Genomic DNA, 56,407 nt, shown 5'->3' on the forward strand with positions numbered 1-56,407 from the left:
CGCTCCCACAAAAGCGCGGCTTCTCCTGCGACACGTCACTGGGACAGAGCCTTTTTTATGGCTATGCACCCGTTAACTGCGTGTACACAGATTCGCTAGGGTGGGTTACGCGGCGCACCCATTGCGCCGTCGCTTGCCAGCCCACCTCAGCGCCACTAACCCACCCTACGCATTACCGCGCGCCAGGCATCGCCTAGCCGGCGCCACGCTTCAACAGTTAACGGGTACAGCGTGATGTCCCAGTTACCCGTTGGCGCATTGAGCGTTAGTCGCAACCAGCCGCTTGCGGCTGAATGCCTGCCCGATGCGGCCGATGGCCGGCGAACGAGCCGTGCGCGCCGTGCTGTGAACGGCCTGTCGCTTAGCGAACGTGTTGCCGCAGCCCAATAGCCCAGCGGCAGCACTAAATCGCAGGCAAGAAAAAGCCCGCCAGAAGCGGGCTTTTTCGGCAAGGTGCCAGATCAATTACTTGATCTTGCCTTCCTTGTAGATCACGTGCTTACGCACAACCGGATCGAATTTTTTAATTTCGATTTTGTCCGGAGTGGTGCGCTTGTTCTTGTCGGTAGTGTAGAAATGACCAGTACCGGCACTCGAGATCAAACGGATCAATTCACGCATGACTTTCTCCTTAAACCTTTTCGCCGCGAGCGCGCAGCTCGGACAACACAACGTCAATACCACGCTTGTCGATGCAGCGCATGCCTTTGGCAGAAACGCGCAGACGCACGAAGCGCTTCTCGGATTCGACCCAGAAGCGATGATGCTGCAGGTTCGGCAGGAAACGACGACGGGTTTTGTTGTTTGCGTGGGAAATGTTATTCCCGGTTACCGGACCCTTACCGGTAACTTGACAGACTCTCGACATGCCTCAGCCCTCTAAAACCACATGCCCAACCCGGCATGGGTTGGCCGCTTAAACTCAATGTCATTGGCGCTCAGCGCCGCGTTTCTCGAGGGTCTTACCGGCCACACCTGAAAGCGCAAGAACCGGGCCCCTACAAAAGAGCGCTGCTTTATACCAGAAAGCCCCCCGCGCAACAAGGCAAACCGCACTATTAGTCAGCAACCGGCAGCGCCTGAATGCAGTGCCAAGGCCCGCCATACGGGCGGCACTCGCAATCGACCGCTCGTCGCCAAGGTGCAGTGTTCTGCCGCAGCCGTGATTGCCTAGGCCGGTTGCCGCCGCATCACGAACCACGCCGGAGCCTGACGAGAGTTTGCGCAACAACGTGGCTTGCGCTGAAACGACAACAACCCCTAGGGTAACGCTCTTGTCGGCGCGCCCCTGGATGCGCGCTGCATTGTTGAGGAATTTGCCATGCGTCTCGCCGCCCTTGCGCTGCTATTTGCCCCCCTGCTGAGCCCGTTACTGGCCCAGGCGGCCACGCTCAGCGTGTGCACCGAGGCCAGCCCGGATGGCTTCGACGTGGTGCAGTACAACTCGCTGACCACCACCAACGCCTCGGCCGATGTACTGATGAACCGCCTGGTGGAGTTCGATGCGGCCAGCGGCAAGCTGCTGCCGAGCCTGGCACAGAGCTGGGAGATCGCCGAAGACGGTCTGAGTTACAGCTTTACCCTGCGCCAGGGTGTCGACTTCCACAGCACCGATTACTTCACCCCGAGCCGCCCGCTCACTACCGACGATGTGCTGTTCAGCTTCCAGCGCATGCTCGACCCTGCGCACCCCTGGCATAAGGTCGCGCCAAGCGGCTATCCGCATGCACAGTCGATGCAGCTGCCCAGCCTGATCCAGCACATCGACAAACTCGACGAGCACCGCCTGCGCTTCACCCTCAACCGTCCCGACGCGACGTTTCTCGCCACCCTGAGCATGGGCTTCGCCTCCATTTACTCGGCCGAATACGCCGCGCAACTGCTCGCGGCCGGCACCCCGGAGCAGCTCAACAAGCAGCCGATCGGCACCGGGCCGTTCGTCTTCAAGCGCTTCCAGAAAGACGCCATGGTGCGCTACAGCGCCAACCCGACGTATTTCGCCGGCACGCCGGCAGTGGATGACCTGCTGTTCGCCATCACCCCAGACGCCAACGTGCGCTTGCAGAAACTCCGCCGTGGCGAATGCCATATCGCGCTGTCGCCCAAACCACTGGACGTACAGGCCATCAGCGCCGATGACCAACTCAAGAGCGTGCACACCGCCGCCTTTATGACCGCCTTCGTCGGCCTCAACAGCCAGCACCCGCCACTGGACAACCCCCTGGTACGCCAAGCGATCAACCTGGCGTTCGACAAGGCCAGCTACCTGAAAGCGGTGTTCGACAACAGCGCCGAAGCGGCCAACGGCCCTTACCCGCCCACTACTTGGAGCTACGCCACGGAATTGCCGGGCTACGCCCACGACCCGCAGAAAGCCCGCACCCTGCTCGCCGAGGCAGGCCTGGCCGATGGTTTCCGGACCACCATCTGGACGCGGCCCTCCGGCAGCCTGCTCAACCCCAACCCAAGCCTGGGCGCCCAGTTACTCCAGGCAGACCTGGCCGCGATTGGCATTCAAGCTGAAATTCGCGTGATCGAATGGGGCGAGCTGATTCGCCGTGCCAAGGCCGGCGAGCATGACCTGCTGTTTATGGGCTGGGCCGGCGACAACGGCGATCCGGACAACTTCCTCACCCCGCAATTTGCCTGCGCCTCGCTGGAGTCCGGGCTGAACTTCGCCCGCTACTGCGACCCAACGCTGGACAAGCTGATCGCCGCGGGCAAGACCACCAGCGACCAGGCACAACGCAGCCAGCTCTACAGGGCAGCGCAGAAAATCATCCACGAGCAGGCGCTGTGGCTGCCACTGGCGCACCCCACCGCTTACGCCCTGACGCGTAAAGAGGTCGAGGGTTATCAGGTCAGCCCGTTCGGCCGCCAGGACTTTGCCAAGGTGCGCTTGAATCCCTGACCCGGCGTCAAACCGTAGGTTGGGGTCGGGCCGCGCAGGCTGAGGAGCGAAGCGACGACGCCCAACGCGCGCTGGATCAAAAGCGTCACCGCCAGCCCAAGCTACAACCAGCCGTACTCGGCCATCGACAGCGGCTCGCCGTCGCCAACGATAAAGTGATCGAGTACCCGCACATCGACCAGCTCCAGGGCCTCTTTCAGGCGCCGGGTCAGTACCCGGTCCGCCTGGCTCGGCTCGGCCACGCCGGAGGGATGGTTATGGGTCAGGATCAACGCCGCCGCATTATGCGCCAGGGCGCGCTTGACCACCTGACGCGGGTAGACGCTGGCGCTGTCGATGGAGCCATGGAACAGCGCCTCGAACGCCAGCACGCGGTGTTTGGCATCGAGAAACAGGCAACCGAACACCTCATGCGGCTCATGCCGCAGCAAGGCTTTCAGGTAATCGCGCACCGCCTGCGGGCTTTCCAACGCCGAATCGCGGCGCAGTTGCTCGGCCAAATGCCGCCGGGCCATTTCCAGCACGGCCTGCAACTGGGCGAACTTCGCCGGGCCCAGGCCTAGCCGCTCGCAGAAGGACGGCAAGTCCGCCTGCATCAGCGCGCGCAAGCTGCCAAAGTCGCCTAGCAGATGGCGCGCCAAATCCACCGCGCTTTGCCCGGCCACACCGGTACGCAGGAAAATCGCCAGCAGTTCGGCGTCGGTCAGGGTAGCGGCCCCTTGGGCCAGTAGTTTTTCCCGCGGACGTTCCGCCGCGGGCCAATCGCGAATGCTCATAGCACCTCCGTGTCGAGCCAGGCAGGCCGCTGCTCCCATGCGGCGGCTGTGCTATCGTAGCCCAGTTTTTTGCGCGGCGACGGGCCTGGGGAGGCGTCACCGCCGTGGCGCACATCCACCTTAATAAAAAGGCAGGCCTATGCAGCGGCTGTATCGGAAACGCATCGTTCTCGGCGTAGGTGGCGGCATTGCCGCCTATAAGAGTGCAGAACTGGTTCGCCGCTTGCGCGATCAGGGTGCGGAGGTCCACGTGGTGATGACCAAGGGCGGCCGAGAATTCATCACCCCGCTGACCCTGCAAGCGCTGTCCGGCAACCCGGTGCACCTGGATTTGCTCGACCCTGCCGCCGAAGCCGCCATGGGCCATATCGAGCTGGCGCGCTGGGCCGATCTGGTGCTGATCGCGCCGGCCACCGCCGACCTGATGGCGCGCCTGGCCCAGGGCGTGGCCGACGACCTGCTGACCACCCTGGTGCTGGCCACCGACGCCCCCGTCGCCCTGGCGCCGGCGATGAACCAGGCCATGTGGCGCGACCCGGCCACCCAGGCCAACGCGCAATTGCTCGCCGAGCGCGGCCTGCGTCTGTTCGGCCCGGCCGCCGGCAGCCAGGCCTGCGGCGATGTCGGCCTGGGCCGTATGCTCGAAGCCGACGAGCTGGCGCAATGCGCCGCCGACTGTTTCGAGCACCGCGCGCTGACCGGCAAGCACGTGCTGATTACCGCCGGGCCGACCCAGGAAAACATCGACCCGGTGCGCTACATCACCAACCACAGCTCCGGCAAGATGGGCTTCGCCCTGGCCGAAGCGGCCGCCGAAGCCGGCGCCAAGGTCACCCTGATCAGCGGCCCGGTGCACCTGCCCACGCCCGAGCGGGTCACGCGCATCAACGTCACCAGCGCCCGCGACATGCTCGCCGCCTGTGAAGCGTCGATGCCCTGCGACCTGCTGATCGCCGCTGCTGCGGTCGCCGATTACCGCCCGGAAGTGGTCGCCCAGCACAAGTTGAAGAAAGACCCGAGCAGCGGCGACGGCCTGCTCCTGCAAATGGTGCGCAACCCGGATATTCTCGCCACCCTCGCCGGGCGCGCCGACCGGCCCTTCAGCGTCGGCTTCGCCGCCGAAACCGAGAACCTGCTGGAGTACGCCTCGCGCAAGCTCAAGGACAAGAACCTCGACCTGATCGTCGCCAACGACGTGGCCAATCCGAGCATCGGCTTCAACAGCGAAGAGAACGCCATCACCATCATCGACCGCGAATTGCAGCAGAACAGCTTCGCGCAGACCAGCAAGGGCAAGATCGCCCGCCAGCTGGTGGCCTTTATCGCCGACCGTTTGCATCGCGCCTGAGGCGCTCACCCTCCGACTACAGAGCCTGACATGCACGCTTTACAAGCCAAGATCCTCGACCCGCGCCTGGGCACTGAATTTCCCTTGCCGCAGTACGCCACGCCCGGCTCCGCCGGCCTCGACCTGCGCGCCATGCTCAAGCAAGACCTGACCCTGGAGCCGGGACAAACCGTACTGATTCCTACCGGCCTGTCGATCTACATCGGCGATCCGGGCCTGGCGGCGCTGATCCTGCCACGCTCGGGCCTGGGCCATAAACACGGCATCGTCCTCGGCAACCTGGTCGGCCTGATCGACTCGGATTATCAGGGCGAGCTGATGGTCTCCTGCTGGAACCGCGGGCAGAACGCCTTCACCATCGCCATTGGCGAGCGCATCGCCCAGCTGATTCTGGTGCCGGTGGTGCAGGCGCATTTCGAGCTGGTCGAGCAATTCGACGAGAGTCAACGCGGTGCGGGCGGCTTCGGACACTCCGGCAGCCACTGATTGCCCTTAACCATTCCAGGAAGAATTGCCGAGGAGACGTTCGATGAAACTCTTCAAGCGCAGCGCCACGGATGTCGTGCCCAGCGAGCCAAACAAGCACGCCCCACAGGGCGCGGCAAGCACTGACAAACTGACCGCCAACGCCCTGCTGCCTGGGCTGCTGGCGGCTGCGGCGGGCCTTGGCCTGGCCGTCGCACTGCTCTGGTTCGGCGCTTTCAACAGCGCGCAGCAGCAACACCGGCAGCAACTCACCCAGGCCTGGGGTGGCGGGCAAGCCGCCGCCCTGCAACAAGCCTTGCGGCAACTGGCAGCCGACACCCACGCCGCCGGACGCAACCCGCAACTGCTGGAAGCCCTGCAAAGCCAGGACATCAGCCAAGTGCGCGCCGCGGAGCGCAACCTCAGCTACTGGGATGGCGTGGTCGACGCTCACCTCAACGCCCGCGGCCAAGCGGTTCAGGACATGGGCCGTACTGCGCCGATGAATTTTGCCGCCCTGGACATGCTGCGCCGTGTGGAAAACGGCCAAACGCCCGCCGTCGAAGCCTATAAGGTCGGCCAGCGCTGGTTGGTCTACAGCGCCGCTGCGCTGCGCCTGAGCGATGACCAACCGCTGCAAGGCACCTTGCTGCTGGCCGTCGACCTCGATCGCCTGCTGGCCAGCCTGCCGCCGTTGCCGGCCGACGTCGGGCAATTGCAACTGACCCAGCAGTTCGGCAATGCCGCGGCCCAGGTTCTGGCGCAACGCGGCCAGGCACAAGGCAACGCGCATAGCTTCGACAGCGGCAACCCGAACTGGAAACTCAACTTTATCCCCGGCCCGGCACTCGACCAGGCCAGCGCCTCGCCGCTGCTGCTCGGATTGGCTGCGCTACTGGCACTGGGCGGTGCCCTGCTCGGTCTGGCTCTGGTGCACAGCGGCCTGCAACGCCGCCTGCACAAGGATGTACTGCAACTTGGCCAACTGGTTAAAGAACTCTCGGCCGGTAAAGCCGTCAAAGCCTTCAGCCTCAGTCTACCGGCGCTCGACAGCCTGGCGCAGACCCTGGCCCGCCTGCCGCGCCGCGCCGCTGAAACCGTAGCCACGGGCAACCGCAGCGATACCCCCGACCCGGCCAACAGCGGCGCCGCCCACAAACCGGCCGACCTGAGCGACCCACTGTTTCAAGACACCGATATCCTCGATATCGACATTCTCGATGAAGACCAGGACCTCCTGGGATTGGAGCAAACACCCGTTATGAATACCCCGCACCGCGCCCCCCAACTGCCTGCCGATATCTTCCGCGCCTACGACATCCGTGGCGTGGTCGGCAGCAGCCTGACCGCCGAAACCGCTTACTGGGTCGGCCGTGCGGTTGGTTCCGAAAGCTTGGCGCAGGGTGAGCCGAACGTCGCCGTCGGCCGTGACGGCCGCCTGTCCGGCCCGGAGCTGGTGCAACAACTGATTCAGGGCCTGCTCGATTGTGGCTGCAACGTCAGCGACGTCGGCATGGTGCCGACCCCGGTGGTCTATTACGCCGGGCACATTCTCAGCGGCAAGTCCGCGGTGATGCTCACTGGCAGCCACAACCCGCCGGATTACAACGGCTTCAAGATCGTCATCGCAGGCGACACCCTGGCCAACGAGCAGATCCAGGCGCTGAAAACCCGCATCGACAACAACGACCTGGCCAGCGGCGTCGGCAGCGTCGAACAGGTCGACGTGCTGGAGCGCTATTTCCAGCAGATCCGTGACGACATCGCCCTGGCCAAGCCCATGCGCGTGGTGGTCGACTGCGGCAACGGCGCCGCCGGGGTGATTGCCCCCCAACTGATCGAAGCACTCGGCTGCACGGTGATTCCACTGTTCTGCGACGTCGACGGCAACTTCCCCAACCACCACCCGGACCCGGGTAAACCGGAAAACCTGGTCGACCTGATTGCCAAGGTCAAATCGGAAAAGGCCGACCTCGGCCTGGCCTTCGACGGCGACGGCGACCGCGTCGGCGTAGTGACCAACACCGGCACCATCGTCTTCCCCGACCGCCTGCTGATGCTGTTCGCCAAGGACGTGGTGTCGCGCAACCCTGGGGCCGACATCATCTTCGACGTCAAATGCACACGCCGCCTGACCCCGCTGATCAGCGGCTACGGCGGTCGTCCAGTGATGTGGAAAACCGGCCACTCGCTGATCAAGAAGAAAATGAAGGAAACCGGTGCCCTGCTGGCCGGCGAAATGAGCGGGCACATCTTCTTCAAGGAACGCTGGTTCGGCTTCGACGACGGCATCTACAGCGCCGCCCGCCTGCTGGAAATCCTCAGCCAGGACAAGCGCGACGCCGAGCACGTGTTCTCCGCCTTCCCCAGCGATATTTCCACGCCGGAGATCAATATCCAGGTCACCGAGCAAAGCAAGTTCAGCATCATCGAGCGCCTGCAAAGCGACGGCGTGTGGGGCGACGGCAACATCACCACCCTGGACGGCGTACGCGTCGATTACCCCAAGGGCTGGGGCCTGGTACGCGCCTCCAACACCACCCCGGTGCTGGTACTGCGCTTCGAGGCCGAAAGCGAAGCGGAGCTTGAACGCATCAAGGAAGTGTTCCGCGCGCAGCTGTACAGCGCCGCGCCCGACATCACCCTACCGTTTTGATTGACCGAATTAGCCCTGGAGCCCCGCATGACCCTCGAACGTGATGCCGCCACCAACGTCGCCAAAGTCCTCTCCGAGGCGCTGCCGTACATTCGCCGCTTCGTCGGCAAGACCCTGGTGATCAAATACGGCGGCAACGCCATGGAAAGCGACGAGCTGAAAACCGGCTTCGCCCGCGACATCGTGCTGATGAAAGCCGTCGGCATCAACCCGGTGGTGGTGCACGGCGGCGGCCCGCAGATCGGCGACCTGCTCAAGCGCCTGAGCATCGAAAGCCACTTCATCGACGGCATGCGCGTCACCGACGCGCAGACCATGGACGTGGTGGAAATGGTCCTCGGCGGCCAGGTCAACAAGGACATCGTCAACCTGATCAACCGCCACGGCGGCAGCGCCATCGGCCTGACCGGCAAGGACGCCGAGCTGATCCGCGCGAAGAAGCTCACCGTGACCCGCCAGACCCCGGAGATGACCCAGCCGGAAATCATCGACATCGGCCACGTCGGCGAAGTCACCGGGGTCAACACCGACCTGCTGAACATGCTGGTCAAGGGCGACTTCATCCCGGTGATCGCACCGATTGGCGTTGGCCCGAACGGTGAGTCCTACAACATCAACGCCGACCTGGTCGCCGGCAAGGTCGCCGAAGCGCTGAAAGCCGAAAAGCTGATGCTGCTGACCAATATCGCCGGCCTGATGGACAAGCAGGGCCAGGTGCTCACCGGCCTGACCACCGAGCAGGTCGACGACCTGATCGCCGACGGCACCATTTACGGCGGCATGTTGCCGAAGATCCGCTGCGCCCTGGAAGCGGTGCAAGGCGGGGTGATCAGCGCGCACATCATCGACGGCCGCGTGCCGAACGCCGTGCTGCTGGAGATCTTCACCGACAGCGGCGTCGGCACCCTGATCTGCAACCGCAAGCGTCACTGAGCAGCACCCTGAATCAGCCCGGGCAATCGGGCTGATTCGCCACTTGAATAAGCCCCACTGTCACTTGCCCTTCCGCGCGCTCGCGTCGAAGCTCTAGACACTCATCACCGGGGCTTTGTCATGACCACCCGCCTTTCCCGCGACGCCTTCACCTTCTTCCACCCGCTGCGGGTGCGCTGGGCTGAGGTCGACCCGCAGAATATCGTGTTCAACGGCCATTACCTGACCTACGCCGATGTCGCCATCACCGAGTATTTCCGCGCCCTGGGCGTGGTCTATCCGGGCGATCTGAGCCGTGAAGGCGGCGACTTTTTCGCGATCAAAAGCGTACTGGAATACCTGGCCCCGGCACACTTCGACGACCAGTTGCAGATTGGCGTGCGGGTTGCGCGGCTAGGCCGCTCAAGCCTGAGTTTTAATCTGGGAATCTGGCGCGCGGACGAGGCGCTGACCCAAGGCGAGTTGATCTACGTGCATGCCGACAGCGCCAGCCGGCGCAGCCGCGCACTGCCTGAATGGTTACGCGAGAAGGTACGCGGCTACGAACGCTACGCCGCGCAGGAATGATGCCTAGCGACGCCGTTCGAGCAGCTCGCTGAGCCGCGTGCGATCGGCCAGGAAACTGGCGTCGGCATGTTTGCGCGCGTCCTGGTAACGGCTGATATCCTTTTGCAGGCGCTGCTGCTCGTCTTTCTGGTTGTCGATCTGCGCCAGCAGGTGTTCGGGCACCGTACGGCCGGCGCGCTCGTGGTCGGCGGCCTGGCTCTGCAAATTGGCCTGCTGGGTACGCGCCGACTGCAAATTGCCACGCGCCACACTGATCAAGCCATCCAGCTCGGCCAGCTTGCGTCCGCGCGCACGGTCGACATCTTCCGGCACGCTGTAAAGGCGCAGCAGTTGCGCATCGGAGCTGGCGCGGGCTTTATCGGCGAGCAACCGCTGCATCTCCTCGGCGCTCGGCGCCGGCGGAATCACCTTGATCACCCGGCCTTGCTCGTTGAGCACCTCGTACCCCTTGGCGATGAACTCCGGCGGCACGCCCTGACGACTGAGCACGGTGACACCTTTGTTATCGGTATAGCGATACAGCTCGGTGGCACCCGCCACAACCGGCAGCAGTAAGCCGAGCAACAGCGAACAGCAGAGCGAAGCCGGTTTACGCATCAAGGCGGCACCTTATTTTTAGAGGGATTAGATTCCGTACTCGGCGCGATACGCTTGCACCGCGGGCAAATACTGCTTGAGTTCGGCATCGCCCGCCAGGTATTCCAGCACCTGCTCGAGTGACACAATGCTCACCACCGGCATACCGAAGTCCCGCTCGACCTCCTGAATCGCCGACAACTCGCCCTGGCCGCGCTCCTGGCGGTTCAGCGCGATCAGCACGCCGGCGGCTTGCGCGCCTTGCGCCTGGATGATCTGCATGACTTCGCGAATCGCCGTGCCGGCGGTAATCACGTCATCAATGATCAGCACCTGGCCGGCCAGCGGCGCGCCGACCAGGGTGCCGCCCTCGCCATGGTCCTTGGCTTCCTTGCGGTTAAAGCACCAGGGCACATCGCGCTGATGGTGCTCGGCCAGGGCCACAGCGGTGGTCGCTGCCAGGGGAATGCCTTTATAAGCCGGGCCAAACAGCACATCGAAGGTAATCCCGCTGTCGACCACCGCCGCCGCATAGAAGCGCCCCAATTGGGCCAGCGCCAAACCACTGTTGAATAACCCGGCATTGAAGAAATACGGGCTGGTACGCCCGGACTTGAGGGTGAACTGGCCGAAGCGCAGAACGCCGCGCTCAATGGCAAAACGAATGAATTCGCGCTGGTACGCTTGCATGAAAAGTCCCGGACGGCACGGATTTGGCTAGGAATTTAGCTAATAGAGACGAGCTCGGGTATCATACACGCACGTGTTTTTGGGGGCCATTTATGCGGATCATCAGTGTGAACGTGAATGGTATTCATGCGGCAGTCGAGCGCGGTTTGCTCAGTTGGCTGCAAGCACAGAATGCCGACGTCATCTGCCTGCAGGACACCCGCGCCTCCGCCTTTGAACTGGACGACCAAGCCCTCCAACTGGATGGCTATTTCCTCTATGCCTGCGATGCAGAAGTACCAAGCCAAGGTGGCGTGGCGCTGTATTCGCGGTTGCAACCCAAGGCGGTAATCAGCGGCCTCGGCTTTGAAATGGCCGATCGCTATGGGCGCTACCTGCAGGCCGATTTCGACAAAGTAAGTATCGCCACAATGCTCATGCCATCCGGGCTGGGCGGCGATGAGAGCTTGAACCAGAAGTTCAAGTTCATGGACGACTTCACCCATTATTTGGACAAGCAGCGCCGCAAGCGCCGCGAGTACATCTATTGCGGCTCGTTCTACGTGGCGCACCAGAAGCTCGACGTGAAGAATTGGCGCGACTGCCAGCAATCCACGGGGTTCCTCGCACCGGAGCGCGCTTGGCTGGATGAAGTGATCGGCACCATGGGCTACGTCGACGCGCTGCGCGAAGTCAGCCGCGAAGGCGAGCAGTTCAGCTGGTGGCCGGACAGCGAGCAGGCGGAAATGCTCAACCTGGGCTATCGCTTCGACTACCAATTGCTCACGCCGGGCATGCGTCGCAGCGTGCGTACCGCGCGCTTGCCGCGCCAGCCGCGCTTCTCCCAGCATGCGCCGCTGATCGTCGACTACGACTGGATTCTCAGCGTGTAGCACCCGCAGCAGACACAAAAAAGCCGGCGCAAGCCGGCTTTTTTGTGTGCGCCGGTTACTTCACCAGGCGCCAGCAGAACGGGTAACGGTACGCGCGGCCTTCGTTGGCCTTGATCCCGGCGATGATGGTCAGAACGATGGCGCCGATGGCCACCAGGCTGGCCAGCAAAAAACCGACCACCACCAACATCAGCAGCACGCTGACCATAAAGGCGATGGCCACGCTGATCTGGAAGTTCAGCGCCTCCTTGCCTTGCGCGTCGACAAACGGATCCGAATCTTTCTTGATCTGCCAGACAATCAACGGCCCGATCAAATTGCCGAAGGGAAACACGAAGCCGAGAAACGCGGCGAAGTGACAGAACATCGCCCACTGCCGAGCCTCTTGGCTGGGCACGGGCAGCGGAGTTTGCGGGTTCTCGTCCATCGTCACGCTCCTTGGGTCAGGCGTTTCAGTCGGCCAGGGCCGCTTGCTGCAGCTCGAACAGCTCAGTCATGCCTTTCTGCGCCAACGCCAGCATGGCGTTCAACTCGGCCGGCTGGAATGGTGCACCTTCAGCGGTGCCCTGCACCTCGATGAAACCACCGCTGCTGGTCATCACCACATTCAGATCGGTCTCGGCGGCGGAGTCTTCCAAGTAGTCCAGATCGAGCACCGGCTCACCCTGGTACATGCCCACCGATACCGCGGCGATCATCTGTTTGAGCGGGTCGCCACCTTTCAGGCCGCCGCGCTTCTTGATCACTTTCAGCGCATCGACCAGCGCCACCATGGCCCCGGTGATCGACGCGGTACGGGTGCCGCCGTCGGCCTGGATCACGTCACAATCGACGTACAGGGTGTTCTCGCCCAGCTTGGACATGTCCAGCGCCGCACGCAGCGAACGACCGATCAGCCGCTGGATTTCCAGGGTCCGCCCGCCTTGCTTGCCACGGCTGGCTTCGCGCTGGTTACGCTCACCGGTGGCGCGCGGCAGCATGCCGTATTCGGCGGTCAACCAACCCTGGCCCTGACCCTTGAGGAATCGCGGTACGCCGGACTCGACGCTGACCGTGCAGATCACCTTGGTGTCGCCGAATTCCACCAATACCGAGCCCTCGGCGTGCTTGGTGTAGTTGCGGGTGATGCGAATCGAGCGCAACTGATCGGCGGCGCGGCCACTGGGACGTTTCATCAAGGAATACCTACTCTGGAATAAAATCTGCCCGGCATTATAGGGCGCACACGACGGCGACGACATGCCGAATTGGGAGCGACCGACGCACTGCGCTACAATCGCGCGCCTTTAACCCATGAAAGTTGCGCCGCGCCGCCCTCCTGGCAGCCGCCTCCCACAGGGTAAGCGTGGCGCGTAACGACCGTGCAGTGCCAACTTTCATGCTTCTGCGTGCCCTGCGCCCGCTCTGACTTTCCGAGAGGTTCGCCCCATGATCCACAGCATGACGGCTTTCGCCCGCGCCGAGCAGGCTGGCGCCAATGGCACCCTGAGCTGGGAGCTGCGCTCGGTCAATCACCGCTACCTGGAGCCGCACCTGCGCCTGCCGGAAGCCTTCCGCGACCTCGAAGGCGCGGTGCGCGAAGCGTTGCGTCAGGGCCTGTCGCGCGGCAAGGTCGAATGCACCCTGCGCTTCGCCGAAGACACTACCGGCAAGCCGCTGCAGGTGGATCGCGAGCGCGCCGCGCAGTTGGTCGCGGCTGCACAAAGCGTGGCCGACCTGATCAAACAGCCGGCACCGCTCAACCCATTGGAAGTGCTGGGCTGGCCGGGCGTGCTGGTCGCCGATGCCGCCGACCCGCAGGCACTCAACCAGACGGCGCTGGCGCTGTTCAAACAAGCCCTGAACGAGCTGAAGAACGGCCGCTCGCGCGAAGGCGGCGAACTGGCCAAGCTGCTCAACGAACGGCTCGACAGCATCGTCGAAGAGGTCGCCGCCCTGCGTGAGCTGGTGCCGCAGATGCTCGCCAGCCAGCGCCAGAAGCTCCTCGATCGCTGCGCCGAAATGCAAGCCGAACTCGATCCGCAGCGCCTGGAACAGGAGCTGGTGATGCTCGCGCAGAAAAGCGATGTGGCCGAAGAACTGGATCGCCTGAGCACGCATGTCAGCGAAGTGCGCCGCGTACTCAAGAGCGGTGGCGCGGCGGGCCGGCGTCTGGATTTCCTCATGCAGGAACTCAACCGCGAGGCCAACACCCTGGGTTCCAAGGCCTTCGATACGCGCAGCACCAATGCCGCGGTGAACCTCAAGGTGCTGATCGAGCAGATGCGCGAACAGGTACAAAACATCGAGTAAGAACGTTTGCGCTAGGCTATGCCGCTACCCAGTAGGGAACGAGTGCGGCCCTAGCGCTACGTTTTTAAGACTTTAAGCAAGAAAAGACCGTCTCGGGAAACGCTTATGACCCTCACCACCGGCACCCTCTACATCATTTCCGCACCATCAGGCGCCGGCAAAACCAGCCTGGTCAAAGCGCTGATCGACAGCGAAGCGCTGATCCGCGTCTCGGTATCGCACACCACCCGCGCGATGCGCCCGGGGGAAACCGACGGGGTGAACTACCACTTCGCCAGCCGCGAGCAGTTCCACGCCATGCTCGACAATAACGAGTTCCTCGAGCATGCCGAGGTGTTCGGCAACCTCTACGGCACCTCGCAGCGCTGGGTGGAGCAGACCCTGGCCGACGGCTACGACCTGATTCTGGAAATCGACTGGCAAGGTGCGCAGCAGGTGCGCCGCCTGATGCCGCAGTCCAAATCGATTTTCATCCTGCCGCCGACCCAGGAAGCGCTGCGTCATCGCCTGACCAATCGCGGCCAGGACAGCGGCGAAATCATCGAGCGGCGCATGCGCGAAGCCGTCAGCGAGATGAGTCATTACGTCGAATACGATTACCTGGTGATCAACGATGACTTCGCCCACGCCCTGAGCGACCTCAAGGCGATCTTCCGCGCCAACCAACTGCTGCAGAGTTCGCAACAGCAGCGCCACGCCGGCCTGCTCAGCGAGCTGTTGGCGTAGCGTAGGCTGAGGGGTCCCAAAGCGCACAGCGCGGCGATCATGGGCCTCACGAAATCAGCGCTTCCATTATCGCTGGTGATTTTTTAGACTATTCAGTCCGCTCGCCCATTCGGGCCCAGCTTTATTGTGCATTTGCTACGAGGAACACCATGGCCCGCGTTACCGTCGAAGATTGCCTGGACAACGTTGATAACCGCTTCGAGCTGGTCATGCTCGCCACCAAGCGTTCGCGTCAACTCGCCACCGGCGGCAAAGAGCCGAAGGTCGCTTGGGAAAATGACAAACCGACCGTAGTCGCCCTGCGCGAGATCGCTGCCGGTCTGGTCAACTATGACGTCATCGCGCAAGACGAGATCGTCGAAGAAGAACCACTGTTTGCCGCATTCGAGGAAGAGGCTAACGAGCCTCTGTAAGCCTATGCCTGGTCGACGTCGCACGGCGCAGGGTCACCCAGCTCGGTATGGAGTTCAACCATGCCGAGCATAGACGCCCTCGCCGATCGACTTTCGTCCTACCTCGGCCACGACCAAGTCAACTTGGTTCGCCGTGCTTATTTCTACGCCGAACAAGCCCACGACGGCCAACGCCGCCGCAGCGGCGAAGCCTACGTCACCCATCCGCTCGCGGTGGCGAATATCCTGGCTGACATGCACATGGACCATCAGAGCCTGATGGCGGCCATGCTGCATGACGTGATCGAAGACACCGGTATCGCCAAGGAAGCCCTGCATGCGCAGTTCGGCGAATCCGTGGCCGAGCTGGTCGATGGCGTCAGCAAGCTGACCCAGATGAACTTCGAGACCAAGGCCGAGGCGCAGGCCGAGAACTTCCAGAAGATGGCCATGGCTATGGCCCGCGACATCCGCGTGATCCTGGTCAAGTTGGCCGACCGCCTGCACAACATGCGCACCCTGGAAGTATTGTCCGGTGAGAAACGCCGACGCATCGCCAAGGAAACCCTGGAGATCTACGCCCCGATCGCCAACCGCCTGGGCATGCACAGCATGCGCGTGGAGTTCGAGGACCTGGGGTTCAAGGCGATGCACCCGATGCGCTCCGAGCGTATCCGCGCCGCCGTGCGCCGCGCGCGCGGCAACCGCAAGGAAATCGTCAACAAGATCGAAGAATCGCTGACCCACTGCCTGAGCCGCGAAGGCCTGGAAGGCGAAGTGCTGGGCCGCGAGAAACACCTCTACGGCATCTACCAGAAGATGCGCGGCAAGCGCCGGGCGTTCAACGAAATCATGGACGTCTACGCCTTCCGCATCATCGTCGACAAGGTCGACACCTGCTACCGCGTGCTCGGCGCCGTGCACAACCTGTACAAACCCTTGCCCGGGCGCTTCAAGGATTACATCGCAATCCCCAAGGCCAACGGCTACCAGTCGCTGCACACCACGCTATTCGGCATGCACGGCGTACCCATCGAGATCCAGATCCGCACCCGCGAAATGGAAGAGATGGCCAACAACGGTATCGCCGCGCACTGGCTGTACAAGTCCAACGAAGAAGACCAGCCCAAAGGCACCCACGCCCGCGCCCGCCAGTGGGTCAAGGGCGTGCTGGAAATGCAGCAACGCGCCGGCAATTCGCTGGAATTCATCGAAAGCGTGAAGATCGACCTGTTCCCCGACGAGGTCTACGTGTTCACGCCCAAAGGTCGCATCATGGAGCTGCCGAAAGGCTCCACGGCGGTCGACTTCGCCTATGCGGTGCATACCGATGTCGGCAACACCTGCATCGCCTGCCGCATCAATCGCCGCCTGGCGCCGCTGTCGCAGGCCCTGGAAAGCGGCTCGACGGTGGAAATCGTCAGCGCTCCGGGCGCGCGGCCGAATCCGGCCTGGCTGAACTTCGTGGTCACCGGCAAGGCGCGCACGCACATTCGCCACGCGCTCAAGCTGCAACGTCGCTCTGAGTCGATCAGCCTCGGCGAGCGCCTGCTGAACAAGGTGCTGGCCGGCTTCAACAGCCACATCGAAAAACTGCTGCCGGAGCGCGTGCACGCCGTGCTCGCCGAATACCGCCTGGAATTCATCGAGGACCTGCTCGAAGACATCGGCCTGGGCAATCGCATGGCCTACGTGGTGGCGCGCCGCCTGCTGGCCCGCGACGGCGAGGAGTTGCCGAGCAGCGAAGGCCCGTTGGCGATTCGCGGTACCGAAGGCCTGGTGCTGAGCTACGCGAAATGCTGTACGCCGATTCCCGGCGACCCGATTGTCGGCCATTTATCCGCCGGCAAAGGCATGGTGGTGCACCTGGAAAGCTGCCGGAACATCGGCGAAATTCGGCATAACCCGGAAAAATGCATCCAACTGTCCTGGGCCAAGGACGTGGCCGGCGAGTTCAATGTCGAACTGCGTGTCGAGCTGGAGCACCAGCGCGGCCTGATCGCCCTGTTGGCCGGCAGCGTGAATGCCGCCGACGGCAATATCGAGAAGATCAGCATGGACGAGCGCGACGGCCGCATCAGCGTGGTCCAGCTGGTGGTCAGCGTGCACGACCGCGTGCACCTGGCACGGGTGATCAAGAAGCTGCGTGCGCTGACTGGGGTCATCCGCATCACCCGCGTTCGCGCCTGACAACCGGCCAGTTGGCCCACTTATCTGGCCCAGCGCGCCCTTGCAATCCGCTGTCGGGCTGAAGCCCACCCTACAACCCTCGCAACGTCAGGAGTTCCCATGAGCAAGAGCGTAATCACCAGCGATAAAGCCCCAGCCGCCATCGGCACCTACTCCCAGGCGATCAAGGCCGGCAACACCGTGTACATGTCCGGGCAAATCCCCCTGGACCCGCAAACCATGGAGCTGGTGGAAGGCTTCGAAGCGCAGACGGTACAGGTCTTCGAGAACCTCAAGGCGGTGGCCGAAGCCGCTGGCGGCTCGTTCAAGGATATCGTCAAGCTGAACATCTTCCTCACCGATCTGTCGCACTTCGCCAAGGTCAACGAAGTCATGGGCCGTTATTTCCAGCAGCCTTACCCAGCCCGCGCCGCCATCGGCGTGGCCGCGCTGCCGCGTGGTTCGCAGGTGGAAATGGACGCCATTCTGGTTCTCGAGTAAGCCTGCTGGCGGGGCATCTGCCCCGCCATCTGCATTCGCGCAAGGAATCGCCCATGCACCCAGTCTTCGTTGTGCTACTCAGTGCCTGGCTACTGGGTGGCTGTACCAGCAGCCCCAGCGACCCCAGCGGCATCTGGATCAATCAAGCGGCGATCGATGCGGCAACCGAGGGCGGCAACCTGCGTGAAGCCCTGCTCGCCTATGGGCCCAACCTGGAATGGCAGATCGACAGCCAGCGCCGGCTCGCCAGCGTCAGCAATGGCTTTGAATTGGGCGAGGGGCAACTGCAGGGAACGGATGCCGGACACTTTCGGGTCGACTTCTACGGCGACTATCAGGAATACCTGGACCTCGAGGCCGCCGAACTGGTGCAGGTCGCCAGTGCCAATTGGCCTGAACAACGCTTTGTCCAGCCAACCGAGGCGGTCGCCGCCGGAGCCCCGCCAGGCAGCAGTTTCGAACAAGCGCTCTACCGCGCGTACCTGGGCGGCACCTGGACGATCCTCCAGGGCGTCGGCGAAGGTGGCCTGGTGCGCTTCAAGCCCGATGGCCAGCTCCAAGGTCTACCCGGCGCCGAGCGTTACGCGCTGTGCCTGGCCGGCGACTGCGCGGCCATGGGCGGCGAGTCCGACAGCCTCTGGCTGCAACTCGGCGAGCAGGGCAACGTCTGGCTATTCGAGCGCGACGGCGAGCAGTTGCGCATCTTCGCGGCGCGAAATACCGCGCAGGTCGACGAAATGCCCAACTACCGCAAAGGCCCACAACGCTGGTTGCTGGAGCGCGACTAGCAGGTCGTTGCAAAAAGCGCCGTACCAATTACCTGCTGCATGAGACGTCACGCATTTGTGCGCGCAGTCTCGACCGCGAGTGGTTCCGGCAACGCGCCGCACTGGCGCAAAGGGCTCGCGGTTAAAGCCGCTTGAGGCGCTGGAGCGCAGCCGGCGAGTTCGGCGGCGGCCAGATCAGCCGTCGCCAGGTGGGTCACGCTGCAAGATCGCCGCATACCCCTCGCGGTAGCTCGGGTACTGCGGCGCCCAACCCAACGCGCGGGCGCGGGCGTTGCTGCAGCGCTTGCTGCCGGCGCGGCGCACGGTCGACTGCTCGGCCCAGTGATGGACACCCAATTGCTCACGCAACCAGGCCACCACCTCATGCAATGGCGCGGGGGCGTCATCGACACCGATATAACAGCTTTCCAGCGCCTGACCGCGGGCATCGGCCTGCAACAGGAACGCCAGCAGCCCGGCAGCATCGTCGACATGGATGCGGTTGCCGTATAACGGCGGCTCGGTTGCCACGCGATAGCCCTGGCGCACCTGGTTGAGCAGCCACTGCCGCCCCGGTCCGTATATCCCGGTCAGGCGCACCACGCTGGTTGGCAGACCACTGGCCAATGCCAACTGCTCGGCCTCCAGCATGACCCGCCCGGAATAGCCCTCGGCCTCGGCCAGCGAACGCTCGTCGACCCACTCGCCCTGCTGCTGGCCATACACGCCGCTGCTGGAGACGAACAGCACGCGTTTGGGTACTTGGCCGTGCAGCGCCAGCCAGGCCAGCACATGGCGCAGGCCGTCAACATAAGCGGCTCGGTAACCGGCTTCGTCGTGCTCGGTGGCCGCCGCGCAATACACCACATAATCCAGCTCGCCACGTGGCCAAGCGGCGGGACACGCCTCGCGCTGCAAGTCGCCCGCAACCGGCGCAATCGCCGCCGGCAGGGCTTCCACCGAGCGGCGCAGGCCATATACCGCCCACCCCGCCGCGCTCAGGCGCAACCCCAGGCGGGTGCCGACATCACCGCAACCGGCAATCAACAGACTCGCTGAACCCGACATACATGCCTCCACAAATTCGCAGGCAAGCAGTGTAGCCCGGTTGGTTCGTTGCAATGCAAAGGCTATGCTTAGCGGCAACTTAATGGATAAACACTATGACCCTGACCGAACTGCGCTACATCGTCACCCTCGCCCAGGAGCAACACTTCGGCCGTGCCGCGGAGCGCTGCCATGTCAGCCAGCCGACCTTGTCGGTGGGCGTGAAGAAGCTCGAGGACGAGCTGGGTGTGCTGATCTTCGAGCGCAGTAAAAGCGCGGTGCGCCTGACCCCGGTTGGCGAAGGCATCGTGACCCAGGCGCAAAAGGTCCTCGAGCAGGCCCAAGGCATCCGCGAGCTGGCCCAGGCCGGCAAGAATCAGCTGACCGCACCGCTGAAGATCGGCGCCATCTACACCGTCGGGCCGTACCTGTTCCCGCACCTGATTCCGCAGTTGCACCGCGTCGCCAACCAGATGCCGTTGTACATCGAGGAAAACTTCACCCACGTGCTGCGCGACAAGCTGCGCACCGGCGAGCTGGACGCGATCATCATCGCCCTGCCGTTCCAGGAAGCCGATGTGCTGACCCTGCCGCTGTACGACGAACCCTTCTACGCCCTGCTGCCGTTTGGCCACCCATGGGCGGCGATGGAAACCATCGACACCAAGCTGCTCAACGACAAGAGCCTGCTGCTGCTCGGCGAGGGCCATTGCTTCCGCGACCAGGTGCTGGAAGCCTGCCCAACCCTGCGCAAGGGCGGCGAAGAGCACGCCAAACACACCACGGTCGAGTCCAGCTCGCTGGAAACCATCCGCCACATGGTCGCCTCGGGGCTTGGCGTGTCGATCCTGCCGTTCTCTGCGGTGGACAGCCACCACTACGCCCCCGGCGTGATCGAAGTACGCCCGCTCAGCGCACCGGTGCCGTTCCGCACCGTGGCCATCGCCTGGCGCGCCAGCTTCCCACGGCCGAAAGCCATCGAAATCCTGGCCGACTCGATCCGCCTGTGTTCGGTGGCCCGCCCGCAAGCGCAAAACAGCTAAGGCCAGGGCATGAGCGAACTGGCAGCGATTTCCGTTACCGCGCTGAAAGGCGTCGGCGCCGCCCTGGCCGAAAAACTCGCCAAGGTCGGCCTGGAAACCCTGCAGGACCTATTGTTCCACCTGCCGCTGCGCTACCAGGACCGCACCCGCATCGTGCCGATCGGCGCGCTGCGCCCCGGTCAGGATGCGGTGGTCGAGGGCATCGTCGCCGGCGCCGACGTAGTCATGGGCCGCCGACGCAGCCTGCTGGTGCGCCTGCAAGATGGCAGCGGCACGCTCAGCCTGCGCTTCTACCACTTCAGCCAGGCGCAGAAGGAAGGCCTCAAACGCGGCACCCAGGTGCGCTGCTATGGCGAAGTGCGGCCGGGCTCCTCGGGGCTGGAGATCTACCATCCGGAATACCGCGCGCTGTCGGGCAGCGAGCCGATTGCCGTGGAACAGACCCTGACGCCGATCTACCCGACCACCGAAGGCCTGACCCAGCAACGCCTGCGCCAGCTCAGTGAACAGGCCCTGGCGCGCCTCGGCCCGCACAGCCTGCCGGACTGGCTACCCAGTGAGTTGGCCCGCGACTACCAGCTCAGCCCGCTGGATCAGGCGATTCGCTATTTGCATCGGCCGCCGCCGGACGCCGACCTGGAAGAACTCGCCGAAGGCCGCCACTGGGCGCAGCATCGCCTGGCATTCGAAGAATTGCTGACCCATCAGCTGTCCTTGCAGCGCCTGCGCGAGAGCGTACGCGCCCAGCAGGCGCCACAGTTGCCCATCGCCACACGCCTGCCGCAACAGTTCCTGCAAGGCCTGGGCTTTCAGCCGACCGGCGCGCAACAGCGCGTGGGCGCCGAGATCGCCTACGACCTCAGCCAGGACGAACCGATGCTGCGCCTGATTCAGGGCGACGTCGGCGCCGGCAAAACCGTGGTCGCCGCCTTTGCCGCCTTGCAAGCGCTGGAGGCCGGCTATCAAGTGGCGCTGATGGCCCCGACCGAGATTCTCGCCGAGCAGCACTTCATCAATTTCAGCAAATGGCTGGCGCCGCTCGGTATCGAGGTCGCCTGGCTGGCCGGCAAACTCAAGGGCAAGGCGCGCGCCACAGCGCTGGAGCAGATCGCCGGCGGCACCCCGATGGTGGTCGGCACCCACGCCTTGTTCCAGGACGAGGTGCAATTCAAACGCCTGGCGCTGGTGATTATCGACGAACAACACCGCTTCGGCGTGCAACAACGCCTGGCGCTGCGGCAAAAAGGCGTGGGCGGACGCATGTGCCCGCATCAGTTGATCATGACCGCCACGCCGATTCCGCGGACCCTGGCGATGAGCGCCTATGCCGACCTCGACACCTCGATTCTCGACGAGCTGCCACCGGGGCGTACGCCGGTGAATACCCTGGTGATCGCCGACAGTCGCCGCCTGGAAGTGGTCGAACGGGTGCGCTCGGCGTGCAACGAAGGGCGTCAGGCGTATTGGGTGTGCACGCTGATCGAAGAGTCCGAAGAGCTCACCTGCCAGGCCGCCGAGACCACCTTCGAAGACCTGGTGGCGGCGCTCGGCGGTCTGCATGTCGGGCTGATCCACGGGCGCATGAAACCGGCGGAAAAAGCCGCGGTGATGGACCGGTTCAAGCAGGGCCAGCTGCAACTGCTGGTCGCCACCACGGTGATCGAAGTCGGCGTCGACGTGCCCAACGCCAGCCTGATGATCATCGAAAATCCCGAGCGCCTGGGCCTGGCGCAGCTGCACCAGCTGCGCGGCCGGGTCGGGCGCGGTAGCGCGGCCAGCCATTGCTTGTTGCTCTACCACCCGCCGCTGTCGCAACTCGGCCGTGAGCGCCTGGGCATCATGCGCGAGACCTGCGACGGCTTCGTCATCGCCGAGAAAGACCTGGAATTACGCGGCCCCGGAGAAATGCTCGGCACCCGCCAGACCGGCCTGCTGCAGTTCAAGGTCGCCGATCTGATGCGCGACGCCGACCTCTTGCCGGCAGTGCGCGATGCCGCGCAAGCCCTGCTGGCGCACTGGCCGCAGCATGTCAGCCCGCTGCTGGAGCGCTGGCTGCGGCACGGCCAACAATACGGGCAAGTGTGACCCAGCGCACAGGCCAATTTGTTACCTGAACCGTCGACAGCGGCCTCAGCTGTTTATACTTCGGGGACTTGCTCCCCCAAAGCCGGATTTCGTTATGACTGAAGTAGCCCTCGCCACTGACACCGCGCCGCGCCCGCCGGCCGTGATCCTGCAGCTGCTGGAGAAACTCGGCCTGGCTTATCAGGTGCGTAGCGAGCACGCCAACCTGCCCGCCGCACAACGCCTGCAAGCAGTGCTACTCGACGATGCGGTCGGCGCCCTGCTGGTGCTCTATCCGCAAAGCCAGTTGCTCGATCTCAATCGCCTGGCCGAACTGACCGGGCGCAAACTCATTGCGGTGAAACCGGAACGCCTGGAGCGCATGCTCGGCAAACATCAACTCAGCGTGCTGCCGGGCCTGCCACCGCTGACCAGCTCGCCGTGCCTGTACGACGAGCGCCTGTTGCAAGTGCCGAGTCTGTTCGTTGAATCCGGCCAGCCCGGGGTGCTTCTGGAGCTGTCCACCGAGGCCTTCAAAAGCCTGCTGAGCAAGGCCAGCGCCGCACGCTTCGGCGAGCCGCTGAGCAATATCCGCCCGAACCTCGACCGTCCCGACGATGACCGCGCCGAAATCACCCAGGCGGTGCAGGCCTTCACCGCCCGGCGTATTCAGCAGCGCCTGGAAGAAACCATCGAGATTCCGCCGCTGCCGGAAACCGCGCAGAAGATCATCAAGTTGCGCGTTGACCCGGATGCCACGGTCGACGATATCACCGGCGTGGTCGAGACCGATCCGGCACTGGCTGCTCAGGTGGTCAGTTGGGCGGCGTCGCCCTACTACGCCGCCCCCGGCAAGATCCGCTCGGTGGAAGACGCCATCGTCCGCGTGCTGGGCTTCGACCTGGTGATCAACCTGGCCCTCGGCCTGGCCCTGGGCAAAACCCTGAGCCTGCCCAAGGATCACCCACAGCACGCCACCCCCTATTGGCAACAGGCGATCTACAGCGCCGCAGTGATCGAAGGCCTGACCCGTGCCATGCCGCGCGCGCAGCGCCCGGAAGCCGGGCTGACCTACCTCGCCGGCCTGCTGCACAACTTCGGCTACCTAGTGCTGGCCCACGTCTTCCCGCCACACTTTTCGCTGATCTGCCGGCACCTGGAAGTCAACCCGCACCTGCCGCACAGCTACGTCGAGCAACACCTGCTGGGCATCAGCCGTGAGCAGATCGGCGCCTGGCTGATGCGTTACTGGGATATGCCGGAAGAGCTGGCCAGCGCGTTGCGCTTCCAGCACGACCCGGACTATGCCGGGGCCTATGCGGCCTACCCAAACCTGGTGTGCCTGGCGGTCAGCCTGCTGCGCAACCGCGGCATCGGTGCCGGACCGCAGCGCGAGATCCCACAAAGCCTGTTCGATGGCCTGGGCATCAGCCGCGAGAAAGCCGAAGACGCCGTGAGCAAAGTGCTCGCCGCCGAAGTGGCGTTGCGCGAACTGGCGGCGCAGTTCCACCCGCCGCATTAAGGCAGGACGCAACCCCGGGGCTAGCAGGCCGTTGAACGCCGTAGGCGAGGCAGCCGAGGCTAGTGTCGCGACACCATAATCTGTCGCATTCCGTGGGAGGTGCTTTAACCGCGACGCTTTCAGCGCCGCCAAGGTCAATCGCGGCTAAAGCCCCTCCCACGCAAGCCTGGCGTCGAACCGACACCTCAGGATTGACGCAACACCCGCTTTAGTTGCCCTGGCCGAGCAGTGCGCGGCGTTCAGCAAACAACTGCGGGAGTGCCTGTACGCTGCTTTCCAGCAGCAAAGCCACCGGCGCTTGCTCATACAACGCGGCGTATTCGGCGAGCTGCTCACTGGGCATTTGTCGGTAGGCGTAGAGCATGAACGACTCGACCGCCTCGGCACTGGAAAGCCGCAAGGCTTTGGCCTGGGCGGCGGTCTGGCTGCTCAGCGCGTGTTCGTCGAGGGTTTCGCCACGCGCCTTGAGTGCCAACAATGCCTGGGTCTTGCCCACCTCATAACGCAGCAACGCCGCCAGCGCAGTGGTGTGCGCCGCCGCATCCAGACGCCGCACCAGCGCCAGGCGCTCCTGCCGTGGCGGGCGCTCGGCAAGTTGCGCGCGGTACGCCGCCAAGCCATCGGCACCGCCCGCGCCGACAGCCCGCTCGGCAGCGGTGAAACGTCGCGCCAACGGGCTGTCGAGTAACTGCTGGGCCTGCTGCAACTGCGCCTGATCGAGTGTGCCGGCAAGCTGTTGAGCCAAATCCAGGCACAGGGCATCGGCGGCAAAGGCCTTGCCCAATTGCGCGTGTTGCGGGGCGCTCAGGCCGCGTTGCAGCAGCGGGGCGCTTTGCTCGCAGAGCAAACGAATGCCGGCCAGTTCGAACAGCGGGGCAAAGGCTTCGGCCTTGGGTGGCGCGGCCTGCGCCAGGCTGGCGGCGAAGAACAGCGGTAGGACGATCGAAAAACGCATAGCTGGGCTTCCCAAATAACTCCGCCCAGCCTAACCAATGAGGCGCGCGCCGGCCAGCGGCGACACCCGACAATGGGCGTCAGGCCGCTTTTTTCTCGGGGCTGTTTTTCTTCGGCATCAGGTACTTGGTCAACCCCTGGAACCACAGCACCAACGCCGGGTTGCCCTGAATCTGGATGTCCTTGTTCTGGATGCCCTGCATAAAGGCCAACTGCTTGTTCTTCGCGCTCATGGTGGCGAAGCCGTAGGCGCCGTCCTTGAAACCCAAGGCGAACGCCGGCTCGCTAGCCGGGCCACGCTTGCTGCTGATGCGCTGGTCTTTGACGATAAAATGGCGGGCGATCTTGCCATCCAGAGTGTGCAGTTGGAACACCATGTCGCGGTCGACCAGTTGCTGCTGAAAAGCGGGGTTTTCACGGCTGGCCTTGGCCATCAGGCGACCCAGCATCCACAGGAGAAAACGAAATTTCATGCGCACGGCCTCGGCGGGGGAAGGGAAACGGCGGCGCATTGTAGCGGTTTGCCGCAGAGACTACAGCCGACCTAAAGCCTGGCCTGCACACTCTTCGGCGGAACACCCGGAGCCGAGCGGCTCCGGGCTGGCGAGGCTCAGTTGACCGCGTCTTTCAAGGACTTGCCCGGCTTGAAGGCGACGGTGTTGCTGGCTTTGATCTTTACCGGCTGACCGGTTTGTGGGTTTTTACCAGTGCGCGCACCACGGTGGCGCTGCACAAAAGTGCCGAAACCTACCAGGGTCACACTGTCCTTGCGGTTCAGTGCGCCGGTGATTTCTTCAAGCACGGCGTTGAGTACACGATTGGCCTGATCTTTACTCAGATCCGCTTTTTCAGCGATGGCCGCGGCGAGTTCCGGTTTACGCATAAATGCCCCTTTGACGGTTTGTTGTTGTTGTGTCCGTGCTGCTCTTCCAGAACAGCGCCCAAGGCGCCGCAACAGCTCTGCGCTGCGGCAGACTGACGGAGGATGGCATGTGATTTAGGCCTGCGCCAGTGTTGCCCGACAGTTTAAGCGGGCAATTTTGTGGCGTATCCGACAGAACGCCCGGCATTCACGCCAATAGCGCGGGAAGCTGCTTATTCAGGGCCAATTTCTCCTGCACAGCGGTACCCGTGAGGGCGTAGCCAAGCAGCGCGCCAGAGGCATCGTGGCACAGCGCCTTGATGTTGCCGGCGCTGCCTTCGACGCTCCATTCGCCCTGCATGCCGCGCGGCGGCGGCGAGACCACCAGAGGGCAGACCGGGGTTTTCACGGTGACCGGCATGGCCCCGTAGCTGACTGCGGTCGGCGTGCCGGCCAGGGTCTGTGCCAGCGCGCGCGCGCAGTTCATCAGCGGCATGACGTACAGCAGGTTGAGGCCATCGACTTCGGCGCAATCGCCCAGGGCATAGATATGCGCGTGGGAGGTGCGCAGCTGGCGGTCGACCATCACCCCGCGGTTGACCGCCAAGCCAGCGGCGGCGGCCAACTCGATCCGTGGCCGCAGACCGACTGCCGACAACACCAGGTCGCACGTGATCGACGTGCCGTCGGACAGCCGCGCCTGGAGGCCGTCGGTGGCATGATTGAGGCTGGCCAACAGCGGCCCGAGGTGGAAGCGCGCACCAAGGCTTTCCAGCCCGGCCTGCACCGCCGCGGCCGCCGCCGGGTGCAGCAGGCCGGGCATCACCTGCTCGCAGGGCGCGACCAGTTCGACCTGATAGCCACCGAGCGTCAGGTCGTTGGCGAACTCGCAGCCGATCAGGCCGGCACCGAGCAGCAGCACGCGTGTTTTTCCGGCCGAGGCGCAGCGAAAGCGCGCGTAGTCTTCCAGATCGTTGATCGGGAAGATCGCGTCCTGCGCATCGCCTTCCACCGGCACCCGAATCACTTCGGCGCCCCACGCCAGCACCAAGTCGCGATAGGCGACGGCTTCCTCGCCGAGCCACAGTTGCCGGTGCCCGGCATCGATACCGCTGATGCGCGTATGGGTGCGAATTTCAGCGTTGAGCTGCTCGGCCATGGCGCCCGGCTCGGCCATGCTCAGGCCATCGGCGTCCTTGTTTTTGGCGAAGCCGGTGGAGAGCATCGGCTTGGAGTACGAGCGCCCGTCATCGGCGGTGATCAACAGCAACGGGGTGACGCTGTCCAGCTTGCGAAATTCCCGCGCCAGGTTGTAGCCGGCCAAGCCGGTCCCGACGATCACCACGGGTGCACTCATGTTCCACTCCTTGCTCATCAACTCGACGCGCCAGTCGGCTGGCCGCCTCATACAGTAGGGGGTTGCGTATAGGGTCGCCGACCACGCGTTGGGCGGGCGATTCAGGTGATTTCGATCATCTCGAAATCGATTTTGCCGACACCACAATCCGGACACAGCCAATCGCCGGGAATATCTTCCCAGGCGGTACCGGGCGCGATGCCCTCCTCGGGAAGGCCTGCGGCTTCGTCATAGATAAAGCCGCAGACCACGCATTGCCACTTGCGCATGTTGGCCTCCGCACGGCGGAAATTCTTACTGAACCTACTCCAATTAGCGGCCCTGCGCCAAGCTTGGCCAGGCCTACCCCGGCAGCGGATCGGCCGACCCGCGCGGTCGATCAGAGCCAATAAAAAGACTTTGTCCCCATTACGTGCTGTATGAGCAGTCAGGCTTTTGTGGGAGCGATCTTGACCGCGAGCAGCACTGCTGAAGCCCAAAGAGCTCGCGGCCAAGGCCCCTCCTACCCAGCCGCCGCACGGCTCCTGGGTGCGGAGTTATCCGCGAAATGCTGCCAAACCTGGCGCTTTTCCGCGGTTAAAGCCGCTGAGGGGTTGGTCCGCAGCAACAGTTAACGGGTACAGAGCCAATAAAAACGGCGGCCAGGGCCGCCGTTTTCAATTCTGGGGATCAGGCGATTTCGATCATCTCGAAATCCATCTTGCCCACGCCGCAGTCCGGACAAAGCCAGTCGGCCGGTACGTCTTCCCAGCGGGTGCCGGCGACGATGCCTTCATCGGGCCAGCCCTGGCGCTCGTCGTAAATCAGCCCACAGACCACACATTGCCACTTCTTCATAACTACCTCTGGCGAATCTCACGGTATTGCGCGGGGCACGCTACCGCAAATGTGCAGGTGCGCCAAGCCGCCGGGCGACGAATGCCGCCCGCTGGCGGGCCAACCAAAGTCGGGTGCTGCCCGCCGAACGGCGGGCAGCTACAGGTATCCAGGCAGCAACAATTGCATGCCCCGGCGAGCGCAGCCCGCAGGGGCAGTGCATTAGCGCTTAAGGCGTGACCACCAGAGGATCGGTGATGCCCATGCCATACATGGCAATCATGGTCAGGCTGCCGGCGGCCAGGAGATAGTAGAGCGTCGGCAACATGGTTTTGCGCAAGGTGATGCCTTCACGGCCGAGCAGGCCCACGGTGGCCGACGCGGCAACCACGTTGTGAATGGCGATCATATTGCCCGCTGCCGCACCCACCGATTGCGCGGCCACCATCATTGCCCCGGAGACCCCGAGCAGGCCGGCGGCGTTGAACTGGAACTGCGAGAGCATCAGGTTGGACACGGTGTTGGAGCCGGCGATAAAGGCGCCCAGGGCACCGACTGCGGGGGCGAAGAACGGATACACGCCGCCCACGCTGTCCGCCACCAACTGCGCCATGGCCACCGGCATCGACATCAGATCGGAGGCGTTGACCCCCGAGTTGATCAGGATGCGCACCATCGGAATGGTGAAGATCAGCACGAAGCCAGCCCCCAGCAGGGTCTTGCTCGACTCGCTGACCGCCGCTTTCAGCTCGGCGAATTGCATGCGGTGCAGGAAGAAGGTCACCAGCACCACCATGCACAGGATGCCGCCCGGTAGGTACAGCGGTTCCAGGGTGCCGGACACGCCGGTTTCACCGAGGATGTCTTTCCAGCCGAAGCTGACCGACAACATCGCCGCTTTGAGTTCCGGGAAAATCCGCGACACCACCAGGAAAGCGGCGAGCAGCAGGTACGGCGCCCAAGCCATGGCCACCGAGATCGGCTTCTTGCCGACGGCCATTTCGTCGAGTTTCATCTCGATCGAACCCATCCACTCGATCGGCCAGTCTTTCGCCTCGGCGAAATCCCAGGTGTCTTTCGGCAACAGGAAGCCGGCTTTGGCCGCCGGGATTACGATGGCCAGACCCACCAGAGCACCGATCATCGACGGGAATTCCGGGCCGAGGAACACGCCCGCCGCCATGTACGGCACGACGAAGCTGATGCCGGTAAAGATGGCGAACGGCGCCATCACCAGGCCTTCTTTCCAGGACTGATTCTTGCCGAAGAAGCGGGTCATGATCATCAGCATGATCAGCGGCATGAGAATGCCGATCAGGCCGTGGGTGATCGCCACACGCGAGAAGATCAGGTGGAAGAAGGTTTCCCAGTCGCTACCGACCGCCAGCAGTTGTGCGCTGAGGCCAGTCTTGTCCAGACCGGAACCCACCCCTACCAGAATCGGCGTACCGACGGCGCCGAAGGACACCGGCGTGGATTGCACCATCATGCCCAGGACCACCGCGGCCAGTGCCGGGAAGCCGAGCGCGACCAACAGCGGCGCGGCCACGGCAGCCGGCGTACCGAAGCCCGAAGCCCCTTCGATGAAGCAGCCGAACAGCCAGGCGACGATCAGCGCCTGCACCCGACGGTCCGGGCTGATATTGGAAAAACCTCGGCGAATCGCGCTGATGCCGCCGGAATGCTTGAGGGTGTTGAGCAGCAGGATTGCGCCGAAGATGATCCAGAGGATCGCTGCGGTGAGGATCAGCCCTTGCAAACTGGAGGCGATGACCCGGTTGAGGGACATGTCCCAGGCCGTCAGGCCAATGATTGCCGTAAGCAGGAAGACCACCGGCATGGCGTACTTGGCTGGCCAGCGAAAGCCGATCAGCAGCACACCCGCCAGCACCAGCGGCACAAAGGCCAGGATGGACAGCAGTGTTTGACTCATGGGTTGGTTCCTTTTTCTTTTTGTGAACCACAGTTTTCCGGGGGTACCCGGCGCCACGCATCGGGAGCGCATCGACACCTGCGCTCCGCGAGGCGCGTCGGCAGGGATTGCCCGCCGCCGCGCTCATGCTCGATAGCCCCGACAGCCATGGGCTGTCGGGGCCGGTTGTACTGCGCCCCCACCAACACAGGGGCTCTACACGTGTGGGGAAGGCTTTAGCCGCCAGTCGCGGCGCAAGCCCCTCGTACAGTTCGGGCGTGCTCAGGCCTGCTGCTTGAAGCGCAAACGCCAGGCGTGCAGCAGCGGCTCGGTGTAGCCACTGGGCTGCTCGCGGCCCTTGAACACCAAGTCGCAGGCAGCCTGGAACGCCGCCGAAGCGCTGTAATTCGCCGCCATCGGCCGGTACAACGGGTCGCCGGCGTTTTGCTGATCGACCACCTTGGCCATGCGTTGCAGGCTGGCCTCGACCAGTTCGCGGCTGACCACGCCGTGGTGCAGCCAGTTGGCGATGTGTTGGCTGGAAATACGCAGGGTGGCGCGGTCTTCCATCAGGCCGACGTTGTGGATGTCCGGCACCTTGGAGCAGCCGACGCCCTGCTCGACCCAACGCACCACATAACCGAGGATGCCCTGGCAGTTGTTGTCCAGTTCCTGCTGGATATCCGCCGCGCTCCAATTACGCTCGGCGGCCACCGGCACGTTCAGCAGGTCATTCAGCAGGCTGTCGCGCTGGGCGTTCAGATCGATCAGTTCCAGCTCGCGCTGCACGGCCTGCACGTCTACCTGGTGGTAATGCAGGGCATGCAGGGCTGCGGCGGTCGGCGACGGCACCCAGGCGGTGTTGGCACCGGCTTTCGGGTGACCGATCTTCTGCACCAGCATGTCGGCCATCAGGTCGGGCATGGCCCACATGCCCTTGCCGATCTGTGCCTTGCCGCGCAGGCCACAGGCCAGGCCGACCAGCACGTTGTTGCGCTCGTAGGCCTGAATCCATTTGCTGGTTTTCATGTCGCCCTTGCGCAGCATCGCGCCGGCTTCCATGGCCGTGTGCATCTCGTCGCCGGTGCGGTCGAGGAAGCCGGTGTTGATGAACGCCACCCGCGCGCGCGCGGCGGCGATGCAGGCCTTGAGGTTGGCGCTGGTACGCCGCTCCTCGTCCATGATGCCCATCTTCAGGGTGTGGCGCGGCACGCCGAGAAGGTCTTCGATGCGGCTGAACAACAGGTCGGCGAAGGCCACTTCGGCCGGGCCGTGCATCTTCGGTTTGACGATGTAGACGCTGCCAGTGCGCGAATTGCCGCGGCGCTGGAGATCGTGCAGGGCGATCAGGCTGGTCATCACGCCGTCGAGAATACCTTCGGGGATCTCGTGGCCTTCGCCGTCGAGGATCGCCGGGTTACTCATCAGGTGACCGACGTTGCGCACGAACAGCAGCGAACGGCCGTGCAGGCTCAGGCTGGAGCCATCGGCGGCGGTGTATTCGCGGTCCGGGTTGAGCCGACGGGTGATGCGCTTGCCGCCCTTGTCCAGCTCTTCGCTCAGGTCGCCCTTCATCAGGCCGAGCCAGTTGCGGTAGATCACCACCTTGTCGTCGGCATCCACGGCGGCGACCGAATCTTCGCAATCGAGAATGGTCGACAGCGCCGCTTCCATCAGCAGGTCTTTGACCCCGGCGGCGTCGGTGCGGCCGATCGGGCTGTGCGGGTCGATCTGGATTTCCACGTGCAGGCCGTGGTTCTTCAGCAGTACGGCTTGCGGTTGCAGCGCGTCGCCCTGATGGCCGACGAATTTTTCCGGCTGCTTGAGCGCGCTCTGCTTGCCATTCGCCAGGCTCACCTGCAACTGGCCGTCGATCACCTGATAACGCTGGGCGTCGACGTGCGAACCGCTGGCCAGCGGCGCGGCCTGGTCGAGGAAGGCGCGCGCGAAGGCGATCACCTTGTCGCCGCGGACCTGGTTGTAGCCCGCGCCCTTTGCCGCGCCGCCGTCTTCACTGATCGCATCGGTGCCGTACAGCGCGTCGTACAGCGAGCCCCAGCGGGCGTTGGCGGCGTTCAGCGCGTAGCGCGCGTTCATCACCGGCACCACCAGCTGCGGGCCGGCCTGGCTGCTGATCTCACTGTCGACGTTGACGGTGCTGGCCTGCACCACCGCCGGTTGCGGCAGCAGGTAGCCGATGGTTTCGAGGAAGGCGCGGTAGGCCGGCATGTCGGTCACCGGCCCCGGATGGGCGCGGTGCCAGGTGTCCAGTTCGACCTGCAGGCGATCGCGCTCGGCCAGCAACGCGCGGTTCTGCGGCGCCAGCTCGTGGACCAGGGCGTCGAACCCGGCCCAGAACGCTTCGCGCACCAGCCCCGTGCCCGGCAGCACTTCTTCATCGACGAAACGCTGCAGGTTAGTGGCCACTTGCAGGCGCTGGATAGTCACGCGATCGCTCATCTTCGGTTCTCCAAATTAGTTCGCCCCTCGCCCTCTGCGAGAGCGGCGGGGATGAGGCGCTGTCCACGCCACCGACACCCACGGTGCCGGCTCAGGGTTCAATTCAGGCCAGGCTCTGCGCGCCGGCGTTGGCCACTTGCGCATCCTGATCGGCTTTCACGCCGGACACGCCAATGGCGCCCACCACCTGACCGTCGACCAGTACCGGCACACCGCCTTCCAGCGAGGTCAGCAGCGGGGCGGACAAGAAGGCGCTGCGGCCGCCGTTGACCATGTCTTCGTAGCCTTTCGACTCGCGGCGGCCGAGGGCCGAGGTGCGTGCTTTTTCGCTGGCGATGTAGGCGCCGATCGGCGCGCAACCGTCGAGACGTTCGAGGGCCAAGGGGTGGCCGCCGTCGTCGACCACGGCAATCGATACCGCCCAGTTGTTGCGCTGCGCTTCGGCGCGGGCGGCGCTGAGGATGCGGGTGACTTCGGTCTGGCTGAGTACGGCTTTGCTGTGCATACGTTATGTCTCCGATTAATTCAGGGCTTCTTCGACCAGCTCGATCCAGTGCCGCACGGGGGTGCGGCCGGCGCCATCGAGGTGGGTTTGGCAGCCGATGTTGGCGGTGACGATCACCTCCGGCTTGCCGCTTTCCAGGGCGTTCATCTTGTTGTCGCGCAGCTGCATGGACAGCTCCGGCTGGGTCAGCGAATAGGTGCCGGCCGAGCCGCAGCACAGGTGGCTGTCGGGCACGGCGGTGAGGTGGAAGCCGAGACGCGAGAGCACGTCCTCGACCGCGCCACCGAGCTTCTGTGCGTGCTGCAAGGTGCACGGGCAATGGAAGGCCAGGCGCAGGTCGCTGCGCACGCCGAGCTGTTCGACCGGCTCGGCGCGCAGCACTTCCACCAGGTCCTTGGCCAGAGCGCTGACGCGCTCGGCTTTCGCCGCGTAGGCCGGGTCATCCTTGAGCATGTGCGCGTAATCCTTGACGAAGGCGCCACAGCCGCTGGCGGTCTGCACGATGGCTTCGGCGCCCACTTCGATGGCCGGCCACCAGGCGTCGATGTTGCGCCGCGCCCGTTGCAAACCTTGCTCCTGGGCATTCAGGTGGTAGTCCACGGCGCCGCAGCAACCGGCCTCGCGCACCGCGGTAACGCTGATACCCAGGCGATCGAGCACCCGCGCGGTGGCCGCGTTGGTATTCGGCGACAGCCCCGGCTGCACGCAGCCTTCGAGCATCAGCACACGCCGACCGTGTTGCGGCAACGGCCGCGCTTTGGCCACACGGATGTCGCGCGGCAGTTTGTTTTTCAGGCTGGCCGGCAACAGCGGGCGGAACACCTGGCCCACCTGGGTCAGCGCGCTGAACAGCGCCGGGCGCGGCACCAGCGCACGCAGGCTTTCGCGCAGCACCCGTTCGCCGAGCGGCCGCGGCACGGCGGCATCGACCACCGCGCGGCCGATATCCAGCAGGTTGTGGTACTGCACGCCGGACGGGCAGGTGGTTTCGCAGTTGCGGCAGGTCAGGCAACGGTCCAGGTGCAATTGGGTCTTGGCGGTGACTTGATTGCCTTCGAGCACCTGTTTGATCAGGTAGATGCGCCCACGCGGACCGTCCAGCTCGTCGCCGAGCAGTTGATAGGTCGGGCAGGTGGCGTTGCAGAAGCCGCAATGCACGCACGAGCGCAGGATGCTTTCGGCCTCTTCGCCGCGCGGCAGTTGCTTGGCCTGTTCACTCAAGTTGGTTTGCATGGCTTAAATCTCTGCGTACAGGCGGCCGGAGTTGAAGATCCCTTGTGGGTCGAGCTGGGCTTTCAACTGGCGGTGATAACGCAGCAGCGGCGCGCTCAGCGGCTGGAACGGGGTGTCGCAGTGGCCGGCGCTGAAGCAGGTGGCATGCCCGCCGACCGCACCGACAACCGCGCGGATCAGCGCGGCATCGGCGTCCGATTTCAGCCAGCGCTGGGCACCGCCCCAGTCGATCAGTTGCTCGCCCGGCAGCTCCAGCAGGCCGCTGTTGTTCGGCAGCGACAGGCGCCACAGCGGCCGCGCGTCGGCGAAGAAATCCAGGCGCTGTTCGTTCAGATCGCTCCAGTAGCGGTCGTCCAGCACGTCCCCGCCGAGGCGTTCGCGGGCTGCGGCTACCGAGCCTTCGCCGCCTTCCAGGCGCAGGTGCAGGGCCCGCCCGTCATGGCTGGCGGCGCTCAGCGGCAGCGGTTGCTGACCCCATTTGGCCAGCCTCTGCAGGGCCAGGGCGGCGTCCATTTCCACGCGCAGGCTGATGCACTGGCGCGGTTTGGGCAGCACCTTGAGCGATACTTCGGTGAGCACCCCGAGGCAGCCAAAGCTGCCGCTGAGCAAACGCGAGAGGTCGTAACCGGCAACGTTTTTCATCACCTCGCCGCCAAAACGCAGGTGCTTGCCAAACCCGGTGATCAGCCGTGTGCCGAGTACCATGTCGCGCACCGCGCCGGACCACGGCCGACGCGGCCCGGACAGCCCGGTCGCGAGCATGCCGCCAACCGTGGCGCCGGCACCGAAGTGCGGCGGCTCGCAGGTAAGCATTTGCCCGGCCTCATTCAGCACCGCCTCCAACTCGCTCAACGGTGTGCCGGTGCGGGCGGTAATCACCAGCTCGGTCGGGTCGTAGCTGACGATGCCGCGGTGGGCGCGGGTGTCGAGCACCTCGCCCTCGACCTTGCGGCCGAGGAATGCCTTGCTGTTGCCACCCTGGATGCGCAACGGCACGGCATTGTTGAGGGCGTGGTTGACCTGTTCCAGCAGCGCCGCGCTGGCATCGAAGTCGTGACGCATAAGCATTAGAAACGCTCCAGTTCGGGGAACGGCAGCTGGCCGTGGTGCACGTGCATGGCGCCGAACTCGGCGCAGCGGTGCAGAGTCGGGATGTTCTTGCCGGGGTTGAGCAGGCCGCTCGGATCGAAGGCCGCTTTTACCGCGTGGAACAGGGTCAGCTCGTCGCTGTTGAACTGGGCGCACATCTGGTTGATTTTCTCGCGGCCCACGCCGTGCTCGCCGGTGATGCTGCCGCCGACCTTGACGCAGAGTTCGAGAATCTTGCCGCCGATGGCTTCGGCGCGTTCCAGCTCACCCGGCTGGTTGGCGTCGAAGAGGATCAGCGGGTGCATGTTGCCGTCGCCGGCGTGGAACACGTTGGCCACGCGCAGGCCGTATTCCGCGGACAGCTCGGCGATGCCTTTGAGCACGCCCGGCAGCTCGCGACGCGGAATGGTGCCGTCCATGCAGTAGTAGTCCGGCGAGATGCGCCCGACCGCCGGGAAGGCGTTCTTGCGTCCGGCCCAGAATTTCACCCGCTCGGCTTCGTCGCGGGCCAGGCGCACTTCGGTGGCACCGGCTTTTTCCAGCACCGCGCGCACCCGCTCGCACTCGTCGTGCACATCGGCTTCGACGCCGTCCAACTCACACAGCAGGATGGCCTCGGCTTCCACCGGGTAACCGGCGCGAATAAAGTCTTCGGCGGCGCGAATCGCCAGGTTGTCCATCATCTCCAGGCCACCGGGAATGATCCCCGCGGCGATGATGTCGCCCACCGCACGCCCGGCTTTTTCCACCGAGTTGAAACTGGCCAGCAGCACTTTGGCCACCTGCGGCTTGGGCAGCAGCTTGACCGTGACCTCGGTGACGATGCCGAGCATGCCTTCCGAGCCGGTGAACAGCGCCAGCAGGTCGAAGCCCGGCGAATCCAGGGCATCGGAGCCGAGGGTCATGCGCTCGCCTTCGACCGTGAGGATGTCGACCTTGAGCAGGTTGTGCACGGTCAGGCCGTATTTCAGGCAATGCACGCCACCGGCGTTCTCGGCGACGTTGCCGCCGATCGAGCAGGCAATCTGCGAGGACGGGTCCGGCGCGTAGTACAAGCCGTAGGGCGCCGCAGCCTGGGAAATCGCCAAGTTGCGCACCCCGGGCTGAACGCGGGCGAAGCGCCCGGCCGGATCGATTTCAAGAATCTTGTTGAAGCGCGCCAGCACCAGCAGGATGCCCTGCTCCAGCGGCAGCGCGCCGCCGGACAAACCGGTACCGGCACCACGCGCCACCACCGGCACCTGGCGCTGGTGGCAAATCTTCAGCAGGGTCTCGACTTGTTCCAGGCGCTCGGGCAGCACCACCAGCATCGGTGTGGTGCGATAGGCCGAGAGGCCATCGCATTCGTAGGGTTTGAGGTCTTCCTGGGTGTGCAGCACATCCAGGTCGGGCAGGCGCGCTTGCAGTTCGGCCAGCAGGGCTGGCTTATCGACTTTGGGCAGCGCACCGTCGACACGCTCGTCGTACAGAATGCTCATGGCAGGCTCAATCAGGCAGCGTTGTTATTGTTTGCGGCCTGGGTACTGGGCGCCCAGGCTGCTTATGTGGCCTGCATGTTTAGACCTCGTAGCCTGGAGCGTCCATTGTAAAAAGCACTGGTAGTACCAGTTTCTTTCTACAACCTTTCAGCGCTTTTCCCCTGAAAGCCTTATTTGACCTGGATAAAGCGCCTATATTGGCAAGCGTTCGTCGATGCCGTAAAAATTGGTACTACCAGTGCTAGCGAGGTGTGGTTATGACGGAAACAGCGGGGGCAGTACGCCGCCAAGTCAGCGATGTGGTGTCCGAGCGCATTGAGCGCCTGATCGTCGATGGCGTACTCAAAGTCGGCCAAGCGCTGCCGTCGGAACGCCGCCTGTGCGAAAAGCTGGGGATTTCCCGCTCGGCGCTGCGCGAGGGCCTCAAGGTGCTGCGCGGCCGCGGCATTATCGAAACCGCCCAGGGCCGCGACTCGCGCGTGGCCAACCTCAACGGCCCGCGCGATGCCAGCCCGTTGATGCACCTGTTCAGCTCGCAACCGCGCACCTTGTTCGACCTGCTGGAAGTGCGCGCGCTGCTAGAAGCCGAGTCGGCGCGCCTGGCCGCGTTACGCGGCACCGAGGCGGACTTCGTGCTGCTGACCCGGCGCTACGAGGAAATGCTCGCCGCCCACGCGCAGCCGAGCGGCTTCGAGCCACGCGAGCATGCGCGCCTCGACCACGCCTTCCACCTGGCGATCTGCGAGGCCTCGCACAACCCGGTGCTGTTGCACACCCTGCAATCGCTGACCGATCTGATGCTCAACTCGGTGTTCGCCTCGGTCAACAACCTCTACCACCGGCCGTTGCAGAAGCGCCAGATCGACCGCCAGCATGCGCGCCTCTACCACGCGGTGATCGAACGCCTGCCGGAGCAGGCGCAACGCGCCGCGCGCGAACATATCCACAGCATCCGCGACAACCTCAAGGACATCGAACAGGAAGAACAGCGCCTGGTCCGCGCGACCATGCGCCTGGAGGGCTGGTCGTAGGCAATGGTGTAGAGCGGACATGCCACCAGGCTTGTCCGCCTGTTCAACCGCAGGCGGACAAGGCTTCGCCATGTCCGCCCTACGCAGCAGCCGTAGTCTGGTCCCCGCGAACGTCCGTGCTAGACTCGCGCGCTTCCAATCCGTGATGAATTCGCGCCGTGCCCCACGCTGCCCTTGCCCATCCGCCGCGCTGGCTGACCGCCAGCCAGTTGCACCCGCAGCCCGCTGCCGTGGTGCGCGATTGGCTGTTCAACGAAGACTCGCTGACCCGCCGCCTGACTGCGTTGTCCCACGACGGTTTCAGCGTCACCCCCCTGCTCGAAGGCTGGCAGCGCCTGCGCACCGACGAATGTGCGGCCCTTGGCGTGCCCGACGGCAGCCAGGGCTGGGTGCGCGAGGTGTATCTGCGCGGCCATGGCCAACCGTGGGTATTCGCCCGCAGCGTGGCGGCGCGCAGCGCCCTGGAAGGCTCAGGCCTGGCCCTGGATCAACTCGGCAGCCGTTCGCTTGGCGAGTTGCTGTTCAGCGACCGCGCCTTCGACCGTGGCCTGCTGCAAGCCTGCCGTTACCCCGCCGCCTGGCTGCCCGCCGCAGTGCACGGTGAACGCCTGTGGGCACGGCGCTCGTGCTTCAGCCGTGGCGCCCTGGGCGTGCTGGTCGCCGAGGTGTTTCTACCAGCCTTCTGGAGCGCGGCGGATATCGAAATCTGAACGCTATTGTGGGAGGGGCTTTAGCCGCGACAGTCGCCGCTAAAGCGCCTCCCACAATTGCCGACAGCACCATAAAGTCCGTAACGGTGAATGACATCAGCACCATCCACTCTCTACAGCCATCGCCCGTATAATCCGCCGCACTTCGCCCGGAGACGCGTTCGATGTATACCCGCCTGCTGAAATCGCTCAATCGCCTGCACCCCCGCGCCTGGGACTTTATCCAGCTGATGCGTCTGGAAAAGCCCATCGGCATGTACCTGCTGCTGTGGCCGACCTTGTGGGCGCTGTGGGTGGCGGCGGAAGGCGTACCGAGCGCGAAAAACCTGTTTATCTTCGTGGTCGGGGTGATCCTCATGCGCGCCGCCGGCTGTGTGATCAACGATTACGCCGATCGCCACTTCGACGGCCACGTCAAACGCACCCAGGCGCGCCCGCTGGCCAGCGGCAAGGTGCAGCCGCGCGAGGCACTGCTGCTGTTCGCGCTACTGGTGGCCGCCAGCTTCGTGCTCGTGCTGTTCACCAACGCCACCACCCTCTGGCTGTCGTTCGGCGGCCTGGCCCTGGCCGCCTGCTACCCCTTTATGAAGCGCTACACCTTCTACCCGCAGGTGGTGCTGGGCGCGGCGTTCTCCTGGGGCATACCGATGGCCTTCACCGCCGAGACCGGCAGCCTGCCGCCCGAAGCCTGGCTGCTGTACCTCGCCAACCTGCTATGGACCGTGGCCTACGACACCTACTACGCCATGGCCGACCGCGACGACGACCTGAAGATCGGGGTGAAATCCACCGCCATCCTGTTTGGCGACGCCGACCGCCTGATCATCGCCATCCTGCAAGGCCTGGCGCTGCTGTGCCTGCTGTTGGCCGGCGCGCGTTTCGAGCTGGGCGTGTATTTCCACCTCGGCCTGCTGGTGGCGCTCGCATGCTTCGCCTGGGAATACCAGCAGACACGCAACCGCAAGCCGATGGCCTGCTTCAACGCCTTTCTGCACAACCACTGGGCCGGGTTGGCGATTTTCATCGGCCTGGTGCTTGATTACGCCCTGCGCGCGTAGCGGTGCAACCCACCGAGCGCTTGATGGGTATCGCGGCACTCAACCCTCGCCGCCGCGGCGTCTTCTGTTGTCATGCCGCGCACTTGTCATATCGCTGCAATAATTCCGTTATCTAATGCAGCCCATTACAGCGAGATGACCCGAGGCTTGACCCATGGTTGGCAAGAACATTCTGATCGTCGACGACGAAGCACCGATCCGCGAAATGATCGCGGTGGCGCTGGAAATGGCCGGGTACGAGTGCCTGGAGGCGGAGAATACCCAGCAGGCCCACGCGCTCATCGTCGACCGCAAGCCCGACTTGATCCTGCTCGACTGGATGCTCCCCGGCACCTCGGGCATCGAGCTGGCCCGCCGCTTGAAGCGCGACGAGCTGACCGGCGACATCCCGATCATCATGCTTACCGCCAAGGGCGAAGAGGACAACAAGATCCAGGGCCTGGAAGTCGGCGCCGACGACTACATCACCAAACCGTTCTCGCCGCGCGAACTGGTCGCCCGTCTGAAAGCCGTACTGCGTCGCGCCGGCCCGGCCGATAGCGAAGGGCCGATCGAAGTCGGCGGGCTGCTGCTCGACCCGATCAGCCACCGTGTGACCATCGACGGCAAACCGGCCGAGATGGGCCCCACCGAATACCGCCTGCTGCAATTCTTCATGACCCACCAGGAACGCGCCTACACCCGTGGCCAGTTGCTCGATCAGGTCTGGGGCGGCAACGTCTACGTCGAAGAACGCACCGTCGACGTGCATATCCGCCGCCTGCGCAAGGCCCTCGGCGAGGTCTACGAAAACCTGGTGCAGACCGTACGCGGCACCGGCTATCGTTTCTCCACGAAAAGTTAGCGTCTGCTGAGTAGCCCCGCGCTGCGGCAACGCGGGTTAGGATTGCCGCCTGGAACGGGCGGCAGAACGGATTGATTGGCGGATGACTTCCAAGTGAATCAGAACTGGCGTGGCGCCGTGGTGCGCCGCTTGCTGTTGCTCGTCGGCGCCTGCCTGCTGCTCGGCTTGATCACCGGCGAATACGCCTGGGTATTGGCCGGCGGCTTGGCCATCTACCTCGGCTGGACGCTCAGCCAACTGCTGCGCCTGCACAAATGGCTGAAAGAGCATCAGCCGGACGAAGCGCCGCCCGACGGCTACGGGCTGTGGGGCGAAGTATTCGACAGCATCTACCACCTGCAACGCCGCGACCAGCGCGTGCGCGGGCGCCTGCAAGCGGTGATCGACCGCGTGCAGGAATCCACGGCGGCGCTGAAAGACGCGGTGATCATGCTCGACAGCGACGGCAACCTGGAATGGTGGAACCGCGCGGCGGAAACCCTGCTCGGCCTGAAAACCCCGCAGGACAGCGGTCAGTCGATCACCAACCTGGTGCGCGACCCGCGCTTCATCGAGTATTTCGAGCGCAACAACTACCTCGAACCGCTGGACATTCCCTCGCCACTGAGCAACCGCCGCCACCTGCAATTCCACATCACCCAATACGGCAACCGCGAACACCTGATGCTGGTGCGCGACGTCACCCGCCTGCACCAGCTGGAACAGATGCGTAAGGATTTCGTCGCCAACGTCTCCCACGAACTGCGCACGCCGCTGACGGTGATCTCCGGCTACCTGGAAACCCTGCTGGACAACGTCGACGAGGTGAACCCGCGCTGGCTGCGCGCGTTGCAACAGATGCAACAGCAAGGCGCACGCATGCAAAGCCTGCTCAATGACCTGCTGTTGCTGGCCAAGCTGGAAGCCACCGACTACCCCTCGGACAACCAGCCGGTGGCGGTCGACCTGCTGCTGCTGAGCATCAAGAACGACGCCCAGGCGCTGTCGGCCGAACGCCATCACCGCATCCACCTGGAGGCCGATCCGCACCTCAAGCTCAAGGGCAGCGAAACGGAATTGCGCAGCGCCTTCTCCAACCTGGTGTTCAACGCGGTGAAATACACCCCGGACGCCGGCGAAATTCACATCCGCTGGTGGGGCGACGAGCACGGCGCGCACCTGACGGTGCAGGACACCGGCCTGGGCATCGAAGCCAAACACCTGCCGCGCCTGACCGAGCGTTTCTACCGGGTCGATTCCAGCCGCGCCAGCAATACCGGCGGTACCGGTCTCGGCCTGGCCATCGTCAAGCACGTGCTGCTGCGTCACCGCGCACGCCTGGACATCGCCAGCAGCCTGGGCCAAGGCAGCACCTTCACCTGCCACTTCCCCAGCATTCAGGTGGTGCGGCGCGGCCAGTAGCCACGGCACCGCCAAGGCCCACTTGCAAAGCCCGAGATCTGCCGCCACCCTTTAGCGGTCATTGGCTTACCGAACCGATTAATGGACCCCTCGCCGAGTTACACCATCGCCACCTATTTCGCCGACTTCGGCCTCGTGCTCTTCGCCTTGTTCCTGGTGCTGCTCAACGGCTTTTTCGTCGCCGCCGAGTTCGCCATCGTCAGGCTGCGCGCCACCAAGGTCGATGCCATTGCCGCCCAGAACGGCTGGCGCGGGCATATCCTGCGCACTGTGCACAACCAAATGGATGCCTACCTGTCGGCCTGCCAGCTGGGCATCACCCTGGCCTCACTCGGCCTCGGCTGGGTCGGCGAGCCGGCCTTCGCCCACCTGCTGGAGCCGTTGCTGGGCGCCATCGGTATCGAATCGCCGAAGCTGATCAGCGGCATCGCCTTCTTCACCGCCTTCGCCATCATTTCCTACCTGCACATCGTGATCGGCGAGCTGGCCCCCAAATCCTGGGCGATCCGCAAACCCGAGTTGCTCTCGCTGTGGACCGCCGCGCCGCTGTACCTGTTCTACTGGGCCATGTACCCGGCGATTTTCCTGCTCAACGCCAGCGCCAACGCCATCCTGCGCATCGCCGGCCAAGGCGAGCCGGGGCCGCACCATGAGCACCACTACAGCCGCGACGAGCTCAAGCTGATCCTGCACTCCAGCCGCGCCAGCGACCCCAGCGACCAGGACATGCGCGTGCTGGCCTCGGCGGTGGAGATGGGCGAACTGGAAGTGGTGGACTGGGCCAACTCCCGTGAAGACTTGATCGCCCTGGAACTGAACGCCGCGCTCGACGAAGTGTTCAGCGTGTTTCGCCGGCACAAATACAGCCGCTACCCGGTGTACGACGACAACAGCGGCGAATTTGTCGGCGTGCTGCACATCAAAGACCTGCTGCTGCACCTGTCGCTGCTGGAAATGCTGCCCTCGGCGCTGAAGATCGGCGAACTGATGCACCCCATCGAGCGGGTGACCCGGCATATGCCGCTGTCCAGCCTGCTGGAGCAGTTCCGCAAGGGCGGCTCGCACTTCGCCCTGGTCGAAGAAGCCGACGGCAAGGTGATCGGCTACCTGACCATGGAAGACGTGCTGGAAGCCCTGGTCGGCGACATTCAGGACGAACACCGCAAGGCCGAACGCGGCATCCTCGCCTACCAGCCGGGCAAACTGCTGGTGCGCGGCGACACGCCGCTGTTCAAGGTCGAACGCCTACTCGGCGTCGACCTCGACCACATCGACGCGGAAACCCTCGCCGGGCTGATCTACGAAACCCTCAAGCGCGTGCCCGAGGAAGAAGAAGTGCTGGAGGTCGACGGCCTGCGCATCATCGTCAAGAAGATGAAAGGCCCAAAGATCGTCCTGGCCAAGGTGCTCAAGCTGGATTGAAGTGGCTGAGCAGTCGCTGCCGAAGATGATGGGTATCGCTTCGCGCAACCCATCCTACGCGCGTAGGCTGGGCTGAAGAGCTGCGCGACGAAGCCCAACGATGCATCCAGCCAGCTGTTGGGCTGCACCGACCTATTCGCCGCCGACGGCAAAGTTGGGCAGGCTGTTGACCGGCTGGCTGAAGTCGAACGGAATCGACTCCAGCGCCAACCCGACATTGCGCTGTACCACGAAGTGCAAGTGTGGCCCCGTGCTGTTGCCGGTGTTGCCGGAGCGCGCGATGAACGTGCCGGCCGCAACGCGCTGCCCCTCACGTGCGCTCACTGAACCCTGCATCAAGTGCAGGTAGACGCCCATGGTGCCGTCGTCGTGGAGGATGCGCACGTAGTTGCCGGACGGGTTGTTGCCGCGCCCGCTCTGACGGTTTTCGGTTTTCACCACCATGCCGCCACGCGCCGCGACAATCGGCGTGCCCTCGGGCATGGCGATGTCCATCGCGTAACGGCCTTTCGCGGTGAAGTGGCTGTATTTGCCGTTGGCGCCCTGGGTCAGGCGGAACGGACCGCCGCGCCAGGGCAGCGGATAACGCTGCGCGGTGGGCTGCAAGCGCGGGTCGCCGAGCGCGTAACGCAGTTTCGGCGTATAGCGCAGCGGCTTGCTGGCATCGAGCGGAGCGAGAGTGGCCAGGCGGATCTTGCTGCGCGGCGGCAACACCCAGCTGATCGGCTTATCCGGCACACCAATGGCGTTGTCGACCTGCTCCAGGCGCAGCTCGATCTGCACCGGGGCGTACAGGTCGTTACGGATCAGCAGGGTTTCGCCGGCTTCGTGCTTCTTGGTTTCCAGCTTCACCGCGTTGTCCAGGCGCTCGACCATACGGTCGCGAAAGACGAACACCTGCGCACCGGGCGCCGCTTTATCGGTATAGGTCACCACACCGTTGGCATCGGTGTACTTGTAGATGGTCAGGGCCATGACCGCAGGGGTGATGGCCAGCAGACTGCAGAGAACTATCAGACGCCCTAGCATAACGACTCGGATCTTATGGCTTTTTTGGTATCCGGGATAAGCAGACTAGCAGCCGCCCGAGCACTCTGCGAACGCCTATGCGCCGGGTTGTGAAGCATCTCGCAGGCCAGCGCTGCGCAGTAGCAGCGCGCCATGCTCGCTAAGCGCCCGGGCTGAAGTGCTTCTGCACGGTGCCGCGGGCGATCAGGCGCGACAGGTAATCGAGCTTCTGCGGATCACGGTCGACGAAGCGAAAGGTCAGCTGCAACCATTCGCTGTCGGGTTTCGGCTCGAAGGCGGCAACCGCATGCAGGTAGCCGTTGAGCCGCGCCACCTCGCCGCCCTCGCCCTGCTCCAGGTCAAGCACCGCGCTTTCCAGCACCTGCGGCAAGGGTTCGCCGCGTTTGACCACCAGCAAGGCTTCCTTGAGGCTCAGGGCCTTGATCACACACGCCATATTGCCGGCCGGCAGGCGCAGCTGGCCTTGCCCGCGCCCGGCCGGTGCCTTAGCCGGCGCGGCGGCCGCTGCCGGTTTCGCTGCAAAGGCCGCAGGCACTGTCGCAGCGGGCGCACTGGGCTTGACAACGGCGGTCTTGCCGCCGGTGAGTGCCGACAACGAGTCATTGGCGAAGGCGCCGCTGCTGAGCATCTTGGGGGGCGCGCTGGCGGCCAGGGCTTGCAACTTGCCGGCGCGGCTCAAGGCTTTTTTCACCTTGGTCACCAATTGCTCGTTGGAAAACGGCTTGCCGATAAAGTCGGAGACGCCAGCCTGAATCGCCTGCACCACGTTGTCTTTGTCACCACGGCTGGTGACCATGATGAACGGCACGCTTTTCAGGTTGTCCTGCTCGCGGCACCAACTGAGCAGTTCGAGCCCGGACATTTCCGGCATTTCCCAGTCGCAGAGAATCAGGTCGATGGTTTGCCGGCCAAGCAGCTGCTGGGCCTTGCGCCCGTTGATGGCTTCCTCGATTTGCACGCCGGGGAAATGATCGCGCAGGCCCTTTTTTACCAGGTCTCGGATAAAGGTTGCGTCGTCCACCACCAACACGCTGACTTTGCTCATCGGCCACTCCCATTCGAATGGCCCTAAGCATAGTCGCGGCTGCTGGCCAAAGGCCAACCCTAAACGGCGAACGGCCCGACAAGGTGGGCCGAAGTAGCCTGGGGCTTAGCGGTCTTTGCCGGTGCCCTGCACTTCTTCCTGCATGCGGGTCAGGCCGATGTGCTTCACGTCGGTGCCGCGTACCAGGTAGATCACCAGCTCGGCGATGTTGCGCGCGTGGTCGCCGATGCGCTCCAGCGAACGCAAAGCCCAGATGATGTTGAGCACGCGTGCGATCGAGCGCGGGTCTTCCATCATGTAGGTGACCAGCTCGCGCAGCGCGGTTTTGTATTCGCGGTCGACGGTCTTGTCGTACTGCGCCACCGACAGCGCCAGGTCGGCATCGAAACGGGCGAAGGCATCCAGCGCCTGCTGCACCATTTTGCGTACCTGATCGCCGATATGCCGCACTTCGACGTAGCCACGCGGCGCTTCGCCTTCCTCGCACAGGAGGATCGCGCGCTTGGCGATCTTGGTCGCTTCGTCGCCGATGCGCTCAAGGTCGATCACCGACTTGGAGATGCTGATGATCAGGCGCAGATCGGACGCCGCCGGCTGGCGCCGGGCGAGGATGCGCACGCACTCCTCGTCGATATTGCGCTCCATCTGGTTGATCTGGTCGTCGATCTCGCGCACCTGCTGGGCCAGACCGGAGTCGGCCTCGATCAGCGAAGTGACCGCGTCGTTGACCTGCTTCTCGACCAGGCCGCCCATCGCCAGGAGGTGGCTGCGCACTTCCTCCAGCTCGGCGTTGAACTGCTGAGAGATGTGATGGGTGAGGCTGTCTTTGTTGATCATGTGCAAACCCTTGATTTAACCGGATACGTGTCGACAGTGGAGGGGTTCTGCCAGAGCGTGTCGGGCAAGGCGGCGAAGCGCAGGCAGCACGCTTGGCCAACGCCGCCCGGCGCGTTCTGGCATGGCCATCAACCGTAGCGGCCGGTGATGTAGTCCTCTGTCTGCTTTTTCGCCGGGTTGGTGAACAGCGCGTCGGTATCGCCGAACTCGATCAGTTTGCCCATGTACATGAACGCCGTGTAGTCCGACACCCGCGCGGCTTGCTGCATGTTGTGGGTGACGATGACGATGGTGTACTTGGATTTCAACTCGTAGATCAGCTCTTCGACCTTCAGCGTGGAGATCGGGTCGAGGGCCGAGCAGGGTTCATCGAGCAGCAGCACTTCCGGCTGCACCGCCACGGTGCGGGCGATCACCAGACGTTGCTGCTGACCACCGGACAAACCGAGCGCCGATTCGTGCAGACGGTCCTTGACCTCATCCCACAGCGCCGCGCTCTTCAGGCCCCATTCCACGGCTTCGTCGAGCACGCGCTTCTGGTTGATGCCCTGGATGCGCAGGCCATAGACCACGTTCTCGTAGATGCTCTTGGGGAACGGGTTGGGCTTCTGGAACACCATGCCGACGCGGCGACGCAATTCGGCGACGTCTTCGCCCTTGCGGTAGATGTTCTTGCCGTCGATGTTGATTTCGCCTTCCACGCGGCAACCGTCGACCAGGTCGTTCATCCGGTTGAAGGTGCGCAGCAGGGTCGACTTACCGCAACCGGACGGGCCGATGAAGGCGGTCACGCGTTGCTTGGGAATGTTCAGGCTGACGTCGAACAGCGCCTGCTTGTCGCCGTAGAACAGGTTCAGGCTCGGCACCTGGATGGCCACGGTTTCCGAGGCCAGGTTGAGGCTCTGCTTGTCGCGGCCGAGGGCCGAGATGTCGATGCCGTGAGTGTGTGCTTCGTGCTGCATGGGATGCTCCCTACGCTAACAATTCGTTTATCACGCCGGCTGCCACAGTAGCAGCCGACGCCAAGGATTTAGTGATCCAGCGCCTTGTACTTCTCGCGCAAGCGGTTACGCATGTAGACCGCGGTGAGGTTCAAAATCGCGATCACCAGCACCAGCAGCAGCGCTGTGGCGTACACCAGCGGCCGCGCGGCCTCGACGTTGGGGCTCTGGAAGCCGACGTCGTAGATATGGAAGCCCAGGTGCATGATCTTCTGATCGAGGTGCAGGTACGGGTAGTTGCCGTCCACCGGCAAGCTCGGCGCCAACTTGACCACGCCGACCAGCATCAGCGGCGCCACTTCGCCGGCGGCACGCGCCACGGCGAGGATCAGGCCGGTCATCATCGCCGGGCTGGCCATCGGCAGCACCACGCGCCAGAGCGTTTCGATCTTGGTCGCACCGAGCGCCAGGGAACCTTCGCGCAGCGCCCGGGGAATCCGCGCCAGGCCTTCTTCGGTGGCGACGATCACCACCGGCACCGCGAGGATCGCCAGGGTCAGCGAGGCCCAGAGCAGGCCCGGCGTACCGAAGGTCGGTGCCGGCGCGGCCTCGGGGAAGAACAACCGGTCGATCGAGCCGCCCAGCACATAGACGAAGAAGCCCAAGCCGAACACCCCGTAAACAATGGCCGGGACGCCAGCCAGGTTGTTCACCGCGATGCGGATCACCCGGGTCAACGGCCCTTGTTTGGCGTATTCGCGCAGGTAGATCGCAGCGATCACGCCGAACGGGGTAACGATCACGGCCATGATCAGGGTCATCATCACGGTGCCGAAAATCGCTGGGAAGATCCCGCCTTCGGTGTTGGCTTCACGCGGGTCGTCGCTGACGAACTCCCACAATTTGGCAAAGTAGAAGCCGAGCTTGTCGAACGTGCCCATGGCATTGGGCTGGAAGGCGCGCACCACCTTGCCCAGGCTCAGCTCAACCTCGCGGCCGTCGGCGGTCTTGACCGTGGCGCTGTCGCGGTTGAAGGCCTCGTAGAGCGCCACCAACTGGGTTTCCAGCACCTTGTACTCGGCATCCCACTGGGCGCGATCGGCGTCCAGATCGGCTTGCGCCTGCGCACTCAGCGTACCCTGCAGCTCCAGGCTGCGGGTTTGCAGACGAATGCGCTCAAGCCCGGCGTTGATCCGGCCAATGTCCTTCTTCTCCAGGCGCACGACCTGGGCATGCAGCTCGTCGACCCGCGCCAGACGCTCCTGCAAGGCATCCCATGCGGCATCGCCCTCGGCGACCAGCTGGCCGTTTTCCTTGACGTTGATCAGGTAGCCATAGAGGTTGCCCCACTCGCGGCGCTCGAATGCGCTGAGCGTTTCCGGCGTGCGCTGGTTGCTCAACCACTCGCCGACCACCCAGGTGAAGTCAGCGCCGTAGAGGTCGCGGTTACCCACTTTGAACAGCTCGCGGGTCATGAACTCGCCGCCCTCGGCGCTCACCGGCAAGCCGGACGCCGCCAGGCGCGCACGCGGGATCTCTTCGATCTGGGTGATCTCGCCCGCCATCACCTTGGCTTCCTGACCAGGCACCCGGTAGTCGGCTTCGATGATATCGGCGGGCCAGAAGTGACCGAGACCGCGGGTGGCGATCACCGCCAGCAGACCGAGGGTCATGATCACCGCGATGGACACCGCACCGGCGTTCATCCAGATCCACGGCGAACCGCTTTTGAACCAGGCTTTTACGGAATTCTTTTTCACGGACATATACCTTCCAAAGCCTTAGAGCGACGCGTACTTGACGCGCAGACGCTGGCGCACCAGCTCCGCGAGCGTGTTCATGACGAAGGTGAAGGACAGCAGAACCAGCGCCGAGAGGAACAGCACGCGGTAGTGAGTACCGCCGACCGCCGACTCGGGCATTTCCACCGCCACGTTGGCGGCCAGGGTGCGCAGACCTTCAAAGATGTTCATGTCCATGATCGCGGTGTTGCCGGTGGCCATCAGCACGATCATGGTTTCGCCCACGGCGCGGCCCATGCCGATCATCACGGCCGAGAAGATGCCTGGGCTGGCGGTGAGGATGACCACCCGAGTCAGGGTCTGCCAAGGCGTTGCCCCGAGAGCCAGGGAACCGAAGGTCAGGCTTTTCGGCACGCTGAACACGGCATCTTCGGCAATCGAGTAGATGTTCGGAATCACCGCGAAACCCATGGCCAGACCGACCACCAGGGCGTTGCGCTGGTCGAACGGGATGCCCAGGTCGTTGCTCAACCAGGCCCGCATGTTGCCGTCGAACAACCAGACTTCCAGGTGGCCGCTCATGCTCAGGGAGACGAAACCGACCAGCAGGATCACCGGGATCAGCAACGCAGCTTCCCAGCCGTCCGGCACCCGCAGGCGAATCGCTTCCGGCAGGCGGCTCCAGGCGAAGCCGGCCAGCAGAATGCCGATCGGGGTGAAGATCAGCAGGCTGAAGATGCCCGGCAGATGCCCTTCGACATAGGGCGCGAGGAACAGGCCGGCAAAGAAGCCGAGGATCACCGTCGGCAAAGCCTCCATCAGCTCGATCACCGGTTTGATCTTGCCGCGCATGGCCGGCGCCATGAAGTAGGCGGTGTAGATGGCCGCGGCAATCGCCAACGGCGCCGCCAGCAGCATGGCGTAGAACGCCGCTTTCAGGGTGCCGAAGGCCAGCGGCGCGAGACTCAGCTTGGGCTCGGCATCGGTGTTGGCGGACGTCGACTGCCAGATGTAGTCCGGCTGGTCGTAGTTTTCATACCAGACCTTGCCCCACAGCGAACTCCAGGACACTTCCGGGTGCGGGTTGTCGACCAACAGACGCTGCAGCTGCCCTTGCGATTCGACCAGCACGCGGTTGGCGCGCGGCGACAGGCCCGCCAACGCAGCCCCATCGGCAATCGGCTCGACCAACAAGGTGCGGTGTGCGGTGCTGTGGAAAATCCCCAGGTTACCTTGTGCATCCAAGGCCATGAAGCCTTTGCGACGTTCTTCGGGGATGATCTGGGTAATCGCGTTGCCGGCCATCTGGAAGCTGCGGATGGACTTCAGGTACTGCTTGCCATCGTCGTCGCGCACCATGAACCACTGCGCGATGCCGCCCTTGCTGTCGCCGATCATCAAGGAGATGCCGCCGAGCAACGCAGTGGCGCTGCTGACTTCGCTGGCGCCGTCGTTGAGCAGCTTGTAGCGCCCATTCAGCTCTTTGGTGCGCAGGCTGAACACATCCGCCGTGGCACGCCCGTTGATCACGTACAACCACTGCTGACGCGGATCGACGATCAAGGCCTTGATCGGTTCGGCGATCTGCGGCAAGGCGATGCGCTCTTCGTTGAGCGTGACCTCGCCGGTCATCATGTTCTCTTCGCGGCCGAGGCTCAGCACGTGCAGGTCGGTACCGCTGGAGGCGCTCAGCAGCAGCGTGCCGCTGTTCAGGTTGATGCCGACATGGTCCAGCGCCCGACCCTGCGGATCCAGGCTGATCGGCGCCTCGCCAAACGGATAATTAATGCGCGGGGTAATGGTTTTGACGTCGTTCGGGTAACTGACCGGATAAGCATGCTCGAACACCAGCACCTGGCCGGTGGACAAGCCCAAGGCCACCCGATTGCTGCCCGGCTGATCGAGCCCGACGGAAGCCACCTGGGCATTCGCCGGCAGCGGCAGAGTGACCGCGCTCAGCAGCGCCATGCTCTTGGCATCGAAGAACTGCACCTGCCCGCGCGCGTCGAGGCGCATGGCCACTTGGTTCTGCTCTTCCACCGCCATCAACAGCGGCTTGCCGGCCTCTGCCAGCCAGGCCGGCTGCACCGGATCGCGGCTGTCGAGACCGGCGCCCTGGAACATCGGGAACACGATGTAGGCCAGGTAGAAGAAGATCAGCGTGATGGCGCCCAGCACCGTCATGCCGCCGATGGACACACACCAGCGTGCCAGTCGGTCTTTCAGCGCACGTATGCGCCGCTTGCGCTGCAAGGCCGGAGTATTGAAGTCCAGCCCGAGGGATTTGGGAGTGGCGGTCATGGTTTCACTTGCCAGGTCATTCATAGTAAGAGCGTCTCTGCGCGGCCATGAGCGCGCCGTGTTTTCGTTCGTTGCACAGGCTGTGTACTGTAGTCAGCTTGTGTGACAGAAAAGTTACAGCACGTTGACAAAGCAACGCCCACCTCTAAAAAGAGGCGGGCGTGGCGGCTTACTGTGGCGTCCCTGCCGGTATTACCAGAGGCTTACAGGCCCAGTTCCTTCATGGTTTTCTCAACCACTTTGCTCGGCAGCGGGATGTAACCGTCTTTAACGACCACTTCCTGGCCTTGCTTGGACAGCACCAGCTTGATGAACTCGGCATCCAGCGGGCTCAGGGCTTTGTTCGGCGCCTTGTTCACGTAGACGTAGAAGAAACGTGCCAGCGGGAACTTGCCAGCCAGGGCGTTTTCTTCGTTGGCTTCAAACGCTTCGCCGCCTTTCTTCGACAGCGGCACAGCCTTCACGCTGGAGGTCTTGTAGCCGATACCCGAGTAACCGATAGCATTCAGGGTGCTGGAGATCGACTGCACCACGGAAGCCGAACCCGGCTGCTCGTTGACGTTGGATTTGAAGTCGCCTTTGCACAGGGCTTCTTCCTTGAAGTAACCGTAGGTGCCGGAAACCGAGTTACGGCCGAACAGCTGCAACGGCTTGGCCGCCCACTCGCCGGTCAGACCAACGTCACCCCAGGTTTTCATGTCGCTGGCGCCACCGCACAGGCGGGTGCTGGAGAAGATCGCATCCACTTGCTCGATCGACAGGCTCTTGATCGGGTTGTCCTTGTGCACGAATACCGCCAGGGCATCGATGGCCACCGGAACGGCCGTCGGCTTGTAACCGTATTTCTGTTCGAACGCCTGAATCTCGCTGTCCTTCATGGCGCGGCTCATCGGGCCCATGTTGGCAGTGCCTTCGGTCATTGCCGGTGGCGCGGTGGAGGAACCGGCAGCCTGGATCTGGATATTGACGTTCGGGTAGCTGCGCTTGAATTCTTCAGCCCACAGGGTCATCAGGTTGGCCAGCGAGTCGGAACCGACGCTGGACAGGTTGCCCGAAACGCCCGAGGTCTTTTCATAGGTCGGCAGAGCCGGATCGATCGCGGCGACCGCAGTGGCGGTGGCCACGCCAGCGGCGACAAAAGTCATGGCCGCCATCAAACGCTTAAGTTTCATGCCTTGCTCCTAGCAGAATTAGTGTTGGATAGAACGGGGCCAAGTATCTGTAGGCCACGTGACCAATCTATGAAATCAATGTGACAGTTACATGACCGCCGGCGACTTTGTGCGCGCCGCGGCAACAATGCCTACGCAGCGCTAGCGGCAAAGCGCCATGGTCGCCCAGCGACCGTTCAGTCGGTATACTCGCGAAACCCGCACCCTTGCGGGCCCGCAGGCCACTGAAAAACTACTGTGCTCGGCTATGCCGCGTTGAAATCAGACCCAGACGGCTCATGTACAACTCGTACACTCCGCGTCCTCGCCTGATCTCGCCTTGCCTCGCCTTTGCTCGTTACCTTTTTCAACGGTCTGCGCCGCGCCTACAACAACAACCGCGCCGCGAGCCGTAATCAGATGAACGACTTCGAACAGGATGACCCGATTCCCCAAGGCGACTTAGCCCTGCAGATCACCGCGCTGCCGCGTGAAACCAATGGTTTCGGCGATATTTTTGGCGGCTGGCTGGTCGCGCAAATGGACCTCGCCGGCACCGCTATGGCCAGCAAAGTGGCCGGCGGACGCGTCGCGACGGTCGCGATCGATCGCATGGCCTTCCTGGTGCCTGTCGCCGTCGGCGCGCAATTGTCCTTCTACACCCAGGCACTGGAAGTCGGTCGCAGCTCGATCCAGATGCTGGTCGAGGTGTGGAGCGACGACCCGCTGTCCAGCGAATGGCGCAAGGTCACCGAAGCAGTGTTCGTCTTCGTCGCCATCGACGGCAGCGGTCGCACTCGCCCGGTTCCTGCGCGGCGGTAGGACGGGGTTTCAGCTGGATACTGAAACGCAGAGACAAAAACGCCGGCCCTAGGGCCGGCGTTTTGCTGTGCGCTAAGAATCAGCCGCGGATGTTGTAGATGTCTTTCTCGTTCATCTCGGCATAGTCGTACAGGCGCTGCATGTAAGCCTTCTGCTGTGCCCACACCTTGGTTGCCACCGGATCGGCCGCCGCGCTGGCGTCGACCACTTCGGCAGCCACTTCCTTGAGCTTGGTCAGCACGTCGTCCGGCAGACGGCGCACGTCGACACCTTCACCCTTGAGCTGCTCCAGGGCTTCCATGTTGCGCGCGTTGTAATCGTCGAGCATGTCGCCGTTGACGTCGCGAGCGGCGGCACGAACGATGGCCTGCAAGTCGGCTGGCAGGGTTTCCCAAGCCTTGATGTTGACGTCCAGTTCGAAGGTCACGTTCGGCTCTTGCCAGCCTGGGGTGTAGTAGTACTTGGCCGCTTTGTGCAGGCCCAGCGCCTGGTCGTTGTACGGACCGATCCACTCGGTGGCGTCGATCGCACCGGTTTGCAGCGCGGTGAAGATTTCACCGGCCGGCATGTTGACCACAGTACCGCCCATCTTGGTCAGCACTTCGCCGCCCAGACCCGGGGTACGCATCTTCAGGCCCTTGAAGTCGTCGACCCCGTTGATTTCCTTGTTGAACCAGCCAGCGGTCTGCACGCCCGTCGCGCCGCAGGCCATCGGCAGCACGCCGAACGGCTTGTAGACTTCTTCCCACAGCTGCATACCGCCCCCACGGTGCAGCCAGGCGTTCATTTCCTGAGCATTCGGGCCGAATGGCAGCGCGCAGAAGAACTGTGCGGCCGGCACTTTGCCTTTCCAGTAGTACGGCGCGCCATGACCCATTTCGGCGGTGCCGCGGGAGACTGCATCGAACACTTCCAGCGCCGGCACCAGCTCGCCAGCGGCATAGACCTTGACCTTCAGACGGCCATTGCTCATCTCATTGACCAGCGTGGCGAAGCGCTCGGCCCCTACGCCTACACCAGGGAAGTTCTTCGGCCAGGAGGTGACCATCTTCCAGTTAAAGGTCTCCCCACCCGCACCCTCTTGAGGCTTGGCGGCGGTTTCAGCCTCTTTGTTGCAGCCGGCCAATGCGGTGGCGGCAAGACCTACGCCCGCTGCTGCGAGAATTTGACGACGTTTCATGCAATGCTCCTTCTTGTTGTATTGGTCTGACCACAGGATCGCTGTAGGCAAACTATGCCTGAGTAACATAGGGGGAAGTGACCCTCAAGCCTAGTAGATACGACTAAAGTTGTAGTGGCATTGCTGCGACAACCCTGGCCTGCCTAAAATCGCCGGCTTGCCTGCCATCCTCACCCATAACGATAAGGACTCGACATGTCCGACAAGTCTCCACTTCCATTAAGCATTGCGCATTTCATCGATGCGCTGAATACCCGCTTCGGTCAGGCCTGCGCCTGGCTGACCCTGTTCCTGGTGCTCGGCACCGCACTAGTGGTCGTGCTGCGCTACGGCTTCGGCATCGGCGCTACCGCCCTGCAAGAAGCCGTACTGTACGCCCACGCCCTGGTATTCATGGGCGCCGCGGCCTGGACCCTGCAACGTAACGCGCATGTGCGCGTGGACATCTTCTACCAGAAGTTCAGCGGGCGCCGCCAAGCCCTGGTGGATAGCCTCGGCACCCTGCTGTTTCTCTTGCCACTGTGCCTGTTCCTCGGCTGGAGCAGCTGGGATTACGTCGGGAACTCCTGGGCAACCTTCGAAGGTTCCAGCGAATCCGGTGGCCTGAAGTTTGTCTACCTGCAAAAAAGCATCATCTTGGTGCTGGTGATCAGCCTGGTACTGCAAGGCATTTCCGACCTAATTAAATCCGCATATATGCTCGCCGGTCGCCTGCCCGAGCCTGAGGTGAAACATGGCTGAGTTAATGGCAATTCTGTTGTTCGCCAGCATTTGCTTGGCGCTGATGGCCGGCTACCCGGTGGCCTTCACCCTCGGTGGCGTATCCCTGCTGTTCGCCGGTATCGGCATTCTCACCAACACCTTCGATGCCGGTTACCTGAGCGCTCTGCCCAACCGGTTATTCGGCATCATGAACAACCAGACCATGCTGGCGGTGCCTCTGTTCGTGTTTATGGGCGTGATGCTGGAGAAATCCAGGGTCGCCGAAGACCTGCTGGAATCCATGTCGCGGCTGTTCGGCACCCTGCGCGGCGGTCTGGCGATTTCCGTATGCGTGGTCGGCGCGCTGCTCGCCGCCAGCACCGGTATCGTCGGCGCCACCGTGGTGACCATGGGTCTGCTGGCCCTGCCCACCATGCTCCGGCGTGGTTACGACCCGGCCATCGCCACCGGCACCCTGGCGGCCACCGGCACCCTCGGGCAGATCATTCCGCCATCGATCGTGCTGGTGCTGTTGGGCGACGTGATGTCCAGCGCCTATCAGCAAGCGCAACTGAAGATGGGCATCTTCTCGCCAAAGACCGTCTCGGTCGGCGACCTGTTCGTCGGCGCGCTGATCCCCGGCCTGATGCTGGTTGGCATGTATATCCTTTACATCATCGGCGTGGCGATCTTCCAGCCGAAGAAATTGCCGGCACTGCCGCAGGAGGAGCTCGGCCCGATCGAATGGGACAAACTGATCAACGCGCTGGTGCCACCACTGCTGCTGATCGGCGCAGTACTCGGTTCGATCCTCGCCGGTTACGCCACACCGACCGAAGCCGCCGCTCTCGGCGCGCTGGGCGCCATGCTGCTGGCCTTCTACAAGGGCAAGCTGAACTTCGGCCAACTGCGTCAAGTGGCCTACGGCACCACCGAAATCACCGCCATGGTCTTCATGATCCTGATCGGTGCCTCGCTGTTTTCCCTGGTGTTCCGCGGCTTCGGCGGCGAAGCGATGATCGAGGACGTATTCGCACAATTGCCTGGCGGCGTACTCGGTGCGTTCTTCCTGGTGATGCTGGTGATCTTCCTGCTCGGCTTTATCCTCGACTTCATCGAGATCACCTTCGTGGTGGTACCGATTGTCGGCCCGGTATTGCTGGCCATGGGTCTGGACCCGGTGTGGCTGGGCGTGATGATCGCGCTGA

Annotated in this window: 53 protein-coding genes (1 of these 53 cut by a window edge); 25 read left to right on the top strand and 28 right to left on the bottom strand. The window is 63.8% G+C overall.

Annotated elements, in window-relative coordinates; translation table 11 throughout:
- Positions 1–465 precede the first annotated feature (465 nt).
- A complete protein-coding gene (gene rpmG, locus B3M58_RS07995; protein ID WP_007894709.1) occupies positions 466–621 on the bottom strand; it encodes a 50S ribosomal protein L33 in 156 nt (51 codons plus the stop codon).
- A gap of 10 nt (positions 622–631) precedes the next feature.
- Positions 632–868, bottom strand: coding sequence for a 50S ribosomal protein L28 (gene rpmB / locus B3M58_RS08000; protein WP_069516515.1), 237 nt, complete (start codon positions 866–868; stop codon positions 632–634).
- Between the two features lie 453 nt (positions 869–1,321).
- Here rpmB and B3M58_RS08005 point away from each other — a divergent pair, with 453 nt between their 5' ends.
- Positions 1,322–2,911, top strand: coding sequence for an ABC transporter substrate-binding protein (locus B3M58_RS08005; RefSeq protein ID WP_296218159.1), 1,590 nt, complete (start codon positions 1,322–1,324; stop codon positions 2,909–2,911).
- 101 nt (positions 2,912–3,012) lie between these two features.
- On the opposite strand, the gene radC is transcribed toward B3M58_RS08005, so the two are convergent.
- Positions 3,013–3,687 (bottom strand): RadC family protein, encoded by a 675-nt coding sequence (gene radC, locus B3M58_RS08010; protein ID WP_296218161.1) that lies wholly within the window; start codon positions 3,685–3,687, stop codon positions 3,013–3,015.
- Positions 3,688–3,826: 139 nt separating this feature from the next.
- Here radC and coaBC point away from each other — a divergent pair, with 139 nt between their 5' ends.
- The 5 genes from coaBC (at position 3,827) to B3M58_RS08035 (ending at position 9,656) form a co-directional block, all read left to right on the top strand.
- Complete coding sequence (coaBC, locus tag B3M58_RS08015; RefSeq protein WP_296218163.1) at positions 3,827–5,035, top strand: bifunctional phosphopantothenoylcysteine decarboxylase/phosphopantothenate--cysteine ligase CoaBC; 1,209 nt, start codon at positions 3,827–3,829, stop codon at positions 5,033–5,035.
- Between the two features lie 30 nt (positions 5,036–5,065).
- Entirely contained in the window at positions 5,066–5,521 is a 456-nt protein-coding gene (dut, locus tag B3M58_RS08020; protein WP_296218165.1) for a dUTP diphosphatase, read from the top strand.
- Between the two features lie 1,240 nt (positions 5,522–6,761).
- The gene (gene algC / locus B3M58_RS08025; protein WP_296218255.1) at positions 6,762–8,156 is read left to right on the top strand and encodes a phosphomannomutase/phosphoglucomutase; all 1,395 of its coding nucleotides are present in this window, start codon (positions 6,762–6,764) and stop codon (positions 8,154–8,156) included.
- 27 nt (positions 8,157–8,183) lie between these two features.
- On the top strand, positions 8,184–9,089 hold the full coding sequence (gene argB / locus B3M58_RS08030; RefSeq protein WP_296218166.1) for an acetylglutamate kinase: 906 nt from the start codon (positions 8,184–8,186) through the stop codon (positions 9,087–9,089).
- Positions 9,090–9,209: 120 nt separating this feature from the next.
- Positions 9,210–9,656, top strand: a complete 447-nt coding sequence (locus B3M58_RS08035) for an acyl-CoA thioesterase (RefSeq protein ID WP_296218168.1) — start codon at positions 9,210–9,212, stop codon at positions 9,654–9,656.
- Between the two features lie 3 nt (positions 9,657–9,659).
- On the opposite strand, the gene B3M58_RS08040 is transcribed toward B3M58_RS08035, so the two are convergent.
- Complete coding sequence (locus tag B3M58_RS08040) at positions 9,660–10,253, bottom strand: DUF4124 domain-containing protein (RefSeq protein WP_296218170.1); 594 nt, start codon at positions 10,251–10,253, stop codon at positions 9,660–9,662.
- A 27-nt stretch (positions 10,254–10,280) separates the two neighbouring features.
- Complete coding sequence (gene pyrE, locus B3M58_RS08045) at positions 10,281–10,922, bottom strand: orotate phosphoribosyltransferase (RefSeq protein ID WP_296218172.1); 642 nt, start codon at positions 10,920–10,922, stop codon at positions 10,281–10,283.
- A gap of 92 nt (positions 10,923–11,014) precedes the next feature.
- On the opposite strand from pyrE, the gene B3M58_RS08050 reads away from it, so the two are divergent.
- A complete protein-coding gene (locus B3M58_RS08050) occupies positions 11,015–11,794 on the top strand; it encodes an exodeoxyribonuclease III (RefSeq protein WP_296218174.1) in 780 nt (259 codons plus the stop codon).
- A gap of 55 nt (positions 11,795–11,849) precedes the next feature.
- Here the strand turns inward: B3M58_RS08050 and B3M58_RS08055 are convergent, their stop codons facing one another.
- Positions 11,850–12,221: a DUF4870 domain-containing protein gene (locus tag B3M58_RS08055; RefSeq protein ID WP_296218176.1), complete on the bottom strand. Its 372-nt coding sequence runs from the start codon at positions 12,219–12,221 to the stop codon at positions 11,850–11,852.
- A 25-nt stretch (positions 12,222–12,246) separates the two neighbouring features.
- The gene (gene rph / locus B3M58_RS08060; protein WP_296218177.1) at positions 12,247–12,969 is read right to left on the bottom strand and encodes a ribonuclease PH; all 723 of its coding nucleotides are present in this window, start codon (positions 12,967–12,969) and stop codon (positions 12,247–12,249) included.
- 253 nt (positions 12,970–13,222) lie between these two features.
- On the opposite strand from rph, the gene B3M58_RS08065 reads away from it, so the two are divergent.
- From B3M58_RS08065 to B3M58_RS08090, 6 genes are all read left to right on the top strand, one after another.
- Positions 13,223–14,086 (top strand): YicC/YloC family endoribonuclease, encoded by an 864-nt coding sequence (locus tag B3M58_RS08065; RefSeq protein ID WP_296218178.1) that lies wholly within the window; start codon positions 13,223–13,225, stop codon positions 14,084–14,086.
- A 105-nt stretch (positions 14,087–14,191) separates the two neighbouring features.
- Positions 14,192–14,812 (top strand): guanylate kinase, encoded by a 621-nt coding sequence (gene gmk / locus B3M58_RS08070; RefSeq protein WP_296218179.1) that lies wholly within the window; start codon positions 14,192–14,194, stop codon positions 14,810–14,812.
- A gap of 149 nt (positions 14,813–14,961) precedes the next feature.
- The gene (gene rpoZ / locus B3M58_RS08075) at positions 14,962–15,225 is read left to right on the top strand and encodes a DNA-directed RNA polymerase subunit omega (protein ID WP_296218181.1); all 264 of its coding nucleotides are present in this window, start codon (positions 14,962–14,964) and stop codon (positions 15,223–15,225) included.
- Between the two features lie 60 nt (positions 15,226–15,285).
- Positions 15,286–17,394: a bifunctional GTP diphosphokinase/guanosine-3',5'-bis pyrophosphate 3'-pyrophosphohydrolase gene (spoT, locus tag B3M58_RS08080; protein WP_296218182.1), complete on the top strand. Its 2,109-nt coding sequence runs from the start codon at positions 15,286–15,288 to the stop codon at positions 17,392–17,394.
- 99 nt (positions 17,395–17,493) lie between these two features.
- Positions 17,494–17,874 (top strand): RidA family protein, encoded by a 381-nt coding sequence (locus tag B3M58_RS08085; protein WP_296218184.1) that lies wholly within the window; start codon positions 17,494–17,496, stop codon positions 17,872–17,874.
- Positions 17,875–17,927: 53 nt separating this feature from the next.
- Positions 17,928–18,662, top strand: a complete 735-nt coding sequence (locus B3M58_RS08090) for a hypothetical protein (protein WP_296218185.1) — start codon at positions 17,928–17,930, stop codon at positions 18,660–18,662.
- Between the two features lie 174 nt (positions 18,663–18,836).
- On the opposite strand, the gene B3M58_RS08095 is transcribed toward B3M58_RS08090, so the two are convergent.
- The gene (locus B3M58_RS08095) at positions 18,837–19,709 is read right to left on the bottom strand and encodes an SDR family oxidoreductase (RefSeq protein WP_296218186.1); all 873 of its coding nucleotides are present in this window, start codon (positions 19,707–19,709) and stop codon (positions 18,837–18,839) included.
- A 95-nt stretch (positions 19,710–19,804) separates the two neighbouring features.
- Here B3M58_RS08095 and B3M58_RS08100 point away from each other — a divergent pair, with 95 nt between their 5' ends.
- From B3M58_RS08100 to B3M58_RS08110, 3 genes are all read left to right on the top strand, one after another.
- Entirely contained in the window at positions 19,805–20,731 is a 927-nt protein-coding gene (locus B3M58_RS08100; protein WP_296218189.1) for a hydrogen peroxide-inducible genes activator, read from the top strand.
- A gap of 9 nt (positions 20,732–20,740) precedes the next feature.
- Entirely contained in the window at positions 20,741–22,816 is a 2,076-nt protein-coding gene (recG, locus tag B3M58_RS08105) for an ATP-dependent DNA helicase RecG (protein ID WP_296218191.1), read from the top strand.
- 94 nt (positions 22,817–22,910) lie between these two features.
- On the top strand, positions 22,911–24,317 hold the full coding sequence (locus B3M58_RS08110) for an aminoacyl-tRNA deacylase and HDOD domain-containing protein (protein WP_296218193.1): 1,407 nt from the start codon (positions 22,911–22,913) through the stop codon (positions 24,315–24,317).
- 208 nt (positions 24,318–24,525) lie between these two features.
- Here the strand turns inward: B3M58_RS08110 and B3M58_RS08115 are convergent, their stop codons facing one another.
- The 12 genes from B3M58_RS08115 to glcD all read right to left on the bottom strand — a co-directional run bounded on the left by B3M58_RS08115 (position 24,526) and on the right by glcD (position 36,983).
- A complete protein-coding gene (locus B3M58_RS08115) occupies positions 24,526–25,272 on the bottom strand; it encodes a hypothetical protein (RefSeq protein WP_296218194.1) in 747 nt (248 codons plus the stop codon).
- Positions 25,273–25,351: 79 nt separating this feature from the next.
- Positions 25,352–25,744: a helicase gene (locus B3M58_RS08120; RefSeq protein WP_296218195.1), complete on the bottom strand. Its 393-nt coding sequence runs from the start codon at positions 25,742–25,744 to the stop codon at positions 25,352–25,354.
- A 137-nt stretch (positions 25,745–25,881) separates the two neighbouring features.
- Positions 25,882–26,154: an HU family DNA-binding protein gene (locus B3M58_RS08125; RefSeq protein ID WP_296218198.1), complete on the bottom strand. Its 273-nt coding sequence runs from the start codon at positions 26,152–26,154 to the stop codon at positions 25,882–25,884.
- A 187-nt stretch (positions 26,155–26,341) separates the two neighbouring features.
- Positions 26,342–27,490, bottom strand: a complete 1,149-nt coding sequence (locus tag B3M58_RS08130) for an NAD(P)/FAD-dependent oxidoreductase (protein WP_296218200.1) — start codon at positions 27,488–27,490, stop codon at positions 26,342–26,344.
- Between the two features lie 101 nt (positions 27,491–27,591).
- Entirely contained in the window at positions 27,592–27,759 is a 168-nt protein-coding gene (locus B3M58_RS08135) for a rubredoxin (protein ID WP_296218202.1), read from the bottom strand.
- Positions 27,760–28,159: 400 nt separating this feature from the next.
- Positions 28,160–28,327 carry a rubredoxin gene (locus tag B3M58_RS08140; RefSeq protein ID WP_296218203.1) on the bottom strand — a complete coding sequence of 56 codons (168 nt, stop codon included), beginning with the start codon at positions 28,325–28,327 and terminating at the stop codon, positions 28,160–28,162.
- A 208-nt stretch (positions 28,328–28,535) separates the two neighbouring features.
- Positions 28,536–30,239, bottom strand: a complete 1,704-nt coding sequence (locus tag B3M58_RS08145; RefSeq protein WP_296218205.1) for an L-lactate permease — start codon at positions 30,237–30,239, stop codon at positions 28,536–28,538.
- A gap of 261 nt (positions 30,240–30,500) precedes the next feature.
- Positions 30,501–32,678 carry a malate synthase G gene (locus B3M58_RS08150; protein WP_296218207.1) on the bottom strand — a complete coding sequence of 726 codons (2,178 nt, stop codon included), beginning with the start codon at positions 32,676–32,678 and terminating at the stop codon, positions 30,501–30,503.
- A 103-nt stretch (positions 32,679–32,781) separates the two neighbouring features.
- Positions 32,782–33,183 (bottom strand): heme-binding protein, encoded by a 402-nt coding sequence (locus B3M58_RS08155; protein WP_296218208.1) that lies wholly within the window; start codon positions 33,181–33,183, stop codon positions 32,782–32,784.
- Between the two features lie 15 nt (positions 33,184–33,198).
- Positions 33,199–34,416: a glycolate oxidase subunit GlcF gene (gene glcF, locus B3M58_RS08160; RefSeq protein WP_296218209.1), complete on the bottom strand. Its 1,218-nt coding sequence runs from the start codon at positions 34,414–34,416 to the stop codon at positions 33,199–33,201.
- Between the two features lie 3 nt (positions 34,417–34,419).
- Positions 34,420–35,478, bottom strand: coding sequence for a glycolate oxidase subunit GlcE (glcE, locus tag B3M58_RS08165; protein WP_296218256.1), 1,059 nt, complete (start codon positions 35,476–35,478; stop codon positions 34,420–34,422).
- A 5-nt stretch (positions 35,479–35,483) separates the two neighbouring features.
- Positions 35,484–36,983 (bottom strand): glycolate oxidase subunit GlcD, encoded by a 1,500-nt coding sequence (gene glcD / locus B3M58_RS08170; protein WP_296218211.1) that lies wholly within the window; start codon positions 36,981–36,983, stop codon positions 35,484–35,486.
- Between the two features lie 257 nt (positions 36,984–37,240).
- Here glcD and glcC point away from each other — a divergent pair, with 257 nt between their 5' ends.
- The 6 genes from glcC (at position 37,241) to B3M58_RS08200 (ending at position 43,449) form a co-directional block, all read left to right on the top strand.
- Positions 37,241–38,014, top strand: a complete 774-nt coding sequence (gene glcC, locus B3M58_RS08175; protein ID WP_296218212.1) for a transcriptional regulator GlcC — start codon at positions 37,241–37,243, stop codon at positions 38,012–38,014.
- 158 nt (positions 38,015–38,172) lie between these two features.
- Complete coding sequence (locus tag B3M58_RS08180; protein WP_296218213.1) at positions 38,173–38,724, top strand: chorismate--pyruvate lyase family protein; 552 nt, start codon at positions 38,173–38,175, stop codon at positions 38,722–38,724.
- Between the two features lie 164 nt (positions 38,725–38,888).
- Positions 38,889–39,782, top strand: a complete 894-nt coding sequence (gene ubiA, locus B3M58_RS08185) for a 4-hydroxybenzoate octaprenyltransferase (protein WP_296218214.1) — start codon at positions 38,889–38,891, stop codon at positions 39,780–39,782.
- Between the two features lie 154 nt (positions 39,783–39,936).
- Positions 39,937–40,626: a phosphate regulon transcriptional regulator PhoB gene (phoB, locus tag B3M58_RS08190; RefSeq protein ID WP_296218216.1), complete on the top strand. Its 690-nt coding sequence runs from the start codon at positions 39,937–39,939 to the stop codon at positions 40,624–40,626.
- A 93-nt stretch (positions 40,627–40,719) separates the two neighbouring features.
- Positions 40,720–42,027 (top strand): phosphate regulon sensor histidine kinase PhoR, encoded by a 1,308-nt coding sequence (gene phoR, locus B3M58_RS08195; RefSeq protein WP_296218218.1) that lies wholly within the window; start codon positions 40,720–40,722, stop codon positions 42,025–42,027.
- A gap of 81 nt (positions 42,028–42,108) precedes the next feature.
- Positions 42,109–43,449: a hemolysin family protein gene (locus B3M58_RS08200; RefSeq protein WP_296218220.1), complete on the top strand. Its 1,341-nt coding sequence runs from the start codon at positions 42,109–42,111 to the stop codon at positions 43,447–43,449.
- Positions 43,450–43,581: 132 nt separating this feature from the next.
- Here B3M58_RS08200 and B3M58_RS08205 read toward each other — a convergent pair whose 3' ends face one another.
- From B3M58_RS08205 to B3M58_RS08235, 7 genes are all read right to left on the bottom strand, one after another.
- Complete coding sequence (locus B3M58_RS08205) at positions 43,582–44,478, bottom strand: peptidoglycan DD-metalloendopeptidase family protein (RefSeq protein WP_296218221.1); 897 nt, start codon at positions 44,476–44,478, stop codon at positions 43,582–43,584.
- A 139-nt stretch (positions 44,479–44,617) separates the two neighbouring features.
- Positions 44,618–45,523, bottom strand: a complete 906-nt coding sequence (locus tag B3M58_RS08210; RefSeq protein ID WP_296218223.1) for a response regulator — start codon at positions 45,521–45,523, stop codon at positions 44,618–44,620.
- A 105-nt stretch (positions 45,524–45,628) separates the two neighbouring features.
- Positions 45,629–46,360, bottom strand: coding sequence for a phosphate signaling complex protein PhoU (phoU, locus tag B3M58_RS08215; protein ID WP_296218224.1), 732 nt, complete (start codon positions 46,358–46,360; stop codon positions 45,629–45,631).
- Positions 46,361–46,488: 128 nt separating this feature from the next.
- Positions 46,489–47,322 carry a phosphate ABC transporter ATP-binding protein PstB gene (gene pstB / locus B3M58_RS08220; RefSeq protein WP_296218226.1) on the bottom strand — a complete coding sequence of 278 codons (834 nt, stop codon included), beginning with the start codon at positions 47,320–47,322 and terminating at the stop codon, positions 46,489–46,491.
- Between the two features lie 68 nt (positions 47,323–47,390).
- Complete coding sequence (gene pstA, locus B3M58_RS08225; protein ID WP_296218228.1) at positions 47,391–49,067, bottom strand: phosphate ABC transporter permease PstA; 1,677 nt, start codon at positions 49,065–49,067, stop codon at positions 47,391–47,393.
- Positions 49,068–49,082: 15 nt separating this feature from the next.
- Positions 49,083–51,368: an ABC transporter permease subunit gene (locus B3M58_RS08230; protein ID WP_296218230.1), complete on the bottom strand. Its 2,286-nt coding sequence runs from the start codon at positions 51,366–51,368 to the stop codon at positions 49,083–49,085.
- Between the two features lie 179 nt (positions 51,369–51,547).
- Complete coding sequence (locus tag B3M58_RS08235; RefSeq protein ID WP_296218232.1) at positions 51,548–52,516, bottom strand: PstS family phosphate ABC transporter substrate-binding protein; 969 nt, start codon at positions 52,514–52,516, stop codon at positions 51,548–51,550.
- Positions 52,517–52,915: 399 nt separating this feature from the next.
- Between B3M58_RS08235 and B3M58_RS08240 the strand changes: the two genes are divergently transcribed.
- Positions 52,916–53,317, top strand: a complete 402-nt coding sequence (locus B3M58_RS08240) for an acyl-CoA thioesterase (protein ID WP_296218258.1) — start codon at positions 52,916–52,918, stop codon at positions 53,315–53,317.
- A 79-nt stretch (positions 53,318–53,396) separates the two neighbouring features.
- Here the strand turns inward: B3M58_RS08240 and B3M58_RS08245 are convergent, their stop codons facing one another.
- Positions 53,397–54,497 carry a TRAP transporter substrate-binding protein gene (locus B3M58_RS08245; protein WP_296218234.1) on the bottom strand — a complete coding sequence of 367 codons (1,101 nt, stop codon included), beginning with the start codon at positions 54,495–54,497 and terminating at the stop codon, positions 53,397–53,399.
- A 195-nt stretch (positions 54,498–54,692) separates the two neighbouring features.
- Here B3M58_RS08245 and B3M58_RS08250 point away from each other — a divergent pair, with 195 nt between their 5' ends.
- Together B3M58_RS08250 and B3M58_RS08255 are read left to right on the top strand one after the other, a co-directional pair.
- Positions 54,693–55,238 carry a TRAP transporter small permease subunit gene (locus B3M58_RS08250; protein ID WP_296218235.1) on the top strand — a complete coding sequence of 182 codons (546 nt, stop codon included), beginning with the start codon at positions 54,693–54,695 and terminating at the stop codon, positions 55,236–55,238.
- Positions 55,231–56,407, top strand: the 5' portion of a protein-coding gene (locus tag B3M58_RS08255) for a TRAP transporter large permease (protein ID WP_296218237.1). Its footprint extends 200 nt past the window's final position; 1,177 of the gene's 1,377 nt are visible here — the first part of the coding sequence; the start codon lies at positions 55,231–55,233; the stop codon falls past the right edge of the window. The genes B3M58_RS08250 and B3M58_RS08255 overlap by 8 nt, the downstream gene beginning before the upstream one ends.

It is taken from the genome of Pseudomonas sp. UBA2684 (assembly GCA_002354655.1).
Lineage (GTDB): Bacteria > Pseudomonadota > Gammaproteobacteria > Pseudomonadales > Pseudomonadaceae > Aquipseudomonas.

Excerpts from the sequence above, each read along its gene's own strand:
- rpmG (WP_007894709.1), bottom strand. The coding sequence starts at position 621 with ATGCGTGAATTGATCCGTTTGATCTCGAGTGCCGGTACTGGTCATTTC.
- rpmB (WP_069516515.1), bottom strand. The coding sequence starts at position 868 with ATGTCGAGAGTCTGTCAAGTTACCGGTAAGGGTCCGGTAACCGGGAAT.
- B3M58_RS08005 (WP_296218159.1), top strand. The coding sequence starts at position 1,322 with ATGCGTCTCGCCGCCCTTGCGCTGCTATTTGCCCCCCTGCTGAGCCCG.
- radC (WP_296218161.1), bottom strand. The coding sequence starts at position 3,687 with ATGAGCATTCGCGATTGGCCCGCGGCGGAACGTCCGCGGGAAAAACTA.
- coaBC (WP_296218163.1), top strand. The coding sequence starts at position 3,827 with ATGCAGCGGCTGTATCGGAAACGCATCGTTCTCGGCGTAGGTGGCGGC.
- dut (WP_296218165.1), top strand. The coding sequence starts at position 5,066 with ATGCACGCTTTACAAGCCAAGATCCTCGACCCGCGCCTGGGCACTGAA.
- algC (WP_296218255.1), top strand. The coding sequence starts at position 6,762 with ATGAATACCCCGCACCGCGCCCCCCAACTGCCTGCCGATATCTTCCGC.
- argB (WP_296218166.1), top strand. The coding sequence starts at position 8,184 with ATGACCCTCGAACGTGATGCCGCCACCAACGTCGCCAAAGTCCTCTCC.
- B3M58_RS08035 (WP_296218168.1), top strand. The coding sequence starts at position 9,210 with ATGACCACCCGCCTTTCCCGCGACGCCTTCACCTTCTTCCACCCGCTG.
- B3M58_RS08040 (WP_296218170.1), bottom strand. The coding sequence starts at position 10,253 with ATGCGTAAACCGGCTTCGCTCTGCTGTTCGCTGTTGCTCGGCTTACTG.
- pyrE (WP_296218172.1), bottom strand. The coding sequence starts at position 10,922 with ATGCAAGCGTACCAGCGCGAATTCATTCGTTTTGCCATTGAGCGCGGC.
- B3M58_RS08050 (WP_296218174.1), top strand. The coding sequence starts at position 11,015 with ATGCGGATCATCAGTGTGAACGTGAATGGTATTCATGCGGCAGTCGAG.
- B3M58_RS08055 (WP_296218176.1), bottom strand. The coding sequence starts at position 12,221 with ATGGACGAGAACCCGCAAACTCCGCTGCCCGTGCCCAGCCAAGAGGCT.
- rph (WP_296218177.1), bottom strand. The coding sequence starts at position 12,969 with ATGAAACGTCCCAGTGGCCGCGCCGCCGATCAGTTGCGCTCGATTCGC.
- B3M58_RS08065 (WP_296218178.1), top strand. The coding sequence starts at position 13,223 with ATGATCCACAGCATGACGGCTTTCGCCCGCGCCGAGCAGGCTGGCGCC.
- gmk (WP_296218179.1), top strand. The coding sequence starts at position 14,192 with ATGACCCTCACCACCGGCACCCTCTACATCATTTCCGCACCATCAGGC.
- rpoZ (WP_296218181.1), top strand. The coding sequence starts at position 14,962 with ATGGCCCGCGTTACCGTCGAAGATTGCCTGGACAACGTTGATAACCGC.
- spoT (WP_296218182.1), top strand. The coding sequence starts at position 15,286 with ATGCCGAGCATAGACGCCCTCGCCGATCGACTTTCGTCCTACCTCGGC.
- B3M58_RS08085 (WP_296218184.1), top strand. The coding sequence starts at position 17,494 with ATGAGCAAGAGCGTAATCACCAGCGATAAAGCCCCAGCCGCCATCGGC.
- B3M58_RS08090 (WP_296218185.1), top strand. The coding sequence starts at position 17,928 with ATGCACCCAGTCTTCGTTGTGCTACTCAGTGCCTGGCTACTGGGTGGC.
- B3M58_RS08095 (WP_296218186.1), bottom strand. The coding sequence starts at position 19,709 with ATGTCGGGTTCAGCGAGTCTGTTGATTGCCGGTTGCGGTGATGTCGGC.
- B3M58_RS08100 (WP_296218189.1), top strand. The coding sequence starts at position 19,805 with ATGACCCTGACCGAACTGCGCTACATCGTCACCCTCGCCCAGGAGCAA.
- recG (WP_296218191.1), top strand. The coding sequence starts at position 20,741 with ATGAGCGAACTGGCAGCGATTTCCGTTACCGCGCTGAAAGGCGTCGGC.
- B3M58_RS08110 (WP_296218193.1), top strand. The coding sequence starts at position 22,911 with ATGACTGAAGTAGCCCTCGCCACTGACACCGCGCCGCGCCCGCCGGCC.
- B3M58_RS08115 (WP_296218194.1), bottom strand. The coding sequence starts at position 25,272 with ATGCGTTTTTCGATCGTCCTACCGCTGTTCTTCGCCGCCAGCCTGGCG.
- B3M58_RS08120 (WP_296218195.1), bottom strand. The coding sequence starts at position 25,744 with ATGAAATTTCGTTTTCTCCTGTGGATGCTGGGTCGCCTGATGGCCAAG.
- B3M58_RS08125 (WP_296218198.1), bottom strand. The coding sequence starts at position 26,154 with ATGCGTAAACCGGAACTCGCCGCGGCCATCGCTGAAAAAGCGGATCTG.
- B3M58_RS08130 (WP_296218200.1), bottom strand. The coding sequence starts at position 27,490 with ATGAGTGCACCCGTGGTGATCGTCGGGACCGGCTTGGCCGGCTACAAC.
- B3M58_RS08135 (WP_296218202.1), bottom strand. The coding sequence starts at position 27,759 with ATGCGCAAGTGGCAATGCGTGGTCTGCGGCTTTATCTATGACGAAGCC.
- B3M58_RS08140 (WP_296218203.1), bottom strand. The coding sequence starts at position 28,327 with ATGAAGAAGTGGCAATGTGTGGTCTGTGGGCTGATTTACGACGAGCGC.
- B3M58_RS08145 (WP_296218205.1), bottom strand. The coding sequence starts at position 30,239 with ATGAGTCAAACACTGCTGTCCATCCTGGCCTTTGTGCCGCTGGTGCTG.
- B3M58_RS08150 (WP_296218207.1), bottom strand. The coding sequence starts at position 32,678 with ATGAGCGATCGCGTGACTATCCAGCGCCTGCAAGTGGCCACTAACCTG.
- B3M58_RS08155 (WP_296218208.1), bottom strand. The coding sequence starts at position 33,183 with ATGCACAGCAAAGCCGTACTCAGCCAGACCGAAGTCACCCGCATCCTC.
- glcF (WP_296218209.1), bottom strand. The coding sequence starts at position 34,416 with ATGCAAACCAACTTGAGTGAACAGGCCAAGCAACTGCCGCGCGGCGAA.
- glcE (WP_296218256.1), bottom strand. The coding sequence starts at position 35,478 with ATGCGTCACGACTTCGATGCCAGCGCGGCGCTGCTGGAACAGGTCAAC.
- glcD (WP_296218211.1), bottom strand. The coding sequence starts at position 36,983 with ATGAGCATTCTGTACGACGAGCGTGTCGACGGTGCGCTGCCCAAAGTC.
- glcC (WP_296218212.1), top strand. The coding sequence starts at position 37,241 with ATGACGGAAACAGCGGGGGCAGTACGCCGCCAAGTCAGCGATGTGGTG.
- ubiA (WP_296218214.1), top strand. The coding sequence starts at position 38,889 with ATGTATACCCGCCTGCTGAAATCGCTCAATCGCCTGCACCCCCGCGCC.
- phoB (WP_296218216.1), top strand. The coding sequence starts at position 39,937 with ATGGTTGGCAAGAACATTCTGATCGTCGACGACGAAGCACCGATCCGC.
- B3M58_RS08200 (WP_296218220.1), top strand. The coding sequence starts at position 42,109 with ATGGACCCCTCGCCGAGTTACACCATCGCCACCTATTTCGCCGACTTC.
- B3M58_RS08205 (WP_296218221.1), bottom strand. The coding sequence starts at position 44,478 with ATGCTAGGGCGTCTGATAGTTCTCTGCAGTCTGCTGGCCATCACCCCT.
- B3M58_RS08210 (WP_296218223.1), bottom strand. The coding sequence starts at position 45,523 with ATGAGCAAAGTCAGCGTGTTGGTGGTGGACGACGCAACCTTTATCCGA.
- phoU (WP_296218224.1), bottom strand. The coding sequence starts at position 46,360 with ATGATCAACAAAGACAGCCTCACCCATCACATCTCTCAGCAGTTCAAC.
- pstB (WP_296218226.1), bottom strand. The coding sequence starts at position 47,322 with ATGCAGCACGAAGCACACACTCACGGCATCGACATCTCGGCCCTCGGC.
- pstA (WP_296218228.1), bottom strand. The coding sequence starts at position 49,067 with ATGTCCGTGAAAAAGAATTCCGTAAAAGCCTGGTTCAAAAGCGGTTCG.
- B3M58_RS08230 (WP_296218230.1), bottom strand. The coding sequence starts at position 51,368 with ATGAATGACCTGGCAAGTGAAACCATGACCGCCACTCCCAAATCCCTC.
- B3M58_RS08235 (WP_296218232.1), bottom strand. The coding sequence starts at position 52,516 with ATGAAACTTAAGCGTTTGATGGCGGCCATGACTTTTGTCGCCGCTGGC.
- B3M58_RS08240 (WP_296218258.1), top strand. The coding sequence starts at position 52,916 with ATGAACGACTTCGAACAGGATGACCCGATTCCCCAAGGCGACTTAGCC.
- B3M58_RS08245 (WP_296218234.1), bottom strand. The coding sequence starts at position 54,497 with ATGAAACGTCGTCAAATTCTCGCAGCAGCGGGCGTAGGTCTTGCCGCC.
- B3M58_RS08250 (WP_296218235.1), top strand. The coding sequence starts at position 54,693 with ATGTCCGACAAGTCTCCACTTCCATTAAGCATTGCGCATTTCATCGAT.